A 57,671-nucleotide genomic window follows, 5' to 3' on the forward strand; every position below is an offset into this window, starting at 1 on the left:
TCGGACTCGTGAAGAACGATCCATATCTGGCAGACTTTGAGCCTGCTATCGTAGGAAGACATGAGCATGCGCTTTGGAAGCTCAGCCAGCTTACCCGTAAGGGCAAGATTTCGCTCAGCGATTTTGCCAACGGATACGACTACTTCGGATTACACAAGACGGAGAAGGGATGGGTGTTCCGCGAGTGGGCGCCAAATGCTACAGATATCTATCTCATCGGAGATTTCAACGGCTGGCAGGAAAGCCCTAAGTATCGTGCTAAGCGTATCAAGGGCACCGGCAACTGGGAGTTGAAACTCTCGGAAAAGGCAATGAAGCACGGTGATCTCTTCAAGATGAAGGTGCACTGGGAAGGTGGAGAAGGCGAGCGTATCCCTGCATGGGCTAACCGTGTGGTTCAGGATGAGCAGACCAAGATTTTCTCTGCGCAGGTATGGAGCCCTGAGCCTTACAAGTGGAAGAAGAAGACCTTCAAGCCTAGCACCACTCCGCTGCTCATCTATGAGTGCCATATCGGAATGGGACAGGATGCAGAGAAGGTTGGTACCTACACTGAGTTTAAGGAGAAGGTGCTGCCACGTATCATTGAGGATGGTTACAACTGCATCCAGATTATGGCTATCCAGGAGCATCCTTATTATGGATCCTTCGGCTATCACGTAAGCAGCTTCTTTGCTGCCAGCAGCCGTTTCGGAACCCCAGAGGAACTCAAGGATCTCATCGATACAGCCCATCAGAATGGCATCGCTGTCATTATGGATATCGTTCACTCTCATGCAGTGAAGAACGAGATGGAAGGTCTCGGCAATCTTGCCGGTGATCCTAACCAGTACTTCTATCCTGGCGACAGACATGAGCATCCAGCCTGGGACAGCCTCTGCTTCGACTATGGTAAGGATGAGGTGATGCACTTCCTCCTGAGCAACTGCAAGTACTGGCTCAGCGAATACCACTTCGATGGTTTCCGCTTCGATGGAGTAACCTCCATGCTCTACTATAGCCACGGTCTGGGAGAGGCGTTCTGCAATTACGGTGACTACTTCAATGGTCATGAGGATGATAACGCTATCTGCTATCTCACCCTTGCCAACTGTCTGATTCACGAGGTGAACAAGAATGCCATCACCATTGCCGAAGAGGTGAGCGGTATGCCTGGATTAGCAGCCAAGTTTACCGATGGCGGTTATGGCTTCGACTATCGTATGGCGATGAATATTCCAGACTATTGGATCAAGACCATCAAGGAAGTGAAGGATGAAGACTGGAAGCCATCCAGCATTTTCTGGGAAATCAAGAACCGCCGTGCAGACGAGAAGACCATCTCTTACTGCGAGAGCCACGACCAGGCATTGGTAGGCGACAAGACCATCATCTTCCGCCTGATAGATGCTGATATGTACTGGCACTTCAAGAAGGGTGATGAGAACGATATGGTTCACCGAGGCATTGCCTTGCACAAGATGATCCGTCTGGCTACTGCTTCTACCATCAATGGTGGCTACCTGAACTTCATGGGTAATGAGTTCGGCCATCCAGAGTGGATTGATTTCCCTCGCGAGGGTAACGGATGGAGCTACAAGTATGCTCGCAGACAGTGGAATCTGGTAGATAACAAGGATCTCTGCTATCACTATCTCGGAGACTTCGACAAGGAGATGCTCAAGACAATTAAGAGTGAAAAGAACTTTAACAAGACACCAGTTGTTGAAATCTGGCACAATGATGGCGATCAGGTGCTCGCTTATATGCGAGGCGACCTGCTCTTCGTCTTCAACTTCTCGCCAACCCGCTCGTTTACCGACTATGGCTTCCTGGTACCTACCGGTGCCTATAGTGTGGTACTCGATACCGACAACAAGGCGTTTGGTGGCAATGGTCTGAACGATGACGAGATGACCCACCTCACCAACTATGACCCTGTGTATGTGAACGATCGCAAGGAGTGGTTGAAGCTCTACTTGCCAGCCCGTTCGGCACTGGTGCTCAAGAAAAATTAAACATAGATATATGGATCATAAAAGGAATAGCACGGCGAAGATGCGCTTCGCCTGTGCTATCATTTTTTTAGTTTTTGCTTATACATTCCTGGCTTGTTACCAGGCAGATATTCTAGCCGTGGCGCAGCATGTCTTATCAGAAGGTAAGACAGATTATTTCTATACGCTTGCACCGCTGCTTGTTACCTTTGTATGCTTTCTGCTGCAGTTGGGAGCATACGCGGTGACCCGTGTGAAGCGTCGTTTTCACGGACTTACTTATTTCCCTTCATTCCTTTTGCTGGCCCTGATAGCCGATGTGCCTACCCATGTAGATGCTGGCGTGTCGTTAGGCTGGTGGTGGCTTGTCCTGCCTTTCAGTCTGCTGGTCTGGGCTGGCGTGATGTGGGTCGCCAGACAGTTGGAACCTCTTGAGCAGGAGCCACATAGTTTCGGTTGGTTCTCGCGTTACTCATGGGTGAACATCTCCCAGCTTGTCGTGATGATGCTGGCAGTTATCTTCATCACCAACAATGATCGCCTCTTTCACGAAAGAATGAAGATGGAACATCTGATGAAAGAAAAACAGTATGAAAAAGCTTTAGAGGTTGGAGAGAAATCCCTGCAGACCGATTCGTCGCTTACGATGCTCCGTATAGCCTGTCTTTACAGAACGGGCGAGCTGGGCAGCCGTCTTTTTTCCTATCCATTGGTAGGCGGCAGCCAATCGATGTATATCAATGGCACGTCCGTCAAGGCATTGATGTGGCAGGCTCCGGTGTGGATGTATGGAACATCGCCCTGGATGAAGAAACATCGCCTGAAGTATCGCCTCTCGAAGGAGTACGAGCTTTGTGCGCTCCTGCTGGACAAGAAGCTCGATGAATTTGTCCGCAAGCTGGTTAAGTATCACGAATTGACCAAGCTGCCAACTCATTACAAAGAGGCACTTTTGCTCTATTGTCATCTTCGGACGCATCCTATCGTAGAGTTTCACGACAACGTGATGGATGCCGATTTTGCCGATTATCAGTCGATGGAGCGTAAATATAGCAATCCGGTAGAACGCCAGTCTGTTCTCCGCGATACATACAGCAACACATATTGGTACTATTATGATTATGGAAATAAATAATAGATTGAGACATAAAATATCGGGATATAGAAGTAAATGGGGATATCCGTTTTTCCGCAATTTGGCGAGTGCCATCTTGTGGATGCTCCTTCTTGTGCCATCTGCGGGCTTTGCCCAGAAGAAGGAAATACAATTGGCGAAGGATCAGGTGAAGTCGGGCAAGAACCTGCCTCAGGCGCAGGCAAGCATGCAGAAACTTCTGGCTGATTCTGCCAATCAGAACAACAAGAAAATCTGGAACCTCTACTTCGATGCCGTACGTAAGCAATACGAGCAGGGTAACGAAAAACTCTATCTCAAGCAGAAATATGATACTGCCCAGCTCTTCAATTTCACCCGGCAGCTCTTCGAGATTGCGCAGCAGTTTGATTCTGTAGAGATGGTTCCTAATAAAAAGGGAAAGGTGGAAATCGAATTCCGTAAGCAGCATGCTGACTATCTTTCCCATATCCGCACCAATCTCTTTAATGGTGGACTGTGGTTCCTTGGTAAGAAGAAGTATGCCGATTCCTATAAGTTCTTCGACCGTTATATAGATTGTGCCAATCAGCCGCTGTTCCAGTCATACGATTACAGTCAGAAGGATAAGCATCTTCCTTTGGCTGCCTATTATGCCGTATATTCCGGCTATAAGATGAAGGATCCCAAGGCAACGCTGCATCATTCTTATGTAGCGCTGAAGGATACCGTGCATTACAACTATATGTTGCAGTATCTTGCCGAAACCTATTATCTGGAGAAGGATACAGCGCGCTATCTGGCATCGCTCAAGGAAGGATTCGAACGGGTGCCTACCTTCCCATATTTCTTCCCACGACTCGTGGAGTTTTATGTAGATATCAATCAGCTGGATTCTGCGATGGCAGTAGTAGATAAGGCTCTCACCATTGTGCCAGACAGTGATATGTATCTTGTTGCCAAAAGCAACATCCTCTTCGAGCAAAGCAAGCTCCAGGAGTGTATCAAGGTAAGCGATAAGGCTATCTCCGTGAATGAGGAACTTGCCGATCCATATTATAATGCAGGCATCTGTTACTTCAATATGGCAGTGGAGCAGGACAAGAGTTCGCAGACTTCGAGAAAGGTGCGTGAACAGGTGGATGCCAATTATAGGAAGGCACTCCCTTATCTGGTAAAATACAGAAAGCTCCAGCCTGATGAGCAATCCAAGTGGGCTTTTCCGCTCTATACCATCTATCTGAACCTGAATATGGGTAAGGAGTTTGATGAAATAGATAAAATCATGAAGAAAAGGTAATCTCTTTTTCAATAAATAAAAGACAATGATAGATAGAATTTTAGATAAGTTGGGTATCGAACTCAACGATATGCAGCAGGATGCGATGCAGGCCGTGCTGCACACCGATAGAGATGTGGTAGTGCTTTCGCCTACGGGTAGTGGTAAGACGCTGGCTTATCTCCTGCCGCTCTCGCAACTCATTGATGCCGGCGACGACGAGCCGCAGGCTATCGTGGTGACTCCTGGTAGAGAGCTGGCGCTGCAGTCTGCCACCGTGCTCAAGAATATGGGTAGCGGACTTCGTGCCATGGCTTGCTATGGAGGTCGTGCGACAATGGATGAGCATCGTGTGATGAAGCAGGTGCGTCCACAGATAGTCTTCGGAACTCCAGGCCGTCTGAATGATCATCTTGATAAGGGTAATCTGAACCGTTACCATATCAGATATCTCGTAATTGATGAATTTGATAAATGTCTGGAGATGGGTTTCCAGGATGAGATGAGCCGTCTGGTGAAATCGCTTCCAGGCTTGCGCCGTCACTTCCTGCTTTCTGCTACCGAGGCTGAGGAGATTCCTCGTTTCGTACACATGGGCAGAGTAGAGAAGATTGATTATCGAATGGACGAGGAGCAGGTGCCTGAACGTGTACATATATATAAGGTGGAAAGTCCGGTGAAGGATAAGCTGGAGAGCCTGGGTATGTTGCTTCGCAGTTTGGGCGACCAAAGCACCATCGTCTTCCTGAACTATCGTGATAGCGTTGAGCGTACCAATAAGTATCTGGTGGAGCAGGGGTTCTCTACCTCTTTCTTCCATGGCGGTCTGGAGCAGAAGGAGCGCGAGGCTTCACTCTATCGTTTCAGCAATGGCAGTGCCAATATCCTGGTAAGCACCGATCTCGCATCACGTGGTCTCGACATCCCAGACATCGATAACATCATCCATTACCACATGCCGGAAAGCGAAGATGGCTATATCCATCGTGTGGGTCGTACCGCAAGATGGGAGGCGCAGGGTAGAGCTTTCTTCCTGTTGGGCCCTGAGGAGCACATTCCGGAATATGTTGATGCGGAGGTTGAGGATTACCAGATTCCTGCCATAGAGGAGTTGCCGGTGCCGGCTAAGCCAAAAATGGCTACCTTATATATAGGTAAGGGAAAGAAGGATAAGATCAGCAAGGGCGATATCCTGGGCTTCCTTTGTAAGAAGGGCGGATTGAATTCGTCTGAAATCGGAAAGATTGATGTCAACGACCGTTATGCCTATGCAGCAATAGCCCGGCCAAAGTTGAGAAGTGTGCTCAACAATGTAAAGGGTGAGAAAATTAAGGGCGTAAAGACCATCGTAGAAGAAGTGCGATGATTTTTATGCCAGTGAAGGCCTCTTCTTGGAATTTGTTTCCAGAGGAGGCTTTTCTTGTTATAAATTGATATTTATGGCATAAATATGCGGTAAATATGTTAAAAGCACTGACAAAATGAAAGATTTTTGCCCAAATCGCTAAAAATGTGCAGGAAAATTTGGTAGATTCAAATAAAATATGTAATTTCGCATCCGTAAATCCATACATTAGGGTTGCTCAGTTGACTATATGGGTGGATTGCGCTTATACTGTTCCTGCTAACAGGAATGGCATGGTCAGAAAACTAAAATAATTAAACAAGATGAAGAAGTACAATTTTAACGCAGGTCCATCAATGCTTCCACGTGAAGTGATTGAGAACACAGCAAAGCAGATTTTGGATTTTAATGGTTCAGGTCTTTCATTGATGGAAATCAGCCACCGTGCTAAGGATTTCCAGCCAGTTGTTGATGAGGCTGTCTCCCTTTTCAAGGAGCTTCTTGACATTCCTGAGGGTTACTCCGTAATCTTCCTTGGTGGTGGTGCGTCGTTGCAGTTCATGCAGATTCCTGCCAACTTCCTCATCAAGAAGGCTGCCTACATAAATTCTGGTACTTGGGCTAAGAAGGCAATGAAAGAGGCAAAGCATTTTGGTGAGGTCGTGGAGATCGCATCATCGTCCGACGCCAACTACACTTTCTATCCTCAGGTTCCTAACACTGTGCCAGCCGATTGTGATTATTTGCATCTCACAAGCAACAATACAATATATGGTACCGAACTCCGTGTAGATCCAGACGTGAACGTGCCTTTGATTTCTGATATGTCATCAGATATCATGAGCCGTCCGGTAGATGTTTCCAAGTACACCGCCATCTATGCTGGTGCCCAGAAGAACCTCTCTATGGCTGGTGTTACCGTCATTATCGTCAAGGATGATATGCTCGGCAAGGCTCCTCGTGAGATTCCTACCATGCTCGACTATCGTACTCACGTAGAGAAGGGCAGCATGTTCAATACTCCTCCTGTAGTTCCTATCTATACTTTGATGGAGAACCTCCGCTGGTTGAAGGCAAATGGTGGCGTAGAGGCTGCTGACAAGCGAGCTTACGAGCGTGCAGAGGTTCTCTATGCTGAGATTGACCGCAACAAGCTCTTCAAGGGTACCGTGGAAGAGGCATCCCGCTCATTGATGAACATCTGCTTCGTGATGAACGATGAGTACAAGGAGCTGGAGAAGCCATTCCTTGATTTCGCTACAGAGCGTGGCATGGTTGGTGTCAAGGGGCACCGTTCTGTAGGTGGTTTCCGTGCCAGCTGCTACAATGCACAGACCATGGAGGGTGTTCAGGCACTCGTCAAGGCTATGCAGGATTTTGAGAAACTTTGAACTTTGAGATTTGAACTTTGAACTTTATGATTACTCCAAAGATTATAATCTATTATAAATGGGGAGCTTTTAAAGGAAAAAGCAAATCATAAAGTTCAAAGTTCAAAGTTCCAAGTTCAAAGTAAAAAGGTTCCAAGTAAAAAAGTTCAAAGTAATATGAAAGTATTAGTTGCAACAGAAAAGCCATTCGCAGCAGCTGCTGTCGAGGGCATTAAGAAAGAAATAGAGGGAGCAGGCAACGAACTCGTACTGCTCGAAAAATATACAGAGAAGGCTCAGCTTCTCGATGCCGTGAAGGATGTGGATGCGATGATTATCCGTTCTGACAAGGCTGATGCCGAGGTGCTCGACGCTGCCAAGAACCTGAAGATTATCGTTCGCGCCGGTGCTGGTTATGATAATATCGACCTGGCTGCTGCTACTGCTCACAACGTAGTAGCTGAGAACACTCCTGGTCAGAACTCTAACGCTGTAGCTGAATTGGTATTCGGCTTGCTGGTATTTGCCGTTCGTAATTTCTACAATGGTAAGGCTGGCTGTGAGTTGAAGGGTAAGAAGTTGGGTATCCTGGCATTTGGTAACGTGGGTCGCAATGTAGCTCGCATCGCCAAGGGCTTCGGTATGGAAGTGTCTGCTTATGATGCCTTCTGCCCTGCAGATGTCATCGAGGCTGCAGGTGTTCACGCCGTAAAGTCTCAGGATGAGCTGTTCCAGACTTGCGATATCGTTTCTCTTCATATCCCTGCTACTCCAGAGACTATCAAGAGCATCGATTACAAGACCGTGAACCAGTTGCCTAAGGGTGGTATTCTTATCAATACAGCCCGCAAGGAGGTCATCAATGAGCCTGAGCTTCTGAAGCTTCTTGCTGAGCGTGAGGATTTGAAGTTCATCACCGACATCAAGCCAGATGCTGATGCAGACTTCGCCAAGTTCGAGGGCCGCTACTTCTCAACCCCTAAGAAGATGGGTGCGCAGACAGCCGAGGCTAACATCAATGCTGGTATCGCAGCTGCCAAGCAGATCAATGCATTCTTTGCAGATGGCTGCACCAAGTTCCAGGTAAATAAGTAATTATTCATCCCGAATATATAGCTCATGAAGAGTGCTTTTTCACCGAAGCACTCTTGATGGGCTTTTCGTGTTTTTATTCATCTTGACAAAGTAAATTATAACATTATGGCAATAGTAAAACCTTTCAAGGGCATTCGCCCTCCAAAAGATTTAGTAGAGCAAGTTGAGTCTCGTCCATACGATGTCCTCGATTCAGAGGAAGCTCGTGCCGAGGCTGGCGATAACGAGAAAAGCCTTTATCATATCATTAAACCTGAAATCAACTTCGAACCAGGTACATCTGAGTATGATCCTCGCGTCTATGAAAGTGCTGCAGAGAACTTCAAGAAGTTCCAGGAGAACGGCTGGTTGAAGCAGGATGATAAGGAACAGTATTATATCTATGCACAGACCATGAATGGCAAGACACAGTATGGTCTTGTTGTGGGTGCATACGTAAATGATTATATGACGGGTGTCATCAAGAAGCATGAGCTTACCCGTCGTGATAAGGAAGAGGATCGTATGAAGCACGTTCGTGTTTGCAATGCAAACATCGAACCGGTTTTCTTTGCTTATCCTGATAATTCTGTGCTCAATGAGATTCTGATGCGTTATGCTGCTACAGCACCGGAGTATGATTTCATCGCTCCGATTGATGGCTTCCGTCACCAGTTCTGGATTGTCAGTGATGACAAGGATATCGAAACCATCACCGCTGAATTTGCCAAGATGCCTAGCCTCTATATCGCCGATGGTCATCACCGTTCTGCTGCAGCAGCTTTGGTAGGCGCAGAGAAGGCGAAGCAGAATCCGAACCATACCGGTAAGGAGGAATACAACTATTTCATGGCTGTCTGCTTCCAGGCTAGCCAGCTTACCATTCTTGATTACAACCGTGTAGTAAAGGATCTGAATGGTCTGACATCAGAAGAATTCCTCGATGCTCTTACCAAGAACTTCGAGGTGATAGAGATTGATGCGATTAATGTGAATGTATCTGGCGATGAGGAGGGTATCCCATGCTATGAGAAGATTGCCATTGATGAAGCAATCGAGCAGTTTGGATTGGATATCCTGAAGCCAGCAGCGCTTCATTCATTCCTCGTTTATCTGGACGGCAAGTGGTACGGCTTGTTTGCCAAGCCAGGAACCTATGATGATGAGGATCCTATCGGCGTGCTCGATGTAGATATCTCTTCCCGTCTGATTCTGGATGATATTCTGGGCATCAAGGATTTGCGTTCAGACAAGCGCATCGATTTCGTGGGCGGTCTTCGCGGACTCGGCGAGTTGAAGCGTCGTGTAGATAGTGGCGAGATGAAGATGGCATTGGCCTTGCATCCAGTTACTATGCAGCAGATTATGGACATCGCTGATAGTGGCAAGATTATGCCTCCTAAGGCAACCTGGTTTGAGCCAAAGTTGCGCAGCGGATTGATTATTCACAAACTTGATTAACTTTGAGCTTTGAACTTTATGATATGTATTTCTGTTGTTTTAAACAAAAAGGGTAATCATAAAGTTCAAAGTTCCCAGTTCAAAGTTCAATGTAAAAATATGATTGACGAATTTAAAACTATATCAGATACAGTAGGCGAGGGATATTACACCGAGAAAAGGAGTAAGTTTCTCGCCTTTGCTCACCACGTTACCACTGTTGACGAGGTGAAGGAGATTGTTGCCGGGTACCGTAAGAAATATTACGATGCCCGACATTGTTGTTATGCCTATATGTTGGGTCCTGAGCGCACCGAGTTTCGTGCCAATGATGATGGAGAGCCTTCTTCTACGGCAGGCAAGCCTATCCTTGGACAGATTACGAAAGCAGAACTGACGGATATCCTGATTGTCGTCATCCGCTATTTCGGAGGAGTCAAGCTGGGTACCAGCGGATTGATCGTTGCCTATCGTGAGGCAGCGATAGATGCCTTGGCGCATTGTGAGGAGGTAACGCAGCAGGTAGAGGAAATCGTAACCTATGATTTCACCTATCCGATGATGAATGATGTGATGAGGATAGTGAAAGAGATGAATCCACGTATCGTGGATCAGACTTTCGACAATACTTGCTGCATCAAGCTGTCTATCAGGAAGAGCGAGGCTGAGCAATTGCGTACCCGCCTGAAAAAGCTGTCGTTTGAATAACGGAAAATCACAGAGTTCCCACACGCCCTGAAAGAGGGTGTGTCATAAGTCCACAACGCACCCTTTTTTAGTTTTTAAAGAACGTAAGTCCGCCAGGCGTCCCGCCGGATTTGCAATCCGGCGTTAAAAAATGTCCTAACCTATTTAGGTTCTGCGGATTTGCAATCCGCAGCAAAGGAGTATGCTTTTCCTTTTATTGGGGGATTACAAATCCCCCGGTGTTTATAGGTCGAACCTTTTTTTACGGCGGATTTCAAATCCGCCGGGACGCCTGGCGGGTTTACGCTCTTGAAGACACCTAAAAAACTTTAAAACCAGGTGTTTAGTAAAGCTTTTGCCCTTACAGGGCGCCTTGTTGATTGCTATTATACCCAGGGCGTTGCCCTGGGCTAGGAGCTTCTGCCCTTTCAGGGCGTGCTGCTTCTATCCTTTTTCTTCCAATTCCTTCTGCAAGCGGATGATTTCGTCGCGATATTGTGCTGCCTGCATGAAGTCGAGGTCCTTGGCGGCTTGCTTCATCAGAGCAGTGGTATTGGCAATGCTCTTCTCTAACTCCTCCCTGCTCATGCTGCGGACGATAGGATCGGCAACCATCGTGGCGCTATCTGGTTCGATATAGACACGCTGTCTGGACCCTTCGGCTCCCTTGATGTTCTTATGATCCATGATGCCTTTGGCTTTCTCGGCACTCTTGATGCTCTTGATGGTGGCTGCACCTGAAGCAGCTTCTTCTTCCTTGCCCATAGGCAGTGCAGAGGTGATTGCCTTCTGAATCTGCTTAGGGGTGATGCCGTGGTCGGCATTGTATTTCAGCTGGATGCTTCTTCGGCGGGCAGTCTCGTCGATGGTCTTCTGCATGCTGTCTGTGATATTGTCCGCATACATAATCACCTTGCCGTTCACGTTTCTGGCGGCACGGCCGGCGGTCTGGGTCAGAGAACGGTGACTGCGCAGGAATCCCTCCTTGTCTGCATCGAGGATGGCAACAAGCGATACCTCAGGCAAGTCTAGACCCTCGCGGAGCAGATTCACACCCACCAGTACATCATACACGCCTGCTCGCAGATCGTTCATGATCTTCACGCGGTCAAGCGTTGCCACATCGCTATGGATATAGGCAGCCTTTACATTGTGGTTCAGCAGGAACTCGGTCAGCTCCTCTGCCATACGTTTGGTAAGGGTGGTGATGAGTACACGTTCATCCCGGTGGGTTCTGGTCAGAATCTCATCGAGCAGATCATCAATCTGGTTTTCGCTTGGGCGTACTTCTATCTCCGGGTCGAGCAATCCGGTAGGACGAATCAACTGTTCTACTACCACACCTTCAGATTCTCTCAGCTCATAGTCGGCTGGGGTAGCACTCACGTAGATGGCCTGATGAATCATACTATGAAATTCCTCGAAGGTGAGCGGACGGTTGTCGAAGGCGGCAGGCAATCGGAAACCATATTCCACCAGGTTCTTCTTTCGGGCTCTATCGCCACCATACATCGCCCCGATTTGCGGAATGCTCACATGGCTCTCATCTACTACCAGAAGGAAATCTTTCGGGAAGAAATCGAGCAGACAGTATGGACGCTCTCCTTCATGCCGGCCATCGAAATATCTCGAATAGTTCTCGATGCCCGAACAGTGTCCCAGCTCCTTGATCATCTCCATGTCGTATTCCACACGCTCCTTGATGCGCTGTGCCTTGATGCCATCGCCTATGCTCTTGAAGAATTCTTCCTGTTTCATCAGGTCGTCCTGTATCATTCTGATGGCGATCTCCTGCTGCTCCTTGCTGGTTACAAAAAGATTGGCAGGATAAATCTCATATTCTTCGAAGGAGGAAAGTCGGTGATAGGTGAGGGAATCTACCTCCTCGATGCTGTCTATCTCGTCATCCCACCAGGTTACTCGCAGCACATTGTCGCTGTACGCCATGAAGATATCTACCGTTTCTCCCTTTACGCGGAAGTTGCCGCGCTGCAGTTCGATGTCGTTTCTTACATAGAGGGCATCTACCAGTTTCCTGAGGAACTCATTTCTGTCGAGTTGCTGTCCCCTGTGAATCTTGATGATGTTTTCCTGCATAGCTACTGGTCCACCCATACCATAGATGCATGATACGGAAGATACCACGATGACATCTTTTCTGCCTGAAAGCAGAGCGGAAACGGCACCCAGACGGAGCTTGTCGATCTCATCATTGATGGCGAGATCTTTTTCTATATAGGTATCCGTGGTTGGCAGATATGCCTCCGGCTGGTAATAGTCGTAGTAGGAAACGTAATACTCCACGGCATTGTTGGGGAAGAAGCCTTTCATCTCCTGATAAAGCTGGGCGGCAAGCGTCTTGTTATGACTCAGGATAAGAGTCGGCTTGCCCACGTTGGCTATCACGTTTGCTACGGTGAAGGTCTTGCCGGAACCGGTTACGCCAAGCAACACCTGTGCGGGTTCTCCCTGCTGGATGCCTTCGGTGAGTTGTCGGATGGCTTGCGGCTGATCACCCGTTGGTTGATATTCTGATGTGATTTTAAAGTCCATAATCTCTGTTTTTGGGTGCAAAAATACAAAAAAAACGGCATTAATCGTTATAAAGATTAATTATTTGCGAAAAAATGTATTTTTTCTTTTGATAATAAGCAAATTATCTGTAACTTTGCATCCACAAAAGTAATAATATGAAGAAATCAATACTAATCGCAGCTAGTGTAGCATTGCTTCTTACTGGCTGTGCGAGCGAATATAATCAGGTATATAAGGCAGCAACATCTACCTATAAGTACGAGTATGCCAAGCAGTGTTTTGCACAGGGCAAGTATTCTCGTGCCATTCCTCTGTTGCAGGAAGTTGTAACCATGAAGAAGGGTTCAACCGAGGGCGAGGAGTGTCTCTATATGTTGGCGATGGCTGAGTATGGCTTGAAGGATTACGAAACGGCATCAGAGTATTTCAAGAAATATTATGCCAGCTATCCGAAGGGACAGTATGCAGAGATGGCGAAGTACTTTGTGGGCGAAAGCCTCTATCAGAATGCTCCGGAGCCTCGACTCGACCAGAGTACTACTTATACTGCGATTACAGCCTTCCAGGAGTTCCTTGATCTCTTCCCGGATGCTCATCTCAAGGCTCAGGCAACCAACCGTCTCTTTGCCTTGCAGGATCTCCTGGTAGAGAAGGAGTATAAGAGTGCACGCCTGTACTTCGATATGGGTACTTACTTCGGCAACTGCACCAACGGCGGCAACAATTATGAGGCTTGCATCGTTACGGCGCAGAATGCTCTCAAGGATTATCCTTACAGCAACAAGCGCGAGGAATTTGCTACACTCATCATGAAAAGCAAGTATGAACTGGCGAAGATGAGTGTTGAGAGCAAGCAGCTGGAGCGCTATCAGGATGCTGAGGATGAATGCTATGGCTTCATCAATGAGTATCCGGATTCCAAGGAGCGTGCCACTGCCGAGAAATATATCGAGAAGTGCAAGGCTTTCGAGAAGGCACATCCTGAGGATACACTCGACAAGCTCGCGGGGGACAACAAATAATGCCCCTCACAGCTTACCAGTAGGAGAAACGATAGATAAAAATAGAATAATATATATAGTACTATAAATTATGGATTATAAGAAATCAAAAGCACCAGTTAACACAGTTACTCGTAACATCATGGATCTCTGTGATGATACGCATAACATTTACGAGAGTGTTGCAATCATCGCTAAGCGAGCTAACCAGATCTCGCTTGAGATTAAGCAGGACTTGAGCAAGAAACTCTCTGAGTTTGCTTCTTACAACGATTCATTGGAAGAGGTCTTCGAGAACCGTGAGCAGATTGAGATCTCTCGTTTCTATGAGAAGTTGCCAAAGCCAACTTTGATTGCTACAGAGGAGTTTGTAGAGAAGAGCATTTATTGGCGTGATCCAAGTGTGCCAGCTCACTCTTCTGATGAGGATGAACTCTAAACAAGACAGGTAGAGTTATGATACAGCGTAAACAAACCCTGTTTTTGCTTTTAGCTGTTATTGTATGTGCGCTGGGTCTGTTCTTTCCTATCGGCAGTATAGCGCCAGAGGGAATGGGAACAGACAGTATGGTTTACAATCTGGGTGTGGTGACAGGCGAGGGCGGTCTTGCTGTCTCTGCCACCTGCATCCCTCTGTTTGTCCTGCTCAGCGTAACAGCAATCTTATCGTTGGTAACGATATTCCTTTATAAGAATCGCAAGGTACAGATGAGTATCTGCAAATGTACCATGCTGCTTCAGGTACTGTGGGTGATAGATTATGTCTTGATTCTCTTGGGTATCATTCCTATTCCAGAGGTTCAGGGCAAGATGAGCATCGAGTTCGCAGCCTGTCTGCCAATCGTCAGCCTGATACTTGTCGCTATGGCATATAAGGGCGTAAATGATGACGAAAAGCTGGTAAAAGCCGCTGATCGCATCCGATAAAGCCCTGATTCTTAAAAGAAATGCTAAAAAAGCCTATAAAATAGGAGAAAAATTTGTGGGTACCAAATAAAAGTAGTACCTTTGCACCCGCTGTCACGAGATGACAGCATAAAATTCAAACCTCATTAATAATTAAATTAAAATTAGATTTAAAAAATGGCAACAAAAATCAGATTGCAGCGCGGCGGTCGTAAGAACTATGCTTTCTATAGCATCGTAATCGCTGACGTTAGAGCACCACGTGATGGTAAATTTACTGAGAAGATTGGTACATTCAACCCTAACACCAATCCTGCTACTGTAGATTTGAATTTCGAGCGCGCACTCTACTGGGTAGAGACAGGTGCACAGCCAACAGACACAGTTCGCAACATCCTCAAGGGCGAGGGCGTTTACTTGATGAAGCACCTCAAGGGTGGCGTTAAGAAGGGCGCATTCGACGATGCTGAGGCTCAGAAGCGTTTCGACGCTTGGAAGAATGGCAAGGACGCTAAGGTTTCTGCTGTTCGCGAGGGCGACGCTAAGGCTAAGAAGGAAGCTGCTGCTAAGGAGCTCGAGGCTGAGAAGAAGATGAACGAGGCAATCGCTAAGAAGGTAGCTGAGAAGAAGGCTGCTGCTGCCGCTGCTGCTGCAGAGGCTGCTGCTGAGACTGAGGCTACAGAGGAGGCTCCAGCTGAGGCTTAATCTTCTAAAAGAATCTTCTTTGGAGATTGAAAAGTATAAAGGTCGATTACTCTTATTTAAGGGTGTCGGCCTTTTTTTGTTGCCTGTTTTTACAATAAATCCCCTGTTTTTACAATAAATATCCTGGATTTGCGTTAAAGTATTATGGGAAAGACTAAGAAAATGGATGAAAGACTGGATTCAGAAAAGAACAGCTATTCGCATATATTGAAATATACCGGATTGTTTGGAGGAGTACAGGGGCTGAATATGCTCGTTGGCGTAGTCAGGAATAAATTTACCGCTATGTTCCTGGGACCTTCTGGTATGGGATTGCTGTCTCTTTTCAATTCTACTTCCAATTTTCTTTCTTCTGTTTCCAATCTCGGTATTCCTACCAGTGGCGTAAGAGTGGTTTCTGAGGCAGATACCGGAAACGGGATAGACCAGGCTGTTGCCCAGATCCGTTCACTCTGTCTGCTTTCTGCTTTTCTGGGTGCTTTGATTTGTGCTCTTTTGGGACCCTTGCTTAATCTCTTCACCTTTTCGTGGGGAAATCATACCCTGCATTTCATATTGTTGGCTCCTACCATCTTCTTTACCATATTAGCTGGTGGCGAGACGGCTATTCTCAAAGGATTGGGTAAACTCAAGGCTTTGGCGGTGCAGTCTTCTTTATTGGCGCTTTTGTCTTTGATGTTTTCTGTACCCATCTATGGCTATTTCGGAGAGCAGGGGATTCTCGTAGTGCTTTTTCTGTTGGCATTAAGCCAATGGTTTCTTGCCTTTTGGTTTTCACGTAAGGAAAAGCCGTTTCGCTTGTGCTTTTCCAGGAGCCAGTTGGTTCAAGCTTTCCCGATGGTTCGTCTGGGACTCTCGTTTGTCTTGGCTGGAATGATGAGTAGTGGTGCCGAATTTCTGGTAAGAGCCTTTCTCAATCAGCAGGGGGATCTCGCCGAGGTGGGTCTTTTCAATTCCGGTATTACCCTGGTGCTGGTGTACGGTGGTATGATCTTTTCGGTGATGGAAACCGATTATTACCCCCGTCTTTCTGCAGTAAAGAGTGAGGAGAGTGGTAGGGTTGAGGCGGAAAACCGTAATCTGATTGTAAATAGACAGTTAGAGATGAATATCCTCTTGATGGGTCCAATCATCATTGCCATTATCCTGTTGCTTCCTATAGCCATACCATTATTATACAACAGTCAGTTTCTAGGTGTCTTGGGTATGACTCAGATTGCAGCAGCAGGGTTATTATGGAAGGCGTTTTATCTGCCGCTGGAGTATATACCTTTGTCTAGGGGTGAGGCTCGGATATTTCTGGTTCAGGAATGCTGTTGCGTATTATTGCTCATCGTCTGCGAAATCATCGGCTATCTATGGTTTGGTCTGGATGGCTTGGGTGCTGGTATTGTAGTAGCCTATGTTCTGGAGTCGATAGGAGTCTTTGTTTTCTGTCATTTTCATTATGCCTATCGGTTGAGTTTTCTGGCAGGCAAGCATCTGGTGGTTCATCTTCTGAATCTGCTGCTGATAGGAGGTGTAGTATGGTTGTGGGATGCAGATTCCTGGGGTTATTGGCTGCTGGGTCTTTTCCTGTTCCTGAATTCTCTGGCGTATAGTCTTACGAAAATTCACCGTTCGTTGAAGCTGTAGTAAAGGGTGGGTCACTTGCTTGGATATGAATATTGTTATTTGACCTGTACGGTTAAAATTACCCAATACGCCCAATACGCCCTGAAAGGGCAGAAGCTCCTAGCCCAGGGCATCGCCCTGGGTAATGATGGTTGCAAGCCTGTCGCCCTGTAAGGGCAAAAGCTTTCAAGTACCAGGCAATATACAAAGCTTTTGCCCTTTCAGGGCGTCTTACTGATTGCTCTTATACCCAGGGCGTTGCCCTGGGCTAGGAGCTTCTGCCCTTTCAGGGCGTGTGGGAAGGTACTTACTTAAGTTTAGTAAATAATATTACAAGTCTCGGATTATCAAAATAATCTTTAAGGAGAAAAATTTCTTCCCTTAAGGAAAAATATATTTTTCCTTAAGGATATTTTTATTTTTCCTTAAGGGAAAATTTTGTGTCTCTACTTTCCTTATTTTACGGGGCTTTAAGTATAAAGATTAGAATATGGAATTTTTCTTACACAATATTGGGCTGTTGTATGTAGTTCAGATAGGGGATTGGTATTCTTCCATATCGTTTGTATGAATAAGATAGGGGATTGGTATTCTTCCATATCGTTTGTATGAATAAGATAGGGGATTGGTATTCTTCCATATCGTTTGTATGAATAAGATAAGGAATTGGTATTCTTCCATATCGTTTGTATGAATAAGATAAGGAATTGGTATTCTTTCGTATCGTTTGTATGAAAATGAAAATCCCTGTAACTTATAGCAAGTTACAGGGATTATTTATACTTATTGTTTTGTTATCTCAAAGAAATTACTTCTTGTTGATAGCGAGGTCGATAGCTACAGCGATAGCAACAGTAGCACCTACCATAGGGTTGTTACCCATACCGAGGAAGCCCATCATCTCTACGTGAGCAGGAACTGAAGAAGAACCTGCGAACTGAGCGTCTGAGTGCATACGACCCATAGTATCAGTCATACCGTAAGAAGCAGGACCAGCAGCCATGTTATCTGGGTGCAATGTACGACCTGTACCACCACCAGAAGCTACTGAGAAGTATGGCTTACCAGCTGCAACACGCTCCTTCTTGTATGTACCAGCTACTGGGTGCTGGAAACGTGTAGGGTTTGTAGAGTTACCAGTGATAGATACATCTACATCCTCGCTCCAGTTGATAGCAACACCCTCGCGAACGTCGTCAGCGCCGTAGCAGTTAACCTTAGCACGTGGACCGTCGCTGTAAGCGATGCGGTTAACAACCTTCAACTCACCTGTGTAGTAATCAAACTTTGTCTGAACGTATGTGAAACCGTTGATGCGGCTGATGATCTGAGCAGCATCCTTGCCAAGACCGTTCAAGATAACGCGCAATGGGTTCTTGCGAACCTTGTTAGCCATCTCAGCAATCTTGATAGCACCCTCAGCAGCAGCGAAAGACTCGTGACCAGCCAAGAAAGCGAAGCACTGAGTCTCCTCACGGAGCAAACGAGCAGCCAAGTTACCGTGACCGAGACCAACCTTACGGTCGTCAGCTACAGAACCAGGGATGCAGAAAGCCTGCAAACCGATACCGATAGCCTCAGCTGCGTCAGCAGCAGTCTTAGCACCGTTCTTGATAGCGATAGCAGCACCAGCTACATACGCCCACTTAGCGTTCTCGAAGCAGATACGCTGAGTATCTTCACACATCTGATAAGGGTCAACACCTGCGTCCTCGCAGATTTGATTAGCCTCTTCCAAGCTCTGAATACCGTTAGCATTAAGAGCAGCAAGAACCTGCTTCTCGCGACGTTCCTGACTTTCGTAACTTACTTTTCTAATCATATCTGTATCTCCTTATTATTCTTTACGTGGATCAATTGCTTTAACAACACCCTGCTCAGCAGTTGTACGACCGTAGCTACCTGTGAACTTCTTGACAGCCTCGTTAGCGTCCATACCGTTCTTGATAGCCTCCATCATCTTGCCGAGGTGAACATACTCGTAACCACAAACCTGGCTGTCCTTATCGAGGAACTGCTTTGTGATGTAACCCTCTGTCAACTCGAGGTAACGTGTACCCTTAGCTACAGTACCGTAGAGAGTACCAGTCTGTGAACGAAGACCCTTACCCAAGTCCTCAAGACCTGCACCGATAACGAGACCGCCCTCAGAGAAAGCGCTCTGGCTACGACCGTAAACAATCTGGAGGAAGAGTTCGCGCATTGCAGTATTGATAGCATCGCAAACGAGGTCAGTGTTCAAAGCCTCAAGGATAGTCTTACCTGGAAGAATCTCAGAAGCCATAGCAGCTGAGTGAGTCATACCAGTACAACCGATAGTCTCAACGAGAGCCTCCTGAATAACGCCTTCCTTGATGTTCAGAGAGAGCTTGCAAGCACCCTGCTGAGGAGCACACCAACCCACACCGTGAGTATAACCAGAGATGTCCTTGATCTCTTTTGCCTGAATCCATTTTCCCTCTTCAGGAATTGGAGCTGGTCCGTGGTTAGGACCCTTAGCGACAACGCACATGTTGTCTACTTCTTTTGAATAGATCATATTCGCTAAATTTTATATTAATGAATATATAAAAGTATAAATTCTTCTTCTTAAATTCATATTGTTTTGCTGAAACATCGGCATTAAACCTCAATTCCGACCACAAAAGTACAAAAAATATCTGTAAAATACCCAAAAAAGAGTATTCTTTTTAACTCTTTAACCTAATATTTAGATTTTTTCTTGGGTTTGTCCCTATTTTAATGTATCTTTGCAAACTGAAAATAGCAATTTTGAAGATTATGATTGAAGTTAAGATACAGGACGCCGTGCTTCAGCAGGCAGCGGAGGCAGGCATGGATGAATTTGTGAAGGCTTTCGTGGATGCAATCCGCGAGGCGATTGGTGGCGAACTCACTGCTGAGACCATGGCTGAGCTCAATAGCGACCAGATTACGCTCCTGGCATGGGATACCCTGCACGAGGAGATGATGGATGGCGGTATGATTCAGCTCATCCATAACGGCTATGGTGCCTTTCTCTGGAAGAATCCTACCGACAAGGCGTTCCGTAACTGGGGGCTCGTGGAGCTTTCAAAGCTTATCAAGAAAAGTCATTTCCTCTATAAGAGCCATCATGAAGACATCGAGGGGGATATGAGCGACGAGGACTTCATGGCGCTTTATGAGAAATTCCCTGAGTTTGATGATTTCGATGATGAATTCGTGGAGAACGAAGAGGAATGGACCAGCAAGGTGGCTTTCTATATTGATGAGCATATCGAAAACTTCGTCACTATTATATAATATTAAGGTATTAGGATTATGAACAAGAAAGATCAGGAACTCCGTAAGAAGAGTCCGATACAGATACGCAACAAGAAGGCATCGTTCGAGTACTTCTTTGTTGATACTTATACCGCTGGTATCGTACTTACCGGTACCGAGATCAAGTCGATCCGTGGCGGTAAGGCATCCCTGGTAGATTGCTACTGCGATTTCTATCAGGGTGAACTTTGGGTAAAGGGTATGAATATCTCGCCTTATTTCTATGGCTCTTTTTCCAATCATGAGGCTCGCCGCGACCGCAAGCTCCTTCTCACCAAGCGCGAATTGCGCCGTTTGGAAGAGGATAGCAAGCAGCCGGGCTTTACCATCGTGCCTACACTTGTCTTCATTGACGACAATGGACGTGCCAAGGTGGATATCGCCCTCTGCAAGGGTAAGAAGGAGTATGACAAGCGTCAGACCCTGAAGGAGAAAGAGGATAGAAGAGAGATGGATAGAGCCATTAAGCACTTCTAATACTTTGAACGTTGAGATTTGAACTTTGAACTTTATGAAATGCATCTTTTTATGATGTTAGTCATTTCGGGTGGTTCTCTTCTCGATGTTTAAATACTCTTCATTATTTAAGTTTTTAGGATAATATGACAAATCATAAAGTTCAAAGTTCAGAGTTCAAAGTTCAATGTGACAGGAAGATTCTGATTCTGGATGGTGCCATGGGTACTGAGATTCAGAAGTATAATCTTACAGAAGAAGACTTCAGAGGCGAGCGCTTCCGCGATGTGCCGGGAATGATGAAGGGCAACAACGATATGCTCAACATCACTCGCCCTGATGTTATCTCTGATATTTACCGACGTTACCTGGAGGCGGGCGCCGACATCATTACGGCGAACACCTTCTCGTGTCAGCGCATCTCGCAGGCTGATTATCACCTGGAAGACTGTGCTAGGGAGATGGCTTTCGAAGGCGCTCGCTTGGCGCGTATCGAATGTGATAAGTTTTCTACACCCGACAAACCACGTTTCGTAGCAGGAGATGTGGGACCTACCAATAAAACTTGTTCCATGAGTCCGGACGTCAGTGATCCTGCTGCCCGGGAGATTACGTATGATGAACTTTTCACCGATGTCTGCGAACAGGTGGATGGTCTCATCGAAGGTGGTGCTGATGTCATCCTTATCGAGACCATCTTCGATACGCTCAACTGCAAGGCTATGATTGATGCTGCCATCACCATGATGAAGAAGCATGAGGTAGAACTGCCTATTATGATCAGTCTTACGGTAAGCGATCTGGCAGGCAGAACACTGAGCGGTCAGACCGTGGATGCTTTCCTGGCTTCGCTCTCTCCTTATCCTATTTTCTCGGTAGGTATGAACTGTGCCTTCGGTGCTCCCCAGATGAAACCGTTCATTGAGCATCTGGCAAAGGTTGCACCTTATTATATTAGTGCCCATCCTAATGCCGGATTGCCTAACGAGATGGGACAATATGACGAGACGGCAGAGTCGATGGCTCCCCAGATAGCCGAGTTTATCGATGAGGGCATCGTCAATATCATCGGCGGCTGCTGTGGAACCAGTCCTGAATTCATCGCCCATTATGCCAGAAGTGCTGAGGGTAAGAAACCGCATCAGGTGGTGGAGAAGCCTAAGTATATGTGGCTCTCTGGTTTGGACTTGCTGCAGGTGGATGATTCCGTTCGCCTGCCGGTAGATGCCAGCCGCTTCGTTAACGTAGGCGAACGCTGTAATGTGGCTGGTAGTAGGAAGTTCCTGCGATTGATTAATGAAAAAGGTTATGAGGAAGCCATCGGTATTGCCCGTAAGCAGGTGGCAGATGGTGCGGCCGTGGTGGACGTGAATATGGATGACGGACTGCTGGATGCCAAGGCGGAAATGGTGAACTTCCTCAATATGATAGCGGCAGAACCTGAGATTGCCAAGGTGCCTGTGATGATAGACTCCTCGAAGTGGGATGTGATTCTTGCCGGACTGAAGTGCTGTCAGGGTAAGTGTATCGTGAATTCCATCTCCCTGAAGGAGGGTGAAGAGGTTTTCCTCTCCCATGCACGTGATGTGATGCGCTATGGTGCCGCCGTCGTGGTGATGTGCTTCGATGAAGTGGGGCAGGCTACTACCTATGAGCGACGTATCGAGATTGCCGAGCGTGCCTATCATCTCCTGGTAGATAAACTGGGAATGAATCCGCTCGATATCATCTTCGACCCGAATGTGCTTGCCATCGCTACGGGTATGGAGGAGCATGATAATTATGCCGTGGAATTCATCCGTGCCACCGAGTGGATTCATCAGAATCTGCCTGGAGCACATGTCAGTGGTGGAGTCAGCAACCTCTCGTTCTCGTTCCGTGGCAATACGTATATCCGTGAAGCGATTCATTGTGTATTCCTGCATCATGCCCAGAAGGTGGGTATGGACTTTGGTATCGTAAATGCCAAGGCAAGAATGGATTATGATAAAATACCTAAAGAACAGCTCGAACTCATCGAGGATGTGGTATTGAACAGAAGAAAGGGTGCTGCCGATGATCTCATCGAACTGGCTGCCGAAATCAAGGCGAAGGCTGATGCGGCAAAGGCTGCAGCCAAGGCAGGCGGTGCGCCAGCTCCGAAACCAGCGGCACCAGAGTGGCGTAAGCAGGCTGTGGAGGAAAGATTGAAGTATGCCCTGCAGAAGGGTATTACCGAGTTCCTGCAACCTGATATAGATGAGGCATTGCAGAAGTATCCGCATGCCGTGAACGTCATCGAGGGACCGCTGATGGATGGTATGAACCTGGTGGGTGAGCTCTTCGGTAAGGGCGAGATGTTCTTGCCGCAGGTGGTGAAGACGGCACGAACCATGAAGGCTGCCGTTTCCATCCTCCAGCCTCATATCGAAGCAGAGAAGCAGGGTGGAAGTACTTCTGCCGGAAAGATTCTGATGGCGACCGTAAAGGGAGATGTGCATGATATCGGTAAGAATATCGTGTGTGTGGTGATGTCGTGCAACAACTATGATATCATCGACCTGGGCGTGATGGTACCTGCCGAGCAGATTGTGAAGAAGGCGATAGAAGAGAAGGTGGATGCCATCGGCTTGAGCGGCTTGATTACTCCATCACTGGAAGAGATGGTTCACACTGCCCAGGAGATGCAGAAGGCAGGCTTGCGTATCCCGATCATGGTGGGAGGCGCTACCACGAGCGAATTGCATGTGGCATTGAAAATCGCACCGGTGTATGATGGACCGGTTATCTGGGTAAAGGATGCTTCGCTGAATGCCGGTATCTGCGCCCGATTCCTCAATGAGGCGGAATGTCCTAAGTTTGTAGCTGAACTTGATGAGCGATACGAACGCTTACGCAATGAGTATCACGAACAGCAGGCGAAGATTGCCTCGCTGGAAGAAGCCAGAAAGAACAAATTAGATTTGTTTTAAATCGGATAAAAAAGGTATTAGTAAATAGGATAATATGATCAAAACAGTTATTTTTGATATGGGTGGTGTCGTGATCACCCTCGACGAGAATGAGGCAGGCAAACGCTTTATTGAGTTAGGTATGAAGGAGTTTGCCGAGAAGATGGATCCTTATAAGCAGTCGGGCTTGAATGGCGATCTGGAAGAAGGAAAGCTTTCCGAGGAGGAGTATCGCCGTCAGGTAAGCGAGAAGGTGGGTCGAGAGGTGAGCTTTGAGGAGCTGCAGCATTGCTGGCTGGGCTATATGAAGGAGGTGCCTGCCCGCAAGTTGATGACCATCAGAAATCTCAAGAAGCAGGGGTATCGCGTGGTCTCGCTCAGCAATACCAATCCATACGTATCGGCTTGGACGGATAGTGCGGATTTCTCAGGCGACGGTCACCCTATCGGTGATTATTTCGATGCCATGTATCGCAGCTATGAGGTGAAATATATGAAGCCGGACGAGAATTTCTTCCGTTACGTGATGGCTCAGGAAAAGGCGTTGCCGGAGGAATGTCTCTTTATTGATGACGGCGCCCGTAACTGCTGTGCGGCTTCTGAGGTAGGGCTCTTTACTTATTGTCCGCAGAACGGAGAAGACTGGTGCGATAAAATCTACGATTATTTGAAGTAATGATTTATGGTGATTATTTACAGTCCAACTGCAAATAATTGCCATTTTATTTTGCATTCTGCAAGAAATAATGTACTTTTGCAGTCGCAAATATTAAATAATTAGACAATGGTTAAGAAGAAAAGATGGCATTGTCTGCCTGGTCAGCCTGTTACAGAGCTTGACAAGCAGGTGATGTTTTGGGAAAATAAGGGTAAGCTTGTGCCTACCCGCGACTTGATTAAGACTCCAGAACAAATAGAAGGCATCCGCAAGAGTGGTGTCGTGAATACAGGTTGTCTCGATGCTGTTGCCGAGATGATCCGTCCGGGTATCAATACTCAGCAGATCGATGACCTCTGTATGCAGTATTGCAAGGATCATAATGCGATTCCTGCCTGCCTCAACTATGAGGGCTACCCTAAGAGTGTGTGTACATCCATCAATGAAGTGGTATGTCATGGTATTCCTAAGGAAGAGGATGTCCTCGAAGAGGGTGACATCGTCAATGTGGATATGACTACCATCGTGGATGGTTACTATGCAGATGCCAGCCGTATGTTCATCGTTGGCGGCAAGACAACTCCTGAAAAGGAGCAGTTGGTTCGTGTTGCCAAGGAGTGTCTTGAGATTGGTATGGAGGCGGCTAAGCCTTACTCTTTTGTGGGCGATATCGGTCATGCCATCGAAAAGCATTGCAAGAAGTATGGTTATGGTGTTGTCCGTGACCTCTGTGGTCATGGAGTAGGCTGTCAGTTCCATGAGGAGCCTGAGGTTCTTCATTATGGTCATAGAGGAACTGGTATGTTGCTCGTGCCTGGTATGGTGTTTACTATCGAACCAATGATCAATATGGGAACCTGGCAGGTGTTCATCGATGCCGATGATCCATACGGATGGGAGGTAATTACCGGTGACGAAAAGCCATCTGCTCAGTGGGAGCATACACTCGTGATGACTGAGACGGGTGTGGAGATTCTTACACATTAATATATATGGGCTTAGCCCTTAGTAATTATGGAAGAAAAAAAGGATATATATATATTAGGTATAGAGAGCAGTTGCGACGATACCTCAGCCGCAGTGCTCAAGAATGGAGTACTGCTGAGTAACGTGACTGCTTCTCAGGAAGTGCACCGTGCCTATGGTGGCGTGGTGCCTGAGCTTGCTTCCCGTGCTCATCAGCAGAATGTGGTGCCTGTGGTAGATCAGGCTATCGCCCGTGCGGGCATCAGAAAGGAAGATTTGTCTGCCGTTGCCTTCACCCGTGGACCGGGCTTGATGGGTTCTCTGCTCGTGGGTGTGAGTTTTGCCAAGGGCTTTGCCCGTTCGCTCAACATCCCGTTGATTGATGTCAATCACTTGCAGGGTCATGTGATGGCTCATTTCATCAAGGAAAGCGATGATGACCAGAGTGCACCTCCATTCCCATTTATCTGTCTTCTTGTGAGCGGTGGAAACTCGCAGATTGTGAAGGTGAATGCCTACAACGATATGGAGGTTCTCGGTCAGACTATCGATGATGCTGCCGGTGAGGCGATAGATAAGTGTGCCAAGGTGTTGGAGTGGGGCTACCCAGGTGGTCCTGTTGTAGATAAGTATGCCCGCCAGGGTAATCCGAAGGCTTTCAGCTTTGCTGAGCCACATATCTCTGGACTGAACTATAGCTTCTCTGGCTTCAAGACCAGTTTCCTCTACAGTCTGCGCAAGTGGGTAGCTGCTGATCCGGATTTTGTGGAGAAGAACAAGTTTGACTTGGCTGCGAGCATCGAGTTTACCATCGTGGATATCCTGATGAAGAAATTGCGCATGGCAGTGAAGCAGACAGGAATCAAGCATGTGGCTGTGGCTGGTGGTGTGAGTGCCAACAATGGTCTCCGCAATGCCTTCCGTGATCATGCCAAGCGTTTTGGCTGGACCATCTACATACCAAAGTTCAGCTATACCACAGACAATGCGGCTATGATTGGTTGTGTAGGTACATTCAAGTATCGTGATGGCGATTTTGCCACCATCGATCTGCCTGCATATAGTAAAGTAACATTTAAGTAAACAGAAATTCTTATGGAATTTGAAACAAAGATATTAAGCAAGGGCATCCAGGAGATGCTCTACAATAGTGACAAGACAGTGGGCACAGCCGAGAGCTGCACAGGCGGTCGTATCGCCGAAGCGCTTATCTCAGTGCCAGGTGCCAGCAATTACTTCAAGGGTGGTGTGGTAAGTTACACCAATGAGGTAAAAGAGAATCTTCTCGGAGTGAGCCATGAGCTTCTGGAGGAGAAGACAGCCTTCTGCGAGGAAGTAGCCAAGGAGATGGTGCTTGGTGCCATCAAAGCCCTGAATGTTGATTTCGCCATTTCGGCAACAGGTGTATCGGGACCTACAGGTGGTACTCCATCTGCGCCAGTGGGTACAATCTTCGTAGGATTTGGTAGCAAGGATGATGTTCGTGTGGTGAAACTCACAGAGGATTTCGGTCGCGATATCAATCTTGCAATTGCCACAAATACAGCGCTTAAGGGTATGCTCGATTTCCTGAAAGAACATGCTGAAGATTTGAAAAAAGAGGCATAAAATGCTAATTTAGAGCTATAAAGTATTAATAATCCTTAAAAGACAGCGTTCTTTTAGGGATTATTTTGTTATTACCGAATTATTTTGTAATTTTGCACTCTGTTTGGAATAGGTATCAATTAACGAATTACAAAATTAAAGATAGAAATGTCTAAAATTTGTCAAATTACAGGTAAGAAGGCACAGTTAGGTTGCAATGTGTCTCACTCAAAGCACCGTACAAAGAGAAGCTTTGACGTTAACCTCTTCAGCAAGAAATTCTACTATGTAGAAGAGGGTTGCTGGATCAGCCTCAAGATCAGTGCTGCTGGTCTTCGTCTTATTAACAAGGTAGGTCTCGATGCTGCTTTGAATCAGGCAGTAAAGAAGGGCTACGTAGATTGGAAAGACATTAAAGTTATAGGAGAATAAATATCATGGCAAAGAAAGCAAAAGGTAATAGAGTACAAGTTATCCTCGAGTGCACTGAGCATAAGAACAGTGGTATGCCAGGTACAAGCCGTTACGTGACTACAAAGAATCGTAAGAACACTCCTGAGCGTCTTGAGTTGATGAAGTACAACCCAATCCTTAAGAAGATGACTCTTCACAAGGAGATTAAGTAAGCTCGCTTACAAGTTTATAAACAATTTTATCAATTTTAATAGACTATGGCAAAGAAAGCGGTCGCTACCCTCCACGAAGGTAACATGGATGGTCGCGCATACACAAAGGTTATCAAGATGGTTAAGAGCCCTAAGACTGGTGCTTACGTTTTCGATGAGAAGATGGTACCAAACGAGGCTGTTAAGGATTTCTTCAAGGACTAATCTGGTTGCAGATGCATTCAGACTAGCGTTCTCTTGGAGACTCGCATAAATACAATAAGGTCGCAATACTCTTATTAAAGGGTATGCGGCCTTTTTTGTTTTTGTTACAGAAGCTGTTTTTTTCGTATGAATATATATTTCTTTCTTTTTTCTTTTGCTATTTCAAAATAAAAACGTAACTTTGCACGGAATAAGTGAAATGTCCGCTTTTGCAGAAAAGGGGATATATATAATGTTTTTTAAGAAGAAAGGAACTAGATAAGATGCCGTTAAGATTACCGGATAAACTTCCAGCTATTGAGCTGCTGAAGCATGAGAATATTTTCGTGATGGATGAGAGTCGTGCGCACAGTCAGGAAATCAGACCGCTGAAGATTTGTGTGCTCAACTTGATGCCGCTTAAGATCACGACAGAAACTGATTTGGTGAGACTGCTCTCCAATACGCCTCTGCAGTTGGAGGTTTACTTCATGAAGTTGAAGAGCCATACTCCAAAGAATACGCCGATAGAACACATGATGATGTTCTATAAGGACTTTGCGGAACTGTCAAAGCAGAAGTTTGACGGTATGATAGTGACGGGTGCTCCTATAGAGACGATGGAATATGAGGAGGTGGAGTATTGGCCGGAAATCCAGGAGATATTCAATTGGGCACGTACCCACGTTACCTCTACGCTGTATATCTGCTGGGGTGCGCAGGCTGGACTCTATCACTTCTATGGTGTTCCAAAATATCAACTTGATAAAAAGAAGTTTGGTATCTTTCCTCAGAAACCGCTTGATCCGTCACTCCCTATCTTCCGTGGTTTTGATGACATCTTCAATATGCCACACAGCCGCCATACTGAGGTGCGCAGGGAAGACATCGAAAAAGTGCCGGGACTGGATATTATCGCAGAATCTGCAGAGAGTGGCGTGAGTATCGTAATGGCGAGGGGTGGACGCGAATTCTTCGTGACAGGTCATCTGGAATATGCGCCTAACACGCTCGATAAGGAGTATAAAAGAGACATGGGCAAGCGAGACGACGTAGAATTGCCTGAGAACTATTACTTCCATGACGATCCGAATGAGGCACCTTTGGTAACATGGCGTGCCCATGCCAACCTGTTCTACAGTAACTGGATCAACTATTACGTTTATCAGGAAACTCCTTATAACATTGAGGATATTCAATAAGGTTGGAGTCGTAAAAAGAACTAAGATAGGTTAGGAAATGAATGATATTGAAGCAAAGAAGAAAAAAGAAATACACTTGGCGGAGCTAGAGCTTCTTGCCCCAGCCAAGAATCTGGAGTGTGGTATCGCTGCTATCGATCATGGTGCCGATGCGGTGTATATAGGTGCACCCCGTTTTGGAGCACGTGCTGCTGCTGGCAACTCACTGGAGGATATTAAGAAACTCTGTGATTATGCCCATCAGTTTCGTGCCAAGGTTCACGTGACGGTGAATACCATCATCTATGAAAATGAGATGGAGGATACGCTGAAGATGATTGCCGAGTTGGACCGTATTGGAGTGGATGCACTCCTGTTGCAGGATATGGGTGTTCTCTGGGATGTAAGAGCCAATCAACTATGGCACCGTGAATTGCATTCCAGCACGCAGTGTGATGCACGTTCTGCAGACAAGGTTGCCTGGCTGTCAACGCTAGGATTCGATAGAGTGGTCCTTGCCCGTGAACTTTCTCTTGATGAAATCAGGGAAATCCACAAGAAAAATCCTTCTACGCAGTTGGAGGTCTTTGTGCATGGTGCGCTTTGTGTTAGTTATTCGGGTGTATGCTATGCTTCGGAAAAATGTTTCGGCCGTTCTGCAAACCGTGGTGAGTGTGCTCAGTTCTGCAGAATGAAATTCAATCTCATAGATTCCAATGAAAATGAAATAGAGCATGAGCGTCATCTGCTGTCATTGAAGGATCTCTGCCAGATAGATCATCTGCAGGAACTTGCTGATGCGGGTGCAACTTCTTTCAAGATTGAAGGACGCCTGAAGGATGTAAACTATGTGAAGAATGTTGTGGCTGCCTATAGTCGGAAACTCGATGAGCTTGTTGCTGCCAATCCGGATAAGTATTGTAGAGCATCATTTGGTCGTGCTATCCATACGTTCCAGCCTAACTTGAAAAAGACATTCAACAGAGGATTTACCAACTATTTCCTCAATGGGCGACAGCCGGACATCGCTTCTTTTGATACACCGAAGGCGATGGGCGAGTATGTTGGTAAGGTCAAGGAGATTAGAGGTAATGTTTCCTTCAACGTGGCGACAGTGGCAAGTTTTGCCAATGGTGATGGTCTCTGCTTTATCAACGACGAGAAAGAGCTGGAGGGATTCCGCGTAAACCGTGTGGAAGGTAACCGACTCTATCCGCTTCGTATGCCGGAGCATCTGCGCCCAGGCATGGCTCTCTATCGTAATAATGACCAGGCTTTTGAGAATATTCTATCAAAGAAAACTGCGAGCCGCAAGATACCTCTCCACATCAGAGTTACGCCTCAGTATTCAGAATCCGGTGCTCTTCAGCAGGTGTTGATTGAGATTGGTGCTTCGGTTAATGTTCCTCAATTAGACTCAATGACTACAGAAGGCTTCTTGGAGAAGCATCTCTTTTACAAGATTGACGAGTATTCTTATGACTTTGAAGCACCGTTGGAATTGGCAAGGCGTCCGCAGGGTGATAACATCAGACTGCAGTTGAGCAAGATGGGTAATACGATATTTGAGTGTGATGAAGTGGTTCTTGCGGGTGATCTTGAGAATTATTTCATTCCAAATAGTGTTTTGTCTGAGATTCGTAGAGATTTGATCGAGACGGCGACAGAAGGAATTCAGAATATTGTAGATAGATCCTTGGTGAAAGGCGTGGTGGAAGAAATATTCTCTGCACCTTATCTGCTGAATCAGGCTGGTGAGCACGAGTTGAACCCGGAGGAGTTTGTATGGCAGCCTGCCTATGGCAAATGGCCATATCTCTATAATATCGCTAACCGCAGTGCTGAGCATTTCTACAAGGCGCATGGCATGAAGCATATTGAACCTGCATTTGAGGTTGGGCAACCTAAGGGGGAATCCCTCATCATGCAGTGCCGCCATTGCATCCGTTACTCTTTGGGCTATTGTGTAAAACGAGGAGGCAAGAAACCGCAATGGAAGGAGCCTCTGTTCCTGGAGCTGGGCGATGGCAGAAGATTCCGGTTGGAATTCAACTGTGCTGAGTGCCAGATGAATGTCTATAGCACAAAATAAAAACGAAACGGGTTTTGCAACCCAAAATGAAGAATGAGAATAAGACTGATGATAAGAATGATGGTATGTATGTTGGGCATCTGTTTGATGCTCAACAGCTGCTATCATCGTCATAACTCCCATCAACAGCATGCTGCCATGCTGGAGTACAGTGACCGTCAGTTGGATTCTATCTCATTCTCTACCACCCACCATTACACCAACAAATATAACTTTATGGTGTTTAAGGATTCTATCCATTTGATGCGACAGCAACCTGAAGAATTGGTGAGTGGTCTTTCGGTAGATTCATTCTCTGTCAAAAAGAACCAGCTTCTGGTTGTGACAGATATCCGTATGGTGCCACAAGACAGCATAGACTCTGTATGGGTGCAGCTTGCTACAGAAGATAACAGGTTTGGATGGAGCAGGGAATCGAGATTGCTTCCTCAGGTAGTACCGGATGATCCTATCTCTGAATTCATCATGACTTTCAGCAATGTCCACCTGCTCATATTCCTGGTGGTCATCGTAGTCATCACTTTGGCTTATCTGGTAAGAAAGGTATTTCATAGCAATGCCAAGATTGTGCATTTCAATGATATTGATTCGCCGTATCCTCTTGCTCTTGTGCTTCTGGTATCCATCTCGGCAGCCTTTTATGCCTGGATTCAGACTTTTGAACCAGAGATGTGGCGACAGTTCTATTTCCATCCGTCATTGAATCCTTTTGCGGTACCTAAGGTGTTGGGTGTATTTCTTGCCTTGGTATGGAGTATTCTCATTGTGGGACTGGCATGTGTCGATGAAGTTTATCATCGTCTTCCGTTTGGTGAAGCCCTGTTGTATCTGGGCGGTCTGGCAGGTGTATGTGCACTCGATTATATCATTTTCAGTGTTTCCACCTTATATTATATAGGCTACATCCTGCTGGTGGCATACATTTGGTTTGCCGTCAAGTCCTATCGCAGGGGGAATTCCTAATAAATAAGGATTTTGGGTGTCAGGAAAAAGCTGTACCTTTGCACCCGTTATGAAAAAAGATATAATTAATAGGAAAATGATTGCATTGGCGCTGGCTTCTTCAGTTGCGCCAATCTCCTTGTGGGCTGGCACAGGCAATGTCTTGTCCCTTGATAATAAACGAGTTGATAACACTGATTTCAAAGTATTCACTGATAGCAGTAAGGTTTTTGATATCGATGAAGTGGTTGTGGTTTCACAACCGAAAGAGAACGTTCGCCTTCGCCAGCAGTCACTCAGCAGTACTTCTGTTGGTGGATTTCAGATACAGAAACTAGGCACCCGCGATTTGCGCGAGCTTTCTAGTTATATCCCTAATTTTGTAATGCCAAACTATGGCAGTCGTCTTTCCAGTGCTATGTATGTGCGTGGCATTGGCAGCCGAGTAAACAGTCCTGCGGTAGGTATCTATCTGGATGGCATCCCGGTAATGAGCAAGTCTGCCTTCAATCTTCATCATTATCAGACTTCCCGTATTGATATCCTGCGTGGTCCTCAGGCTACTCTCTATGGCCAGAACACAGAGGGCGGACTGGTGCGCATCTATTCCCGCAATCCGTTTGAATATGAGGGAACTGATTTGAAGTTGAGTTATGGTTCCCGATATTATAGAAATGTGGAGCTGGCTCATTATCACCGTATCAATGACCATCTGGCGTTTACGGTAGCAGCCTTCAATGATGCACAGAAGGGATTCTTCAGAAATACGAATACCGGCAACAGAGCCGACAAGTATGATGAGGCTGGAGGAAAGATTGTGCTGAAGGCAAAGCTCAACAGAGGATGGAACGTAGATCTTCTTGCCAACTATCAGTATGTTGACCAGAATGGTTTCCCTTATGGCAAGCTGGATTTGGAGACAGGCAAGGCTTCGCTTCCTTCCACCACCTTCGACGGAACCTATTTGCGCCATTCCTTCATCTCAGGTGTTACCGTGAATCATACAGGGGCAGATTATAGCTTTGCTTCTACCACAAGCTATCAGTATCTGAAGGATAAGATGAATATGGATCAGGATTATCTTCCTGCCGATTATATGAGCATCCTGCAGGAGCAGCTTCAGAACTCGCTTACCCAGGAATTTACCTTGAAGAGTAATCGCGCTGTGGGCGGTTTCTGGAATTGGACTGCGGGTGGCTTCTTCTCTTATCAGTGGCTGAAGACCAATGGACCGGTCTTCTTCAATGAGGGTATGACCCAGCCTATCGGCAATGCTATCCAGAAGCAGATGTATAATGCGATGCTCAATGCGATGGCACAGAAGATGATGGCACAGGGTATGCCGGAAATGGCTGCCAAGGCTGTTGCTGCCAAGGCTATAGAGAAGGCTGGAGGCGTATCCATGAATGTGGATATGGGTGCTCCGGGTTTGTTTCATACACCTCAGTGGAACCTGGGATTCTTTCATGAGAGCAACTTCAATATCACCGATCGCCTTACTGCCACCTTGGGCTTGCGTTATGACTTGATGCATACTGCCATCCATTATGATGCCAGTGCCTATATGCAGATGACTGCCAATGTAATGGGAAAGTCGGCTACCTATGTCTTGGATTCTTCGCTGGATCATGAAGTAAGTGACGATTATGGCCAGCTTTTACCGAAATTCGGACTTAATCTGAAGATTGATGAGCTGGGCAGTAATGTGTATGCTACTGTAAGCAAGGGCTATCGTGCAGGTGGATATAATATCCAGATGTTCAGCGATGTGCTACAGACCGAACTGAATGCCAATCGTAATCAGGCAATGCGTGGGGATTATCATATTCCGCATACCGAGGAGGATTATCAGCGTATTGATAAGACCATCGCCTACAAGCCGGAGACTTCCTGGAATTATGAGGCAGGTGCTCATCTGAATCTCTTCGATCACATGCTGCATTTTGACTTGAGTGCTTTCTATATGAAGGTGACCAACCAGCAGCTCTCTGTCATGGCGGGCAATTATGGCTTCGGACGTATGATGGTGAATGCCGGAAAGAGTCACAGCTGTGGTATTGAAGCAGCTTTGAGAGGACAGCTTTTCGATGGAAAATTTGATTGGGCTATGAGTTATGGTTATACTCGCAGCAAGTTTGATAAGTATGTGGATGGAGAAGGCGAGGATGCTGTGGACTATAAAGGCAAATACGTTCCTTACGTGCCACAGCATACAATGGCTGCGATGGCAGACTATCGTCTCACAGACTGGCTGACTCTCGGTGCAAATGTGAATGCACAAGGCAAGACCTATTGGGACAATGCAAATACTTACTCTCAAAAGCTGTATGCAGTTTTGGGAGCACATATGGATTTGAATTTCAAGGCTTTCAATGTTAGTTTCTGGGGTAGAAATCTCACAGACACCAATTATAATACCTTTGCGGTAGATAATTCAGCTACAGGCACGAAAGAATATTTTGCCCAGCGAGGCAATCCTTTCCAATGTGGTGTGGATGTGAGATTCCATTTCTAGTAATTGCTATTCGTTATTGTCGTATCCGTCTGGGATTTTCTTTCCCAGAGCGAGAGCGGCAATGACTTTAGCCCCCGATTTTTCTAGTTTTTCAGCAAATCTAACAATTGATCCTCCAGATGCAATAATGTCATCGAAGAGGATCACTTGTTTTCCCTGAAAGAATGTTTCATCTATATGAAGTGTATCCACTTCATCTCCATCCTCATCTTTTGTAGTTGTGAAACAGAATGCGTTGTAGGCATTCTGCATACCTGTTGCCGCACATACCTGTTCGCTGAACTTGCGGAATCTGCGCTCAGTATGCTTTCGGGTTGAGGCTGGTAGGCAGACCAGAGTGAGTTGTGAAAGGGTAGGGAGTGAGTTTGTGGCTCCCTCTTTTTCAGAGAATACCGCTTTTAGGAAAGAAGACACCAGGTCGATGGCCTTATCGACAGCTTGCTGGTGGTCTATCTCGGTAGTGAGTTCCGAGTTACCCTTGAAGTTGACGATGAGGTCGCGCTTTTCCCATTCTTCTGCTGAAAGCTCGAAGGTGCCGAACGCGCTGAAAGCAGCGTAATCTACTAGCCAATTGTAGTGAAGGCCATTGCTGAGGCAAGGCCATGATGCGATGTTAATGCTTTTTTCTGCCATAGACAAGATGTTTATAATCGTTCTTCTTTATACTATTCTTGAATAGATATTGCTTCCGTTGTCTTTATAGATCAGTACAAAAGTATGAATATTTTTTGAAATGTCGGCATAAAATAGCTTTTTTTTTCATTTTAGACTATTTTTTAGCAGATTCTACTTTGATTTTAACAAGATTTCTAGTAACTTTGCACCCCGAAACCGGATAGGCTTCACGTTTATGGTATGAATAATCATGATTTTAAAAAAACAACAAATGACGAGAAAAACAAAAATGCATGAATTGCGCGACTACATCATTATCGGTCTGGCAATGATAGAAGGTAGTATCGGACTCAATTTATTCCTCCTCCCTAATCATATCACGATGGGTGGAGTAGGCGGTATCGCCTCTATCTTCTGTTGGGGATTTGGCATTCCTGCCTCGGTCACTTATCTGGCGCTCAACGTATTTTTGCTGTTGATTGCATTCCGTATCCTAGGTTGGAAATTCTGTGCCAAGACGATTTATGGTGTAGCTATCTTTGCTGCGGTGACTCGCTTCATAGAGATTCATACGGTAGGTATGACTCCTTTGCTTCACGATCAGCCTTTTATGGCGACAGTTATCGGTGCCTTCTTCATGGGAAGCAGTGCTGGATTGGGTCTGGGATGTAATGGTTCTACCGGAGGTAGTGATACGGTGGCTGCAATGATCAATAAGTACTATAACATTTCTCTGGGACATGCCATTATGATTTGCGACTTGCTCATCATTACCAGTTCTTATCTGGTGCTTCGCTCCTGGGAAATGGTGATTTATGGCTATGTCTGCCTCTTCGTGATGTCTATCACAGTAGATCATGTGGTGAATGCCATGCGCCGTTCGGTACAGTTCTTTATCATTTCTGACAAGTATCTGGAGCTGAGTGCTGCCATCAATACGACAGCCGAACGTGGATGTACGGTAATGGATGGTCATGGTTGCTATAGCGGCAAGGATGTTCACATGCTCTTTGTGCTGGCTAGACAGAGAGAATCGCAGAAGATATTCCGCCTGATTGATGAGATTGACCCTACTGCATTTGTGAGTCAGAGTTCTGTAATCGGTGTGTATGGTGAGGGATTTGATAGATTTAAGGTGAGCAAGAAGATTTCCTTGTCTAAAAAATAAGTTCGACCTGTACGGTTGAATTTACCCAATACGCCCTGAAAGGGCAGAAGCTCCTAGCCCAGGGCATCGCCCTGGGTAATTATGAACGCAAAACCGTCGCCCTGTAAGGGCAAAAGCTTTAAAAAACAGGCAATAAACAAAGCTTTTGCCCTTACAGGGCGTCTTGTTGATTGCTATTATACCCAGGGCGGTGCCCTGGGCTAGGAGCTTTTGGGCTTTCAGCCCGTTTCAACCATACTGTTCGCATTTTTTTTGTTCAGGTACCTGCTGATACTGTCCTGTTCGTTTTTACTTCTTTCTTTCTGTTTCCTTAATGTAGCCGTGTCGGTAAGCATAGAGAAGTTCCTGGAGATCTTCTATCTGCTTGCGTAAATCCTGACCGATATCTGTATCTGCTACGAGCATTCTTCGATTGCTCATTTCTACAATCTGGGTGGTACTCTTGATGTCGGTACCGCGTGTGATGGCATCCTCGGCACTTGTGAAAGGTTCGTGCTGTACGAGCTGGAAACCGCGAGAGTGATAAACCAGAGTGTAACCTGCTATACCCGTCTCGTTATGGTAAGCTTTGGAGAAACCACCATCAATCACCATCAGCTTTCCGTTTGCCTTGATAGGATTCTCTCCCTTTAGGGTTCTTACCGGAACGTGACCGTTGATGATATGGCGATTCTCGCCCTTCAGCCCGAAGGCATCCATGATATGGTCTATCACCTTCTCGTCATCACGCAGCTTGAAGTAGTAGCCCTTTTCCTCTTTGTGGGTTTCCTTGTCGGCGATAAAATATCGCTCGAAGGTTGCCATCTTGCTCTTATCGAAGAGTGGACTGTCTGGACCACACCAGAGATAGAGAAAGTAATCGATGGCATACTGTTTCTCGTCTGGGTCGGAATCCTGCTGGAATGCCGTGCGAATCTGCATTCCGGTATGATGCATCAGTTCCTTGCCGCTATACTTTTCTCCAGGACAAATCTCTACCTCTTTCAATGTTCCGTCTTCGTTGAGTGGACAGGATGCATGGAAGAGCAGGTTGTTGTTGAAGATGGCATACATACAGCCATGCTGCAGCATGGTTCTGATATGCTTGTGCAGTTTCTCGCATACCATAAATGAATGGTGCAGCTTCTGTATCAGGATTTCTTCTTCCTCGCTGAGCTTGTTCGGATTCTGAGGGTCGATGGTAGGGAAGTGGCATGTGGACATTTCGTATTCCTTGCCATCAATCTCTACGGTTCCCTTTTCGTAGTTTACGTACTCAAAGAGTCGTCTGCTGTCCATTTTCCATTCTGGATGCTTGGCGATGAGCTGACCTTCTATCTTGAATTGTATCACGGCAATAGCCTTGTGCATCAGAGATGTGAGTCGCTTGGTCTTGTCATCCATAGCGGCTGCACCACCTGTCATCTTTGGCAGGAATTCTTCGCAAGGATCATCGCCGTAGGTATCCATCGCAAAGGTTGCCAATGGAATGAGGTTGATGCCGTAACCCTCCTCCAGGGTGGCGAGGTTGGCATAGCGCAGCGACAGTCGGATGACATTGCAGATACAGGCATCATTGCCGGCAGCGGCTCCCATCCAGAGTACGTCGTGGTTGCCCCATTGAATATCCCAGCTATGATAGTGGCGCATCTTGTCGAGAATGATGTGTGCTCCTGGTCCGCGATCGTATATGTCGCCGAGTATATGAAGCTGGTCGATGGCGAGTCTTTGTATCACATTGGCAATGGCTACAATGAAATCGTCAGCACGTCCTGTAGAGATGATGGTATCTACGATGACATTCACGTATGCAGCCTTGTCGTGATCTTCCGTATGCTCGTGCAAAAGCTCCTGTATGATATAGGAGAAATCGCATGGCAGTGACTTGCGTACCTTGGAACGGGTGTACTTGCTTGACACATCACGGCAAACTGCCACCAGCTGGTGAAGGGTGATGTGATACCAGTCGTCTATATCTGATTCTCTTTGCTTTACCTGCTCCAGTTTCTGTTCCGGATAGTAGATCAGGGTGCAGAGTTCACGCTTGTCCTGTTCACGCAGGGTGTTGCCGAAGAGTTCGTTCACCTTACGCTTGATATTGCCTGATGCATTTTTCAGTACGTGCAGAAAGGCCTCATACTCGCCGTGAATATCGGCGAGGAAATGCTCTGTGCCTTTCGGCAGATTGAGAATAGCTTGCAGATTGATAATCTCCGTGCTAGCCTCAGCTATGGATGGAAACGACTGTGCGAGTAACTGCAGGTACCGCATGTCGTGATTGATATCATACTGTTTCATATTCGTAATCCTTAATGTTTGCGTCATTGTTTGCGTCAATAATTGATAATTCTAATGTTAACTGCAGAAACACACCATTTCTGTTGATAAGTTATATTTCTGATGCAAAGTTACAGCTTATTCTTGAAAATAAAAAATCTTTCGGCATATTTTTTCGGAAATATTTTGTAGTTTCACTTTTTTGCATTACTTTTGCAAACGTGTAGGATGATAAGTCCGGTATCGGAATCGATTTCTGCCGGGCATCAATCCTCGCTTTCATATAAATAAAGATAATATCAATTATTCAATAGACTAGCAATATGAAACAAACAATTTTGGTAACTGGCGGCACTGGTTTTATCGGTAGCCACACAACAGTAGAGTTGCAGCAAGCAGGCTACAACGTAGTAATCGTAGATGACCTTTCAAACTCAAAGATTGAGGTTCTTGACGGTATCGAGAAGATTACAGGTATTCGTCCAGCTTTCGAGCAGGTTGATCTTCGTGACAAGGCTGCTACAGAGGCTGTGTTCCAGAAGTATCCTGCTATCGAGGGTATCATTCACTTTGCTGCCAGCAAGGCTGTAGGTGAGAGTGTACAGAAGCCTTTGTTGTACTACCGCAACAACCTGGTTTCGCTCATCAATCTGCTTGAGTTGATGCCAAAATATAACGTTAAGGGTATTATCTTCTCTTCTTCTTGCACCGTTTACGGTCAGCCTAAGCCAGAGAACTTGCCTGTAACTGAGGAGGCTCCTCATCAGAAGGCTACTTCTCCTTATGGTAATACCAAGGAGGTGAACGAGCAGATCATCGCAGACTATATCCATAGCGGTGCTAACATCAAGAGCATCGTCTTGAGATACTTCAACCCAATCGGTGCTCATCCATCTGCAGAGATTGGTGAGTTGCCAAACGGTGTGCCAAACAACCTGATTCCTTACGTAACTCAGACTGCTATGGGTATTCGCAAGGAACTCACCATCTTCGGTAACGATTATGATACTCCTGATGGAACCTGCATCCGCGACTATATCTATGTAGTTGACCTCGCCAAGGCTCACGTTTGCGCTATGGCTCGTGTACTTGACAAGGAGACTGAACCAATTGAGTACTTCAATATCGGTACAGGTAACGGTAACTCTACTCTCGAAATCGTTGAGACATTCGAGAAGGCTACTGGCGTGAAGTTGAACTGGAAGTACGGTCCACGTCGTGAGGGCGATATCGAGAAGATCTGGGGCGATTGCACCAAGGCTAACGAAGTATTGGGCTGGAAGGCTGAGGCTAAGCTTGAAGATGTCTTGGCTTCTGCCTGGAAGTGGCAGCAGAAGCTCCGTGCCGACGGAATTATGTAATTACGGTTAAATATATATAAAAAGAAGGAACTTGGCATCTGGAATGATGGCAGGTTCCTTCTTTTTTTATATCTTTGCAGGAAAGTATTTTTTTACGTAAAAGAGCAGGAGTATGAATAAAAGTATACTTACCATATTGATGATGCTATGCATGATGTTTGCTGTGCCTATGGTTTCTTCGGCAAGGACAGGTGCTGAGGAAATGATAGACATGGAAGTGCAGAAGATTTCCTTGACTTATTCCGGAGGCGTGATGCATATCACCGGAGCCAATAGTCAGATAGTTACCATCTACAATCTGGCTGGTGTCGCCGTGAAGTCTTTCAGGGTAGAGGGACAGGACAAGCGCTTTAACCTTTCTCTCTCTGATGGTGTCTATATCATCAAGGTAGGAACCTCCTTTACGAGAAAGATTCTGGTTAGGCGTTAACTGTTGACTTCTTTTATCATTCATATACGTTTCGTGAAAATACTTAGATTTTTGCCATTCCTGCTCTGTTGGGTCATTCTGTCGTGTAAGCAGCATGAACCCAACGAAAATCAGAACTTGACGTTGGAATACTATCAGGAGCTGGTGAACCCAAATTATGCAATCAATTCTAAAAAGGTAAGGGGATTGATGGATAGCCTGATGAACAATGATTCGGGTTCTACTGTTGCCGACTTGCATACCAAGAGATATTATCGCAATCATGGAGGGTTCCTTTGGGTTGACCGCCATGGAATAGATCATCGTGCAGATACGCTGCTGACCTATCTGCAGAAGGTGGATGAAATGGGATTCAAGACTAAGCATTTCTATGTGAATCAGATTACTCAAGATCTAGAAAGACTCCACAGCTTGAATCTGGGGGAAGGCAACGAGGATATCAACCATGTGATGGCTCGTCTGGAATACAGGCTTACCAAGTCGTATTTGAGATATGTAGGCGGTCAGAGGTTTGGATTCGTCAATCCGTCATTCGTCTTGAATCGTCTAGACAGTATTGCTCCCAATCCATACGATTCCATCAAGCGACCAGTGAGATACCGTGGTCTTTTTGACGTGAAGATGCAGCATGCCAGTGATGCATTTTTTCATCTTGCTCTTCAGCAGTTGAGAAGTAGGGTGGAGGTTGATGGCGAAGAAACTGAGAAAAGCAGATTGGCGGCATTCTTGAAGGATGTTCAGCCAAAGTCTCCTTTCTATTATACGTTGCAGGAAAAATTGAAGTCGGAAGGTCTTGACAGAAATCAGAGAATGAAGATTCTTGTGAACATGGAGAGATGCCGGTGGAGGGAGGCTGACAGTCCTGCCAGACATAAGAAGTATGTGCTGGTTAATATACCATCTTTTCATCTTTATGCCATAGATGAGCAGGATACGCTTGCGATGAAGATTGGATGTGGCTCTACCAAGACCAAAACTCCGATACTGAACAGTTATATCAAGCGGATGGATCTGAATCCGAAGTGGTTTGTGCCTCGCAGCATCATGATCAAGGATATGGTGCATCATGCAGGGAATCCGGCTTACTTCAATGCGCGCAATTACTATATCTCTGATCGGTCAACGGGCAAGGAGGTAGATCCGGCTCAGGTTACAAGAGCCATGCTGCTTTCCGGTAAGTATGGTGTGGTTCAGCGTGGCGGAAAGGGAAATTCGTTGGGAAGAATCATTTTCCGTTTCGATAATAACTTCTCTGTCTATCTGCACGACACATCGAGCCAGGCTGTTTTCAGCCGGGAAGACAGAGACGTTTCGCATGGATGCATAAGGGTAGAGAAGCCTTTCGAACTCGCTAAATTCCTGCTTCATGAGAAAAACGAAAAGCTTATCCAGCGAATCAACTATTCGATGACAGCCGATTCTCTGAAGATTAAGAAATTAGTGGTCGGGTCTGTAAAGGTGGAACCGCAGATTCCGCTCTTCATCACGTATTACACGCTTTATCCATTTGCCAAGGGTGTGGTAAGCTATCCCGATGTCTATGGATATGATGGTGTGATATTTGAGCAATTAAAAAAATATCTATAGCCGGAAAGTAGGCAAGTAATAAGAATTAAAGAATTAGCTTTATTAAATCAGAAAACTTCATGATACTCAGTGATTCTGAACTGGTAGAGATGCTTCGGGAACCACGCACCCGGCGAGAAGGATTCGCAGTGCTGGTTAAGCAGTATAGTGAAAAACTATACTGGAAGGTGCGTCGTATCGTGCTCAGTCATGAAGATGCTAATGATGTTCTTCAGAATGTATTCATCAAGGTTTGGAGTAATCTGCAGAATTTTCAGGGAAAGTCTTCGCTTTCTACCTGGCTTTATCGTATTGCTGTCAATGAATCACTCGATTTTCTGAGAAAACAGAAATTGGCAGATAAAGTAAGTGCTGATGAAGATGTTTCCGTGGCATCCAGGTTGATGAGCGACGAATATTTTGATGGTGATGAAGTGCAGGCCAGGTTACAGGAAGCGGTGGCAAGATTGCCTGAAGTGCAGAGAACGGTTTTTAATCTTAAATATTTTGAGGAAATGAAGTATTCTGAGATGAGTCAGATTCTCAATACCAGTGAAGGTGCACTGAAAGCTTCTTATCATCTGGCTGTGAAAAAAATAACAGAATATTTGCATCTGTTTGATTAAACCTTGTGAGATGTAAATCGTCTATTCAAATAAAAGAAGAAAGGATATTGCAATATGATGAACGAAGAGAAAAAAATAAATGATATTTTCGGCAAGGAAAACCATTTCAAGGTTCCTGAAGGTTATTTTGATAACTTTGCAGAACAGATGATGGCAAAGATTCCTATGCAGAAATTTGATTCTCCTGAAGAAACTGATAAGGATTGTCAGGAGAATAAGGCTAAGTTCGTGCATTTAAGCCTCTGGAAACGTTTGCCTCTCAGAAAGATTGCTGCCGTCTTAGCCGTGACTGCTATGTTGGGTGGCGGTGTGCTTTACCAGCTTCAACAGTCAGAGAAGAAGCATCATGCAATGGCGCATAACGAAGCTCCAGCCATTGAGAGTTCACACGTCACAGATGGGGATGATGCAGCCTTTGAGCAGATGGCTGATTATACGATGATGGATAGTCAGGATTTCTATGCTCAACTTGTTGCGGAGAATTGATGTAGAATAGATTAAAAAAGACTTATAGATGAAAGAAGATAATAACAGCATGCATAGAACAAGACATCTAATCCAGATTGTTGTGTCAGTTCTTGTGATGACCATGATGGGGCTGACCTGTCATGCCGAGAATTCTCAAGGTCAGCGTCCGCCATTTGACCCGAAGCGTTTTGAGGCAGAATTGGAGCAGTATATCACAACCCATGCGAGCCTCACTCCGCAGGAAGCAAGTAAGTTCTTCCCGGTTTACCGCCAGATGATGAAGAAGATGCGTTCTTGTTTTGATGAGATGCGTAGGCATCATTTCGTTAATCCGGCAGACGAGAAAGGTTGTGCTGAGGCTATCCGCCGCCAGGACGAGTTGGATATCGAAATGAAGCTGGTGCAGCAGGAATATCATAACCGGTTTATGTATATCCTGCCTGCCAGCAAGGTGCTTAAGGTCATCAAGGCAGAAGAGAAGTTCCATCGTCAGGCGTTTCAGAGAGCCAGACAGTGGTGCAAAAATCCCCCCAAGCATGTGAAAAGATAATGTATAAAGTCGCAAAGGTGTTATTTATAGTAACATTTTTGCGATTTTATTTTGTTGTTTCCCCAAATTATAGTAACTTTGCACATCAGAAACAAAAATATATAATATAATAAGGTATGTACAGAACACAAACTTGTGGAGAGCTTCGTCTCTCTGATGCTGGCAAGGAAGTTACACTTGCCGGATGGGTACAGCGCTCAAGAAAGATGGGTGGTATGACATTCGTTGACTTGCGCGACCGTTATGGTATCACACAGTTGGTTTTCAACGAGGCAGATGATAAGGCCTTGTGTGATGCTGCCAATAAGCTGGGTCGTGAATATTGCATCCAGATCAAGGGTACAGTTAGTGAGCGACAGAGCAAGAATCCTAAAATGGATACTGGTGATATTGAAATCCTGGTAAAGGAACTGAATGTGCTCTCTCAGAGTCAGACTCCTCCTTTCACTATCGAAGATAATACTGATGGCGGTGATGATATTCGCATGAAGTATCGCTATCTCGATTTGCGCCGTCCTGCGGTTCGCAAGAATTTGGAGTTGCGTCATCGTATGTGTATCTTGATTCGCAACTTCCTCGATTCACAGAACTTCATGGAGGTTGAAACTCCTATCCTCATCGGTAGTACACCAGAGGGTGCTCGCGACTTCGTTGTTCCTTCTCGTATGAATCCTGGTCAGTTCTATGCTCTTCCACAGAGCCCTCAGACTTTGAAGCAGCTCCTGATGGTAGCAGGTTTCGACCGCTACTTCCAGATTGCAAAGTGCTTCCGTGATGAGGACCTCCGTGCAGACCGTCAGCCTGAGTTTACTCAGATTGACTGCGAGATGAGCTTCGTAGATCAGGATGATGTTATCGATCTTTTCGAGGAAATGGCTCGCCATCTCTTCAAGGAGATTCGTGGCGTAGAGCTTCCTAAGCTGGAGCAGATGACATGGCATGAGGCTATGCGCCGTTTCGGTAGCGATAAGCCAGACCTTCGCTTCGGTATGGAGTTTGTAGAGTTGAAGGATGCTTTCACAGGCAAGGGTAACTTCTCTGTTTTCGATGAGGCTAAATATATTGGTGGTATCTGTGTTCCTGGTTGTGCTGACTATAGCCGCAAGCAGTTGAACGAGTTGACCGACTTTGTAAAGCGTCCACAGGTAGGTGCCAAGGGTTTGGTATATATCAAGTATAATGCAGATGGTACAGTGAAGAGTAGCATCGATAAGTTCTACTCTCCAGAGGAGCTTGCAGAAATCAAGACGGTGATGGGTGCCAACGATGGCGATCTCGTTTTGATTCTGAGCGGCGACAATGCCAATAAGACTCGTATCCAGCTTTGCTCACTCCGTCTTGAGATGGGTGATCGTCTGGGCTTGCGTGACAAGAACGTGTTCAAGTGTCTTTGGATTATTGACTTCCCTCTCTTCGAATGGAGTGATGAGGAGCAGCGCCTGATGGCAACACATCATCCATTCACTATGCCAAATCCTGATGATATCCCATTGCTCGACGAGCATCCAGAGCAGGTTCGTGCCAAGGCATACGACTTCGTCTGCAATGGTATTGAAGTGGGTGGAGGTTCTCTCCGTATCCACGATACTCAGTTGCAGGAGAAGATGTTCGAGGTTCTCGGTTTCACGCCAGAGCGTGCTGAGGCTCAGTTCGGCTTCCTGATGAACGCCTTCAAGTATGGAGCACCACCTCACGCAGGTCTTGCTTTCGGTCTTGACCGCTTCGTGAGCATTATGGCTGGTCTCGACAGTATCCGCGACTGCATCGCATTCCCAAAGAACAATTCAGGTCGCGACGTGATGCTTGATGCTCCTTCAGAGCTGGACCCAAAGCAGCTTGATGAGCTGGAGATTAAGCTTGATTTGAAGGATTAATTATCAATTGCACCGCATTTATCTTGATGTAAGTCAAAAAATGCGGTGCAACTTCTTGTGTACAAGCACTTTTCTGCTTTAAAATGCTAAAATTTAAATTATTTTTTTTAATTTTGCAACAGAATAATTAAGGAAATGCTTACGAAACAAACATTTCTCAGAACAAATTATTACTAAAGACATGGTAGAAAAGAAAGCAACAACTAAGACAGCTGCCAAGAAGACAGCTACTAAGAAGGCTACAGCAGCTAAGACTGCTACAGCTACAAAGAAGACTTCTACAGCTAAGAAGGAAGTTATCTATTTGACTGCTGAGAACGCAGGTTTCCGTGCTGGTGATGTTTACCAGGCATTGGCTGCAGCAGAAAAGTCTCTCTCTTTGGAGGAGATTGCAAAGCAGGCAAAGATTAGTGTTGAGGATGCTATCCTTGGTATCGGATGGCTCTTCAAAGAGGGTAAGATTAAGGAAGAGGACAACAAGGTAGCTCTCGCTTAAATAAGAACCTTAAGAGCCGCAGTTTCTTAACTTAGTGGAAGAAACTGCGGCTTTTCTGTTTTTTATTCACTTTTCTTCCTGTTTACACTTCTTTCTATTCACTCTTCTCTGTCTTTATTCAAATTTCTTTTCATCATAACCATCTAGCATAATTTATATGAAATTAGAACAAGAAATATTCAACGTTTTGGTACAAGCTGGCAGTCAAGGTCTCAAATTGGAGAAGATTGTCCGCCATGTTTATAATTCTTGTAACTCGATTTTTACCCCTCTAGATTATAAATATGTGTATGGTTTTGTTTCTCAGTATCTTATTAAGAATTCCAAGAATCCAAGTTCTATCATAGAGAAAGGCAAGGGATATGGAGTTTACCGTATCAACTATAAGAGTTCGGCTATGCAGCAGCTGATGCTTGATTTCTCTTCTGCCTCTATACAGAAAGAGGAGGATGACTGCGAGAACAGCAAGCAATCGCAGGAGCTTGATCTCTTTGGTAATTGATAGAAGTCTGGTAAGTTATCTAACTAAGTTACGTTATCTAACTAAGTTAGTTACGTTGTCTAATGAAGTTAGTTACGTTATCTAACGAAGCTATGTAAGTTATCGAAAGGAGCAATAGAAGTTGTTTGAAGAAGCAATGGAAGTTGTCTGAAGAATTAATTCTTGTTTTCGGGTTCGTAGGCTTTTCCAACCGCACAACAGCTGATGTGCGAGTGGAACACACCTGTTGGGCACCAACTTATTTGATTGCTTTTTTATTGGGGGGAATCTATCAGTTTGTTCGTATTATATTTGTATGATGAGTAATGGAATGAGCATTTCTATCAAATGCATTTCTATACTTTAGGTTTAGTAATAACAAACAATTTTAAATAACGGACAAATGGCTAGAAGATATTTATTAGGTTTTGATGTTGGTTCAAGTTCTGTAAAGGCATCTCTTACAGATGTTGATAGTGGTGAGATTGTTGCTTCTGCATTCTATCCTGATCATGAAGCACCTATCATGGCAGTAAAGGCAGGATGGGCTGAACAGGATCCGCAAATGTGGTGGGACAATGCCAAGTTGGCTCTCAAGAAGATTATGGTGGAGTGTGGTGCCAAAGGTGAGGATATTCTTGCTATTGGTATTTCCTATCAGATGCATGGTCTGGTTTGTGTGGATAAGAACCAGCAGGTTCTGCGTCCATCTATCATCTGGTGCGATTCCCGTGCAGTTCCTTACGGCGAGAAAGCGTTCTATGATTTAGGTGAGGATCTCTGCTTGCGTAATCTGCTCAATTCTCCAGGTAACTTTACCGCTTCCAAACTGGCATGGGTCAAGGAGAATGAGCCTGAGCTTTTCGATAAGATAGATAAGATTATGCTCCCTGGTGATTATCTGGCAATGAAACTTTCCGGTGAGGCTCAGACTACTATCAGCGGACTTTCTGAAGGTATGATGTGGGACTTCAAGGCAAAGAAACCAGCCAAGTTCCTGCTTGATTATTTCGGATTCGATGAGAGTATGCTCGCAGATATAGTTCCTACCTTCTCAGTTCAGAGCGTAGTCTGCAAGGCTGCTGCCGAGGAACTTGGCCTGAAGGAGGGAACTCCTATCTCTTATCGTGCAGGTGACCAGCCTAATAATGCTGTCAGCCTGAACGTGTTCAATCCTGGTGAGATTGCCAGCACCGCAGGTACTTCCGGAGTTGTCTATGGTGTGCTCGGTGAAGTCAATTACGATCCAAAGAGTCGTGTCAATACCTTCGCACATGTTAACTATACAACGGAACTCGACCGTCTGGGAGTGCTGCTTTGTATAAATGGTACAGGTATTCTGAATGCTTGGGTACATCGTAACATCACGCCAGATGTAAGCTATGCAGATATGAACGATATGGCAGCAGGTGTGCCTATTGGCAGCGACGGCGTGAAGATTATTCCTTTTGGAAATGGAGCAGAGCGCGTATTGGAAAATCGTGAAGTAGGCTGTTCTATCCGTGGCTTGAGCTTTACCAAGCATAATCGTGCCCATATCGTAAGAGCTGCACAGGAAGGTATCGTGTTCAGTTTCTGCTATGGTATGGAGATCATGCAGCAGATGGGTATGGATATCAAGAAGGTTCATGCTGGAAAGGCAAATATGTTCCTCAGTCCTCTGTTCCGTGATACCCTGGCTGGTGTGAGTGGTGCAACCATCGAGCTTTACGAGACCGATGGTAGTGCTGGTGCTGCCAAGGGAGCTGGTATCGGTGCGGGTATCTATAAGGATCATGATGAGGCATTTGCATCTCTTAAGAAATTGGCGGTAATTGAGCCTGATGAGGCAAATCGCAGTGCTTATCTTGAGGCTTATGCTGACTGGAAGGCTGAACTTGGAAAGCTCTAAGTTTTGCATTGATACGGGAAGTGCTCGAATAACACGAGTTTTTTCAAAATATGGTAAAGGATGGAATAATTTTCCATCCTTTATTTGTTTAAACCAATTATTTTTATTACTTTTGCGGAATATTATATAAAAAGGTATAAATATGGCTCATAAAAATAATCATTTGGTAATTATGGCAGGTGGAGTAGGCAGTAGATTCTGGCCTATGAGTACCGTGGACAAGCCTAAGCAGTTTATTGATGTCTTAGGAACAGGTCGTACTCTTTTACAGCTTACATTCGATCGTTTTGAGGGTGTTTGTGACCCGGAGAATGTTTGGGTAGTAACCAATAAAAAGTATGCAGCCTTGGTTCACGAGCAGTTGCCTGAGATCCCTGAGGGTAATATTCTGCAGGAACCATGCAGAAGAAACACAGCTCCTTGCATTGCCTATATCAGTTGGCGAATCAAGGAAAAGGATCCTCATGCAAATATTGTTGTATCTCCTTCTGATCATATCGTTACCAATGCCAACGAATTCAGAAGAGTGATAACATCTGCTTTGAAGTTTACTGGTGAGACTGATAGCATTGTTACTTTGGGAATGAAGCCTACCCGCCCAGAGACAGGTTATGGCTATATTCAGGCAGATCTCCGTACCCCTTCAGCCCGTAACAAGGAAATCTTCCGTGTTGACCATTTCAAGGAAAAACCAAATTTGGAGACAGCTACTCAATATGTTCAAGATAAGAGTTTCTTCTGGAATGCCGGTATCTTCGTGATGAGTGCCGCAACCATCGTCAATGCCTTCCGTGTTTACCAGCCAAGCATTGCCAAGATATTCGAGAGTATGCGCAGGATTTATGGTACAGACAAGGAGCAGGCTGAAATTGATCTGCGTTATCCTGAGTGCGAGAATATCTCTGTTGACTATGCTATCATGGAGAAAGCGGAGGAAATCTTCGTGATGCCTGCCGACTTTGGATGGAGTGACCTCGGTACATGGGGAAGTCTCCTGGCACAGAGCCATAAGGATATGTATGGCAATGCGCTGATTGGAGATAATATCCAGATGGTGGAATCCAAGAACAATATCGTTCATACCATGAATGAGAAGAAGGTTGTTATCCAGGGCCTGGATGGCTATATTGTAGCAGAGGAAGACGGAACTTTGCTTATCTGCAAATTGTCTGAGGAACAGCGAATCAAGATTTTCTCAGGTAGTGAGAAGTAATGATTGATATCTATATATACAAAAAACTCTCCATTGAAGGTTGAACCTCAATGGAGAGTTTTTTTGTATATATGTGCTTCTGAAAGAAGTTTATTTCTTCTTGATACCCTTATAGGCAATAAAGGCTACGATGACTACAGCCAATGCTAAGATGACATAACCAATCTCGTGGCTATATTGTACAGCCTGTTGATAAACGTCATGAGTCGTCTTATAATCGGTGTATTTGTAGATACCCCATCCGATGGTTGCCAAAACAGTGTTCCATACACCTGCACCGATAGTGGTGTAGAGCAGGAACTTGCCCACGTGCATTCCGGCAAGTCCTGCAGGAATACTGATGAGCTGACGAACGGCTGGTACCAATCTTCCAAAAATGGTAGAGGCTGCACCATGCTTGCGGAAATACTCCTCAGCTACTTCCACCTTTTGGCGGTCGATCAGGCACATGTGACCGATTCGGCTATCAGCAAAGCGATAGATGATAGGGCGACCTACCCATTTAGCCAAATAGTAGTTGATGAGGGCACCCAGGTCTGCACCGATGGTAGCAAACACGATGACCAGAATAAACGACATTCCGCTGTTTGGATCCATAGCTTTCCAGGCTGCAGGTGGAACAACCACCTCAGATGGAAAAGGAATGAAAGAGCTTTCGATTGCCATAAACAGTGCAACCACCCAATAATTCAAGTTATCCAGAATCCAAAGAAAAAGATCTGCAGTATTCATAATTATTAATTATATTACTTATTCTGCTTTGCCCAGGTATCCTTCAAGCCCACTGTCTTGTTGAATACTGGCTTCTCGTCTGTTGTGTCGAGATCAGCCATGAAGTAACCGATGCGCTGGAACTGGAGATACTCTCCCGGCTTCTTGGTTGCAGCATACTCCTCTACATAGCATTCCTTGAAATCGTGGTAGCTCTCTGGGTTGAGCAGTTCACGGAAGTCGCGCTCGTCAGCAGATGGATTTTCGATGGCGAAGAGACGGTCGTACTCGCGTACTTCTGCCTTTACGCAGTGGTCGGCAGATACCCAGTGAAGAGTACCTTTTACCTTGCGGTTGGCACCTTCCATTCCGCTCTTGCTGATAGGGTCGTATTCAGCCTGAATCTCTGTGATGACACCGTTCTCGTCCTTGGTACAGCCTGTACACTTCACGATATAGGCATTCTTCAAGCGAACTTCCTTTCCAGGAGTCATACGGAAGAACTTCTTTGGAGCATCCTCCATAAAGTCGGCACGCTCAATCCAGAGGTTCTTTGAGAAGGTAATCGTATGTGTGCCATCTGCCTCGTTCTCTGGGTTATTGATTGCCTCCATCTCCTCGCTCTCACCCTCTGGATAATTGGTGATGACGAGTTTCACTGGGTCGAGTACGGCACTTACACGGCAAGCCTTTTTGTTCAAGTCCTCACGAACTGAAGCCTCCAGAAGAGCCATGTCATTGAGGGCATCGAACTTGGTATAACCGATGCTGTCGATGAACATGCGGATACTCTCAGGTGAATAACCGCGGCGACGCATACCGCAAAGTGTTGGCATACGAGGGTCATCCCAGCCATTTACCAGGTGCTCATCTACCAGAGTATGGAGCTTACGCTTGCTCATTACTGTATAAGTGAGGTTCAAGCGGTTGAACTCAATCTGGCGAGGACGGTTATCGTTCAATACGTCATCGCTGCCATCCATCTCCTTCAGGAAGTCGACGAACTTGTCGTAGAGTGGACGGTGAGGAACAAACTCCAAGGTACAGATAGAGTGGGTAACACCCTCGAAATAGTCGCTCTGTCCGTGTGCGAAGTCGTACATTGGATAAGCGTGCCACTTGGTACCTGTACGGTGGTGAGGAGTCTGGATGATGCGGTACATGATTGGGTCGCGGAAGTGCATGTTTGGATTAGCCATGTCAAGCTTCGCACGAAGTACCATACTTCCTTCTACAGCCTCAGGAGTGTTCATTTTCTCAAAGAGGGCAAGGCTTTCCTCAATAGGACGGTCGCGATATGGGCTGGCAGTACCAGGGGTAGTAGGAGTACCCTTCTGGGCTGCAATTTCCTCTGCAGTCTGCTCGTCGACATAAGCATGTCCCTTCTTGATCATCCATACAGCAAACTCCCACAACTTCTCAAAGTAGTCTGAAGCATAATAGATGTTGCCCCACTTAAAGCCGAGCCACTGTATGTCTTGGAGGATATTTTCTACGTATTCGTTGTTTTCCTTACTTGGGTTGGTGTCATCAAATCTGAGGTTGCAGACACCCTTGTATTTTTCGGCTACACCGAAGTCCATGCAGATGGCCTTGGCATGACCGATGTGAAGATAGCCGTTAGGCTCTGGTGGAAAACGGGTCTGGATTCGACCAGCGTTCTTACCTTCCTTGAGGTCTTCCTCAACCAACTGTTCTACGAAAGAGATGCTCTTTGTTTTCTCCTCGATTTTGTTTTCTTCATTAATTGCCATATTCTATAGAATTACTTTATTATTTTCTAAAACCAGTATTTTTCTCGTTTGATGGTGCAAAGATACAAATTTTATTATAAGTACGGAAATTCTTTGGCTCGAAATTTAAGAAGAAATGTAGGAAAGTAAGAAAAAATGTTTTCTGAGGGGGAAAATATAGTGAATAACAGTTAAAGAAAGCGCCCAAAAATACAAAGAAAGCGCCTCCACACCATGTGGGGGCGCTCAGCTTATGATGAATATGTATCAGATGGAAGAATTACTTCTTCTCTTCTACTGCCTTTCTGTAAGTCTCGTTCTTAACGATGAGAGTTCCTTCTTCGGTATCAACAGATACCATGTCTTTTACTTCTGCATCAAGACCCTTGCGGATGAGGTTGATGCTGGCAGATGGACCCTGTGGCTTGACATCCATATCCCACTTGAAGTAGTCCTTGTCAAGACCAGTGGTCTTTACTGTAAAGTCTGCGTTGACAGTAATGATGCGCTTTCCGTCAGCACTCTTGTATTCACCAGCAACAGCCTGCTGGAATGCTGAGTCTGTAACCACCTCTTCTACCTGAGCTGCAGGGGCAGCAGCTGGTTTCTTTTCTGTGCATGCTGTGAAGGCAAGCATACCCATGGCAATAGCCATCAATGTAAGTTTCTTCATAATCTTGATCTTTTAATTATTGATGTTTTGAAAATATTACTTTCTTTAGGATGTGAAAAGCATGATCAGACTTGTAGTAAACATTGTTGCTATGCTGATCAGTCCTACTGATATGGGGAGATAATCATACTGGATGTTTTTCTTGCCGTTCTGAAACTCCTGGGTGTATGAGCTTGCCCAACGGTTATAGGCATAGAATACAATCGATGCCATAACGAAGCCAATAAGAACTCCTACCAGCAAATCGCCAGGATAATGTACTCCCAGATAGGCACGAGAATATGTTACCAGTGCAGCCCAGAACGCCAGGAATATATTCAGCTTTCTGTTTCTTACCAGATACATGGCGAATATGGCTACTCCCCACGAGTTGGCGGAGTGGGAGGACGGAAATCCGTATCTGCCGCCCCGGTATCCATCAACCACGTGTACCATATAGGATATGGAGTTGTCCAGGTTGCTTGGACGGAGACGTCTTACCAATGGCTTGAGTAAGCCTGATGCTGTCTGGTCACAGAGCAATACGAGGAGCGCTACTGCTAGAATAGTGACTATCGTTACCTTCCAGTGGAAATTCTTAATCATCACGAAGATGAACGCTGCATAAAATGGAACCCATGTGAATCGGTTGCTCACCAAAACCATAAAGTAATCGAATAGTTCGTTGTGCATGCCATTGAAAAATAGCAATATCGTTGTATCTATCTGTTCCAGGTAATGAATGAGTTCTAGCATTGTTGCCTTTACTATTTTTGTTGATATTTATATTCTCTTTTTTACTGTCATTCAAGATGTTGCCTATTTCTTGGCTAAGTCATCGTATAGCTTCTGGAGATAGGCTTGACCTCGTTTCAGATTAAAGCCTTTTTCGCCTTTGTCATATACGATTCGCTTGGCTCTGTTGTCGTAGATGAGCGAGTTCTCTTCTGAAACAATACCAAATGCATCGTTCACCGCAAAGAATGCGAATTTAGGTGTGGCATCACTCATCATGTTCTTACTGAAAGTGAATTCCCTGTGCTCTACTCCCAGCTGACCGAGCAGGGTGGCTGCAATGTCATGCTGTGAACCGATGATGCCCACTTTCATAGGGCGCGAGATAGCTCCACCTGCCAGGATGAGTGGAATCTGGTAACGGCTACGGTCGTGGTCGTTCAGATTTTCCTTGTAACCTCCCACATGGTCTGGTACGAACACGATAAGCGTATTCTTCCATCTTGGCTGTTTGCGGTATTCCCTGACGATAGCACCCATTACGCTGTCGGTGTAGGCGAAAGCATTCAGACGCTTGTCTTTCAATCTGTGGTAAGGTACCTCGAAAGGTTCGTGGCTGCTGGAAGTCTGCAATATTCTCAGCATAGGACGCTTCTCATTCTGCTGTGCCTTGATGTCTTCCATCATTCTGGCTGCTACGATATGGTCTGGCACACCCCATTTGCTCAGCTTGTCTTCTATCGGGAAGTTGGCATCAGAAATGATATGCTGATAACCCTGAGAAACAAGATAAGAGCGCATGTTGCAGAAATCTGCATCTCCACCATAATAATAGGTGGTTTTGTAATTCTTGTATTTCGCCAGGTTGCGGGCTATGGATGGCAACTGGCTCGTCTTGCATGGATAGCGCATGATGCTGGTTGTGGGCTGTGCAGGATAGCCGCTCAATATGGAAACCATACCTCTGTCAGTGCGGAAACTGTTGGCATAGAATCGTGTAAACAGAATACTCTGCTGGGCGATGGAATCCAGGCATACGGCAACATCCTTGTATGAGCCCATGGATGGCATGATGTCGCTGGCAAAACTTTCCATGATGACAATGAGAATATCAGGAGTTCCCTTTTTGAAAGTTGCCTCATTGAGCAGAGGGTAGGTGTTCTCATCGCTTGTACTTGTCATCGTAGCGAATATCTTGTCAGCCTCTTTATCTTTCATGAAGCGATACTGTGAGGCGAAGTCCTCCTGGTGAGTAATCGATTCCAGGAGGCTGAACAGCGGATTCACGGCTGAGTGATTCAGATAGGCGTTCTGACTGTAGTATGCCTGTCCCGTGTTCATCGTAGAAACGGTGATGCCACCTCTGATAGGCAGGAAGAGTAAGCCTGTGAGCAGGAGGAGTATGATGGATGTACGGCCACGATGGCGGTCGAAGTCATCGAATCGATTTCTTTTACCACTTCCGAATCCTCCATATCCGTAGCTGTAGCGACTGTATTGCTGGCGTTTCTCGCCTCGCATTCGCAATGTGAACCAAACTCCAATGGTCAGAACAATCAATATGACAATTGAAAGAATCACTTGCCAGATGCTTACACTGGCGATGGCATCAGCCGGTGAAGTGAAGAAGTAGAAGAGTGGAGTACTGTCCAATGGATACTTCCAGTATGGATAAAGACTTGCGTTAAGCAGGAAACTGCAAGTGATGAAAAGTGAGGCAATTATGAAGTAGATGTTCATAATTGGTTTAACCAGCTCTCTTTTCAGCCATACCACGGCAATGGAAAGAAAACCAGGAATCACAGATAAGTAACCAGCCATCGATAAATCGAGTGGAAGTCCATGCCAGATAACGGCAGGCAACTCCGTGAAGATATTGTCGACAGGTTGTGTGGCAGAACCCTTTTCCAAAAAGAGGAACAGCGGCTTCTGCAAAACAAACAATACTACAAACGTAGCATAAGTCTTAACAAACCATATAATTTGCTTCATACGAACGTTGAACTTTTCTATATTTAATGTTTAAAATTTCTATATTAATAATGTATCTGTATGCAAAATTAGGAATAATTTTCGAGATAGACAATTATTTTTATAGTTTTTTTCAAAAAAGTGCCAAAAAATTTGGTAGTTTAATAATTTTGCCGTATCTTTGTTGTATTAATTTATTACGCATTATGGCTAAGTATAACATTCAACCCAAAAAAGAGAAGTCAGCAAGATATCAAACCTTGCTGAGTGAGGAGACTAAAGACCGCCTCCGTGATGAGATTATCCGTCTGATTGTAACGGAGAGAAAATACAAGGATCCTGAGTACAACTCTAAGAAGTTGGCTGAGGACCTGAGCACGAACTCTCGTTATATTTCAGCAGTGTGTGCAACTCGATTCCACAAGAATTATTCAGAGTTGGTTAATGACTATCGTGTGAACGATGCAATGTCGCTGCTCACAGATAAGCGCTACGCAAAGATGAGCGTGGAAGATATCAGTGAGATGGCTGGATTCAGCACTCGTCAAAGTTTCTATGCAAACTTTTACAAGCGTCTGGGCATAACTCCACGTCAGTATCGCCTCGAACATTCACAGCATAAATAACTGCGTCTTATAGAAGCAATGCCGCTCATATAAAAATGGCTGTACAGGATAGTTTCTTGTACAGCCATTTTTATTTTGTATTACAATCTATATTCGCTGGCATTTAAGAGAGATCATCATCTGACTTTATTTTCTTAAAAAATGCTTGAGCACCTTACTGGTTGTATTCTTTGATATCTGGCGTATCGCCTTGTCTCTGATCTGGCGCACACGCTCTCGCTTCAGCTGCAGGTCTTCTGCTATTTCTGCCAGTGTTTCATGGGCCATTCCTATACCATAGAACTTAGAGATGACTATGCGGTCGCGTTCTTCCAGTTCTCCAACGCAACGTTCCAAGTCGTTGAGCATCTGGGCGAAAGCTGTATTGTCGTCTGCCGGCTGGGCATCCTTGTTGATCAGGATGTCGAGTAGAGTGTACTTGTTTCCCTCACTGATAGGGGCATCGATGGAAACAGCTTTTGCTGCATTGCGTGGAGCATGCTTTTTCTGATCCTTTGGTACCCGATAGAGTGCAGCCTGCTTGTCGATTGTCTGCTGCATCGCCTTGCGAATGAAAGGGGATGCATAAGCCACAAACTGCGAACCGCGTTCGGCATCGTATTTTTGAGCTGCCGTGAGCATCGCCAAAGTTCCTTCGCTAACCAAGTCATCGAAGTCAACACCATTACCACGATAGTGGTTGGCTACCGATTTTACGTAGTTGATGTTATCGCTTACTAACTTATTGATTTCTTTCTCTGTCATATCTCCTTTGGGTCTTTTAATTCATGAATGATGTTTATGATGCAATTTTCTGCCGAGAGAAACTCTTGCGTGATTGCGTAGTGGCTCTCTCTACTGCAAAAATACAGAGAAATATTTGAAGAAACAAATTTTGCTCCCAAATATTTCTCATTTTAACATTCTGCAATACCTATTTGCATAGTCCGGCGTATGGACAATACTCGCAACGTTTCTTGTCGCAGGTAGGACGCAGTGGCAATGCGGGATTGTAGATGTCGGCAATCAGACTGCGGAGATGTGCCATGAAGTCTTCTTCATACGGTGTGATGTCTTCTATCTTTTCCCTGCCTAGTTTAAGGGTTGGGTCGTAGTCTTCTGCACCAGCATTCTGTATGAACAGCAAGCCTGGTGATACGGGATCCTGGGCAGAATTGTATCTTTTGCTGTTCTTGATGATCATCGAGTAGAGGAAAGCCTGCAGATAATAATCCGTATGCTTGCTCAGTGCCTGGGGAGCTGCCGAGAAAATCTCAGCTATATCCTTAGGATGGGTTGTCTGTGCTCTTCCCGTCTTGTAATCGATGACTCTGATGCGTTCAGAGATGTTCGATATAGGAGAAATGGCATCCAGACGGTCGATGAAACCACCGATCCTGAACTGCTTTTCGCCCCTGCTTGTGTTGACTTTCAGTGTATCTGAAACTACCAATTCCATACCGATGATGGTAAATGGTGTCTGGCGTCTGTCTATGGAGATGAGCTGTCGCAAATAGCTGGCTATTACCTCTTTGTTGATGAGTTGCAGACCGTTGTATTTCGGATGATAGTCGTTGTTGCCTACCTTGAAGAGCTCTTCTCTGAAGGCCTGATCTACCAGTCTATCTACCAGCATCTTATCCTTCATCGCCTGGTCCAGTATGTCTGCTGTGATGACGATTGGGCGGATGAGCTGCTGCTTTCCTTTCTCATCTGTCTGGATATCGCTCTTGCTGGCAAAGCCATAGTAGAAGAGTTCTGCTGCCCGATGGAAAATGTTTCCGAAGATGCGGTTATCTACT

At 45.6% G+C, this 57,671-nt stretch carries 52 protein-coding genes (2 of these 52 cut by a window edge); 40 read left to right on the forward strand and 12 right to left on the reverse strand.

Annotated features, from left to right (window positions below; translation table 11 throughout):
• From DW657_RS00975 to DW657_RS01010, 8 genes are all read left to right on the forward strand, one after another.
• Positions 1-1,997 carry the 3' portion of an alpha amylase C-terminal domain-containing protein gene (locus DW657_RS00975; RefSeq protein WP_118311076.1) on the forward strand. 130 nt of this gene lie to the left of the window's left edge, so 1,997 of the gene's 2,127 nt are visible here — the last part of the coding sequence; its start codon lies off the left edge, out of view; it ends in the stop codon at positions 1,995-1,997.
• A gap of 10 nt (positions 1,998-2,007) precedes the next feature.
• Positions 2,008-3,111: a DUF6057 family protein gene (locus DW657_RS00980; protein ID WP_118311077.1), complete on the forward strand. Its 1,104-nt coding sequence runs from the start codon at positions 2,008-2,010 to the stop codon at positions 3,109-3,111.
• Complete coding sequence (locus DW657_RS00985) at positions 3,098-4,369, forward strand: M48 family metallopeptidase (protein ID WP_233546578.1); 1,272 nt, start codon at positions 3,098-3,100, stop codon at positions 4,367-4,369. The genes DW657_RS00980 and DW657_RS00985 overlap by 14 nt, the downstream gene beginning before the upstream one ends.
• 25 nt (positions 4,370-4,394) lie before the next feature.
• On the forward strand, positions 4,395-5,714 hold the full coding sequence (locus DW657_RS00990; protein ID WP_118311078.1) for a DEAD/DEAH box helicase: 1,320 nt from the start codon (positions 4,395-4,397) through the stop codon (positions 5,712-5,714).
• A gap of 302 nt (positions 5,715-6,016) precedes the next feature.
• Positions 6,017-7,084, forward strand: coding sequence for a 3-phosphoserine/phosphohydroxythreonine transaminase (gene serC / locus DW657_RS00995; protein ID WP_118311079.1), 1,068 nt, complete (start codon positions 6,017-6,019; stop codon positions 7,082-7,084).
• Positions 7,085-7,240: 156 nt separating this feature from the next.
• A complete protein-coding gene (locus DW657_RS01000; RefSeq protein ID WP_118311080.1) occupies positions 7,241-8,158 on the forward strand; it encodes an NAD(P)-dependent oxidoreductase in 918 nt (305 codons plus the stop codon).
• 105 nt (positions 8,159-8,263) lie between these two features.
• Complete coding sequence (locus tag DW657_RS01005; RefSeq protein WP_118311081.1) at positions 8,264-9,598, forward strand: DUF1015 domain-containing protein; 1,335 nt, start codon at positions 8,264-8,266, stop codon at positions 9,596-9,598.
• 99 nt (positions 9,599-9,697) lie between these two features.
• Positions 9,698-10,285: a YigZ family protein gene (locus tag DW657_RS01010; RefSeq protein ID WP_118311082.1), complete on the forward strand. Its 588-nt coding sequence runs from the start codon at positions 9,698-9,700 to the stop codon at positions 10,283-10,285.
• 423 nt (positions 10,286-10,708) lie between these two features.
• On the opposite strand, the gene uvrB is transcribed toward DW657_RS01010, so the two are convergent.
• Positions 10,709-12,817 (reverse strand): excinuclease ABC subunit UvrB, encoded by a 2,109-nt coding sequence (uvrB, locus tag DW657_RS01015; protein WP_118311083.1) that lies wholly within the window; start codon positions 12,815-12,817, stop codon positions 10,709-10,711.
• Between the two features lie 137 nt (positions 12,818-12,954).
• On the opposite strand from uvrB, the gene DW657_RS01020 reads away from it, so the two are divergent.
• The 5 genes from DW657_RS01020 to DW657_RS01040 all read left to right on the forward strand — a co-directional run bounded on the left by DW657_RS01020 (position 12,955) and on the right by DW657_RS01040 (position 17,046).
• Positions 12,955-13,821, forward strand: a complete 867-nt coding sequence (locus tag DW657_RS01020; RefSeq protein WP_118311084.1) for an outer membrane protein assembly factor BamD — start codon at positions 12,955-12,957, stop codon at positions 13,819-13,821.
• 70 nt (positions 13,822-13,891) lie between these two features.
• Complete coding sequence (locus DW657_RS01025) at positions 13,892-14,239, forward strand: DNA-directed RNA polymerase subunit omega (RefSeq protein WP_117663402.1); 348 nt, start codon at positions 13,892-13,894, stop codon at positions 14,237-14,239.
• Positions 14,240-14,256: 17 nt separating this feature from the next.
• A complete protein-coding gene (locus DW657_RS01030; RefSeq protein WP_118311085.1) occupies positions 14,257-14,727 on the forward strand; it encodes a DUF4293 domain-containing protein in 471 nt (156 codons plus the stop codon).
• A gap of 156 nt (positions 14,728-14,883) precedes the next feature.
• Positions 14,884-15,411 (forward strand): 30S ribosomal protein S16, encoded by a 528-nt coding sequence (locus DW657_RS01035; protein ID WP_117663404.1) that lies wholly within the window; start codon positions 14,884-14,886, stop codon positions 15,409-15,411.
• A 144-nt stretch (positions 15,412-15,555) separates the two neighbouring features.
• Entirely contained in the window at positions 15,556-17,046 is a 1,491-nt protein-coding gene (locus tag DW657_RS01040; protein WP_118311086.1) for a hypothetical protein, read from the forward strand.
• 787 nt (positions 17,047-17,833) lie between these two features.
• Here DW657_RS01040 and DW657_RS01045 read toward each other — a convergent pair.
• A complete protein-coding gene (locus DW657_RS01045; protein WP_117663570.1) occupies positions 17,834-18,847 on the reverse strand; it encodes a GGGtGRT protein in 1,014 nt (337 codons plus the stop codon).
• A 15-nt stretch (positions 18,848-18,862) separates the two neighbouring features.
• Positions 18,863-19,564: an iron-sulfur cluster assembly scaffold protein gene (locus DW657_RS01050; protein ID WP_006849036.1), complete on the reverse strand. Its 702-nt coding sequence runs from the start codon at positions 19,562-19,564 to the stop codon at positions 18,863-18,865.
• A 242-nt stretch (positions 19,565-19,806) separates the two neighbouring features.
• On the opposite strand from DW657_RS01050, the gene DW657_RS01055 reads away from it, so the two are divergent.
• The 14 genes from DW657_RS01055 to DW657_RS01120 all read left to right on the forward strand — a co-directional run bounded on the left by DW657_RS01055 (position 19,807) and on the right by DW657_RS01120 (position 34,467).
• On the forward strand, positions 19,807-20,310 hold the full coding sequence (locus DW657_RS01055; RefSeq protein WP_118311087.1) for a DMP19 family protein: 504 nt from the start codon (positions 19,807-19,809) through the stop codon (positions 20,308-20,310).
• Positions 20,311-20,328: 18 nt separating this feature from the next.
• Positions 20,329-20,808: an SsrA-binding protein SmpB gene (gene smpB, locus DW657_RS01060; protein WP_089543360.1), complete on the forward strand. Its 480-nt coding sequence runs from the start codon at positions 20,329-20,331 to the stop codon at positions 20,806-20,808.
• 125 nt (positions 20,809-20,933) lie between these two features.
• A complete protein-coding gene (metH, locus tag DW657_RS01065) occupies positions 20,934-23,738 on the forward strand; it encodes a methionine synthase (protein ID WP_118311088.1) in 2,805 nt (934 codons plus the stop codon).
• Between the two features lie 34 nt (positions 23,739-23,772).
• Entirely contained in the window at positions 23,773-24,393 is a 621-nt protein-coding gene (locus DW657_RS01070) for an HAD family phosphatase (protein WP_118311089.1), read from the forward strand.
• A gap of 108 nt (positions 24,394-24,501) precedes the next feature.
• On the forward strand, positions 24,502-25,362 hold the full coding sequence (map, locus tag DW657_RS01075) for a type I methionyl aminopeptidase (RefSeq protein WP_089543357.1): 861 nt from the start codon (positions 24,502-24,504) through the stop codon (positions 25,360-25,362).
• Between the two features lie 27 nt (positions 25,363-25,389).
• The gene (gene tsaD, locus DW657_RS01080) at positions 25,390-26,424 is read left to right on the forward strand and encodes a tRNA (adenosine(37)-N6)-threonylcarbamoyltransferase complex transferase subunit TsaD (RefSeq protein WP_118311090.1); all 1,035 of its coding nucleotides are present in this window, start codon (positions 25,390-25,392) and stop codon (positions 26,422-26,424) included.
• Positions 26,425-26,436: 12 nt separating this feature from the next.
• Positions 26,437-26,949, forward strand: coding sequence for a CinA family protein (locus DW657_RS01085; RefSeq protein WP_089543355.1), 513 nt, complete (start codon positions 26,437-26,439; stop codon positions 26,947-26,949).
• A gap of 147 nt (positions 26,950-27,096) precedes the next feature.
• Positions 27,097-27,360, forward strand: coding sequence for a 50S ribosomal protein L28 (gene rpmB / locus DW657_RS01090; RefSeq protein ID WP_006849044.1), 264 nt, complete (start codon positions 27,097-27,099; stop codon positions 27,358-27,360).
• A gap of 5 nt (positions 27,361-27,365) precedes the next feature.
• The gene (rpmG, locus tag DW657_RS01095; protein ID WP_006849045.1) at positions 27,366-27,554 is read left to right on the forward strand and encodes a 50S ribosomal protein L33; all 189 of its coding nucleotides are present in this window, start codon (positions 27,366-27,368) and stop codon (positions 27,552-27,554) included.
• A gap of 45 nt (positions 27,555-27,599) precedes the next feature.
• Positions 27,600-27,758, forward strand: coding sequence for a DUF4295 domain-containing protein (locus DW657_RS01100; RefSeq protein ID WP_006849046.1), 159 nt, complete (start codon positions 27,600-27,602; stop codon positions 27,756-27,758).
• A 263-nt stretch (positions 27,759-28,021) separates the two neighbouring features.
• Positions 28,022-28,939 (forward strand): homoserine O-succinyltransferase, encoded by a 918-nt coding sequence (gene metA / locus DW657_RS01105; RefSeq protein WP_117663564.1) that lies wholly within the window; start codon positions 28,022-28,024, stop codon positions 28,937-28,939.
• Positions 28,940-29,015: 76 nt separating this feature from the next.
• Complete coding sequence (locus DW657_RS01110; RefSeq protein WP_118311127.1) at positions 29,016-31,010, forward strand: U32 family peptidase; 1,995 nt, start codon at positions 29,016-29,018, stop codon at positions 31,008-31,010.
• A 33-nt stretch (positions 31,011-31,043) separates the two neighbouring features.
• Positions 31,044-31,973, forward strand: coding sequence for a zinc ribbon domain-containing protein (locus DW657_RS01115; protein WP_118311091.1), 930 nt, complete (start codon positions 31,044-31,046; stop codon positions 31,971-31,973).
• Positions 31,974-32,049: 76 nt separating this feature from the next.
• Positions 32,050-34,467 carry a TonB-dependent receptor gene (locus DW657_RS01120; RefSeq protein WP_199658279.1) on the forward strand — a complete coding sequence of 806 codons (2,418 nt, stop codon included), beginning with the start codon at positions 32,050-32,052 and terminating at the stop codon, positions 34,465-34,467.
• Between the two features lie 6 nt (positions 34,468-34,473).
• Here DW657_RS01120 and DW657_RS01125 read toward each other — a convergent pair whose 3' ends face one another.
• Entirely contained in the window at positions 34,474-35,100 is a 627-nt protein-coding gene (locus DW657_RS01125; protein WP_118311093.1) for a phosphoribosyltransferase, read from the reverse strand.
• Between the two features lie 253 nt (positions 35,101-35,353).
• Here DW657_RS01125 and DW657_RS01130 point away from each other — a divergent pair, with 253 nt between their 5' ends.
• Positions 35,354-36,250 carry a YitT family protein gene (locus tag DW657_RS01130; protein ID WP_118311094.1) on the forward strand — a complete coding sequence of 299 codons (897 nt, stop codon included), beginning with the start codon at positions 35,354-35,356 and terminating at the stop codon, positions 36,248-36,250.
• A 288-nt stretch (positions 36,251-36,538) separates the two neighbouring features.
• On the opposite strand, the gene DW657_RS01135 is transcribed toward DW657_RS01130, so the two are convergent.
• A complete protein-coding gene (locus DW657_RS01135) occupies positions 36,539-38,527 on the reverse strand; it encodes a fructose-1,6-bisphosphatase (protein WP_118311095.1) in 1,989 nt (662 codons plus the stop codon).
• A 302-nt stretch (positions 38,528-38,829) separates the two neighbouring features.
• Here DW657_RS01135 and galE point away from each other — a divergent pair, with 302 nt between their 5' ends.
• The 11 genes from galE (at position 38,830) to DW657_RS01190 (ending at position 49,462) form a co-directional block, all read left to right on the forward strand.
• Entirely contained in the window at positions 38,830-39,867 is a 1,038-nt protein-coding gene (gene galE, locus DW657_RS01140) for a UDP-glucose 4-epimerase GalE (protein WP_117663557.1), read from the forward strand.
• 112 nt (positions 39,868-39,979) lie between these two features.
• Entirely contained in the window at positions 39,980-40,297 is a 318-nt protein-coding gene (locus tag DW657_RS01145; RefSeq protein ID WP_118311096.1) for a T9SS type A sorting domain-containing protein, read from the forward strand.
• A 33-nt stretch (positions 40,298-40,330) separates the two neighbouring features.
• On the forward strand, positions 40,331-41,884 hold the full coding sequence (locus DW657_RS01150) for a L,D-transpeptidase family protein (RefSeq protein WP_367400146.1): 1,554 nt from the start codon (positions 40,331-40,333) through the stop codon (positions 41,882-41,884).
• Positions 41,885-41,943: 59 nt separating this feature from the next.
• Positions 41,944-42,489, forward strand: coding sequence for an RNA polymerase sigma factor (locus DW657_RS01155; protein WP_118311097.1), 546 nt, complete (start codon positions 41,944-41,946; stop codon positions 42,487-42,489).
• Between the two features lie 54 nt (positions 42,490-42,543).
• The gene (locus DW657_RS01160) at positions 42,544-42,975 is read left to right on the forward strand and encodes a hypothetical protein (protein WP_118311098.1); all 432 of its coding nucleotides are present in this window, start codon (positions 42,544-42,546) and stop codon (positions 42,973-42,975) included.
• Positions 42,976-43,024: 49 nt separating this feature from the next.
• Positions 43,025-43,507, forward strand: coding sequence for a hypothetical protein (locus DW657_RS01165; RefSeq protein ID WP_118311129.1), 483 nt, complete (start codon positions 43,025-43,027; stop codon positions 43,505-43,507).
• A gap of 116 nt (positions 43,508-43,623) precedes the next feature.
• Positions 43,624-45,381: an aspartate--tRNA ligase gene (gene aspS / locus DW657_RS01170; protein ID WP_118311099.1), complete on the forward strand. Its 1,758-nt coding sequence runs from the start codon at positions 43,624-43,626 to the stop codon at positions 45,379-45,381.
• A 181-nt stretch (positions 45,382-45,562) separates the two neighbouring features.
• Positions 45,563-45,877 (forward strand): winged helix-turn-helix domain-containing protein, encoded by a 315-nt coding sequence (locus DW657_RS01175; RefSeq protein ID WP_118311100.1) that lies wholly within the window; start codon positions 45,563-45,565, stop codon positions 45,875-45,877.
• 157 nt (positions 45,878-46,034) lie between these two features.
• Complete coding sequence (locus DW657_RS01180; RefSeq protein WP_118311101.1) at positions 46,035-46,379, forward strand: hypothetical protein; 345 nt, start codon at positions 46,035-46,037, stop codon at positions 46,377-46,379.
• Between the two features lie 382 nt (positions 46,380-46,761).
• Positions 46,762-48,249: a xylulokinase gene (locus DW657_RS01185; RefSeq protein WP_118311102.1), complete on the forward strand. Its 1,488-nt coding sequence runs from the start codon at positions 46,762-46,764 to the stop codon at positions 48,247-48,249.
• A gap of 142 nt (positions 48,250-48,391) precedes the next feature.
• A complete protein-coding gene (locus DW657_RS01190) occupies positions 48,392-49,462 on the forward strand; it encodes a mannose-1-phosphate guanylyltransferase (RefSeq protein ID WP_118311103.1) in 1,071 nt (356 codons plus the stop codon).
• Between the two features lie 90 nt (positions 49,463-49,552).
• Here the strand turns inward: DW657_RS01190 and DW657_RS01195 are convergent, their stop codons facing one another.
• The 5 genes from DW657_RS01195 to DW657_RS01215 form a co-directional block, all read right to left on the reverse strand.
• The gene (locus DW657_RS01195) at positions 49,553-50,194 is read right to left on the reverse strand and encodes a DedA family protein (RefSeq protein ID WP_301332429.1); all 642 of its coding nucleotides are present in this window, start codon (positions 50,192-50,194) and stop codon (positions 49,553-49,555) included.
• Positions 50,195-50,208: 14 nt separating this feature from the next.
• Positions 50,209-51,927: a glutamine--tRNA ligase/YqeY domain fusion protein gene (locus DW657_RS01200; protein WP_118311105.1), complete on the reverse strand. Its 1,719-nt coding sequence runs from the start codon at positions 51,925-51,927 to the stop codon at positions 50,209-50,211.
• 259 nt (positions 51,928-52,186) lie between these two features.
• A complete protein-coding gene (locus tag DW657_RS01205; protein ID WP_117663546.1) occupies positions 52,187-52,579 on the reverse strand; it encodes a hypothetical protein in 393 nt (130 codons plus the stop codon).
• Positions 52,580-52,624: 45 nt separating this feature from the next.
• Complete coding sequence (locus DW657_RS01210) at positions 52,625-53,314, reverse strand: phosphatase PAP2 family protein (protein WP_118311106.1); 690 nt, start codon at positions 53,312-53,314, stop codon at positions 52,625-52,627.
• Between the two features lie 63 nt (positions 53,315-53,377).
• Positions 53,378-55,285 carry an LTA synthase family protein gene (locus DW657_RS01215; protein ID WP_118311107.1) on the reverse strand — a complete coding sequence of 636 codons (1,908 nt, stop codon included), beginning with the start codon at positions 55,283-55,285 and terminating at the stop codon, positions 53,378-53,380.
• 185 nt (positions 55,286-55,470) lie between these two features.
• Here DW657_RS01215 and DW657_RS01220 point away from each other — a divergent pair, with 185 nt between their 5' ends.
• Complete coding sequence (locus DW657_RS01220) at positions 55,471-55,890, forward strand: helix-turn-helix domain-containing protein (protein ID WP_089542465.1); 420 nt, start codon at positions 55,471-55,473, stop codon at positions 55,888-55,890.
• Positions 55,891-56,016: 126 nt separating this feature from the next.
• Here the strand turns inward: DW657_RS01220 and DW657_RS01225 are convergent, their stop codons facing one another.
• Positions 56,017-56,634: a sigma-70 family RNA polymerase sigma factor gene (locus DW657_RS01225; protein ID WP_089542466.1), complete on the reverse strand. Its 618-nt coding sequence runs from the start codon at positions 56,632-56,634 to the stop codon at positions 56,017-56,019.
• A 169-nt stretch (positions 56,635-56,803) separates the two neighbouring features.
• Positions 56,804-57,671, reverse strand: the 3' end of a protein-coding gene (locus tag DW657_RS01230) for a PD-(D/E)XK nuclease family protein (protein ID WP_118311108.1). It continues 2,069 nt past the right edge of the window; the window shows 868 of its 2,937 coding nt (coding positions 2,070-2,937); the start codon falls outside the window, past its right edge — the gene reads right to left on this strand; it ends in the stop codon at positions 56,804-56,806.

The organism is Prevotella sp. AM23-5 (genome assembly GCF_003473645.1).
Lineage (GTDB): Bacteria > Bacteroidota > Bacteroidia > Bacteroidales > Bacteroidaceae > Prevotella > Prevotella copri_A.

Bases quoted from the DNA above. Each gene is read 5' to 3' on its own strand.
- DW657_RS00980 (WP_118311077.1), top strand. From the start codon at position 2,008: ATGGATCATAAAAGGAATAGCACGGCGAAGATGCGCTTCGCCTGTGCT.
- DW657_RS00985 (WP_233546578.1), top strand. From the start codon at position 3,098: ATGGAAATAAATAATAGATTGAGACATAAAATATCGGGATATAGAAGT.
- DW657_RS00990 (WP_118311078.1), top strand. From the start codon at position 4,395: ATGATAGATAGAATTTTAGATAAGTTGGGTATCGAACTCAACGATATG.
- serC (WP_118311079.1), top strand. From the start codon at position 6,017: ATGAAGAAGTACAATTTTAACGCAGGTCCATCAATGCTTCCACGTGAA.
- DW657_RS01000 (WP_118311080.1), top strand. From the start codon at position 7,241: ATGAAAGTATTAGTTGCAACAGAAAAGCCATTCGCAGCAGCTGCTGTC.
- DW657_RS01005 (WP_118311081.1), top strand. From the start codon at position 8,264: ATGGCAATAGTAAAACCTTTCAAGGGCATTCGCCCTCCAAAAGATTTA.
- DW657_RS01010 (WP_118311082.1), top strand. From the start codon at position 9,698: ATGATTGACGAATTTAAAACTATATCAGATACAGTAGGCGAGGGATAT.
- uvrB (WP_118311083.1), bottom strand. From the start codon at position 12,817: ATGGACTTTAAAATCACATCAGAATATCAACCAACGGGTGATCAGCCG.
- DW657_RS01020 (WP_118311084.1), top strand. From the start codon at position 12,955: ATGAAGAAATCAATACTAATCGCAGCTAGTGTAGCATTGCTTCTTACT.
- DW657_RS01025 (WP_117663402.1), top strand. From the start codon at position 13,892: ATGGATTATAAGAAATCAAAAGCACCAGTTAACACAGTTACTCGTAAC.
- DW657_RS01030 (WP_118311085.1), top strand. From the start codon at position 14,257: ATGATACAGCGTAAACAAACCCTGTTTTTGCTTTTAGCTGTTATTGTA.
- DW657_RS01035 (WP_117663404.1), top strand. From the start codon at position 14,884: ATGGCAACAAAAATCAGATTGCAGCGCGGCGGTCGTAAGAACTATGCT.
- DW657_RS01040 (WP_118311086.1), top strand. From the start codon at position 15,556: ATGGGAAAGACTAAGAAAATGGATGAAAGACTGGATTCAGAAAAGAAC.
- DW657_RS01045 (WP_117663570.1), bottom strand. From the start codon at position 18,847: ATGATTAGAAAAGTAAGTTACGAAAGTCAGGAACGTCGCGAGAAGCAG.
- DW657_RS01050 (WP_006849036.1), bottom strand. From the start codon at position 19,564: ATGATCTATTCAAAAGAAGTAGACAACATGTGCGTTGTCGCTAAGGGT.
- DW657_RS01055 (WP_118311087.1), top strand. From the start codon at position 19,807: ATGATTGAAGTTAAGATACAGGACGCCGTGCTTCAGCAGGCAGCGGAG.
- smpB (WP_089543360.1), top strand. From the start codon at position 20,329: ATGAACAAGAAAGATCAGGAACTCCGTAAGAAGAGTCCGATACAGATA.
- metH (WP_118311088.1), top strand. From the start codon at position 20,934: ATGACAAATCATAAAGTTCAAAGTTCAGAGTTCAAAGTTCAATGTGAC.
- DW657_RS01070 (WP_118311089.1), top strand. From the start codon at position 23,773: ATGATCAAAACAGTTATTTTTGATATGGGTGGTGTCGTGATCACCCTC.
- map (WP_089543357.1), top strand. From the start codon at position 24,502: ATGGTTAAGAAGAAAAGATGGCATTGTCTGCCTGGTCAGCCTGTTACA.
- tsaD (WP_118311090.1), top strand. From the start codon at position 25,390: ATGGAAGAAAAAAAGGATATATATATATTAGGTATAGAGAGCAGTTGC.
- DW657_RS01085 (WP_089543355.1), top strand. From the start codon at position 26,437: ATGGAATTTGAAACAAAGATATTAAGCAAGGGCATCCAGGAGATGCTC.
- rpmB (WP_006849044.1), top strand. From the start codon at position 27,097: ATGTCTAAAATTTGTCAAATTACAGGTAAGAAGGCACAGTTAGGTTGC.
- rpmG (WP_006849045.1), top strand. From the start codon at position 27,366: ATGGCAAAGAAAGCAAAAGGTAATAGAGTACAAGTTATCCTCGAGTGC.
- DW657_RS01100 (WP_006849046.1), top strand. From the start codon at position 27,600: ATGGCAAAGAAAGCGGTCGCTACCCTCCACGAAGGTAACATGGATGGT.
- metA (WP_117663564.1), top strand. From the start codon at position 28,022: ATGCCGTTAAGATTACCGGATAAACTTCCAGCTATTGAGCTGCTGAAG.
- DW657_RS01115 (WP_118311091.1), top strand. From the start codon at position 31,044: ATGAGAATAAGACTGATGATAAGAATGATGGTATGTATGTTGGGCATC.
- DW657_RS01120 (WP_199658279.1), top strand. From the start codon at position 32,050: ATGATTGCATTGGCGCTGGCTTCTTCAGTTGCGCCAATCTCCTTGTGG.
- DW657_RS01125 (WP_118311093.1), bottom strand. From the start codon at position 35,100: ATGGCAGAAAAAAGCATTAACATCGCATCATGGCCTTGCCTCAGCAAT.
- DW657_RS01130 (WP_118311094.1), top strand. From the start codon at position 35,354: ATGACGAGAAAAACAAAAATGCATGAATTGCGCGACTACATCATTATC.
- DW657_RS01135 (WP_118311095.1), bottom strand. From the start codon at position 38,527: ATGAAACAGTATGATATCAATCACGACATGCGGTACCTGCAGTTACTC.
- galE (WP_117663557.1), top strand. From the start codon at position 38,830: ATGAAACAAACAATTTTGGTAACTGGCGGCACTGGTTTTATCGGTAGC.
- DW657_RS01145 (WP_118311096.1), top strand. From the start codon at position 39,980: ATGAATAAAAGTATACTTACCATATTGATGATGCTATGCATGATGTTT.
- DW657_RS01155 (WP_118311097.1), top strand. From the start codon at position 41,944: ATGATACTCAGTGATTCTGAACTGGTAGAGATGCTTCGGGAACCACGC.
- DW657_RS01160 (WP_118311098.1), top strand. From the start codon at position 42,544: ATGATGAACGAAGAGAAAAAAATAAATGATATTTTCGGCAAGGAAAAC.
- DW657_RS01165 (WP_118311129.1), top strand. From the start codon at position 43,025: ATGCATAGAACAAGACATCTAATCCAGATTGTTGTGTCAGTTCTTGTG.
- aspS (WP_118311099.1), top strand. From the start codon at position 43,624: ATGTACAGAACACAAACTTGTGGAGAGCTTCGTCTCTCTGATGCTGGC.
- DW657_RS01175 (WP_118311100.1), top strand. From the start codon at position 45,563: ATGGTAGAAAAGAAAGCAACAACTAAGACAGCTGCCAAGAAGACAGCT.
- DW657_RS01180 (WP_118311101.1), top strand. From the start codon at position 46,035: ATGAAATTAGAACAAGAAATATTCAACGTTTTGGTACAAGCTGGCAGT.
- DW657_RS01185 (WP_118311102.1), top strand. From the start codon at position 46,762: ATGGCTAGAAGATATTTATTAGGTTTTGATGTTGGTTCAAGTTCTGTA.
- DW657_RS01190 (WP_118311103.1), top strand. From the start codon at position 48,392: ATGGCTCATAAAAATAATCATTTGGTAATTATGGCAGGTGGAGTAGGC.
- DW657_RS01195 (WP_301332429.1), bottom strand. From the start codon at position 50,194: ATGAATACTGCAGATCTTTTTCTTTGGATTCTGGATAACTTGAATTAT.
- DW657_RS01200 (WP_118311105.1), bottom strand. From the start codon at position 51,927: ATGGCAATTAATGAAGAAAACAAAATCGAGGAGAAAACAAAGAGCATC.
- DW657_RS01205 (WP_117663546.1), bottom strand. From the start codon at position 52,579: ATGAAGAAACTTACATTGATGGCTATTGCCATGGGTATGCTTGCCTTC.
- DW657_RS01210 (WP_118311106.1), bottom strand. From the start codon at position 53,314: ATGCTAGAACTCATTCATTACCTGGAACAGATAGATACAACGATATTG.
- DW657_RS01215 (WP_118311107.1), bottom strand. From the start codon at position 55,285: ATGAAGCAAATTATATGGTTTGTTAAGACTTATGCTACGTTTGTAGTA.
- DW657_RS01220 (WP_089542465.1), top strand. From the start codon at position 55,471: ATGGCTAAGTATAACATTCAACCCAAAAAAGAGAAGTCAGCAAGATAT.
- DW657_RS01225 (WP_089542466.1), bottom strand. From the start codon at position 56,634: ATGACAGAGAAAGAAATCAATAAGTTAGTAAGCGATAACATCAACTAC.